Source organism: Actinoplanes sp. NPDC000266, assembly GCF_042899005.1.
Classification (GTDB): Bacteria; Actinomycetota; Actinomycetes; order Mycobacteriales; family Micromonosporaceae; genus Actinoplanes.
Map to the genome: position 1 here is coordinate 225382 of NZ_JBIAZI010000007.1, position 57407 is coordinate 282788.

The 57407-nt window shown below is 71.0% G+C and carries 50 protein-coding genes and 1 pseudogene (2 of these 51 only partly in view); 30 read left to right on the forward strand and 21 right to left on the reverse strand.

The annotated features are described in order from the left end of the window. Both ACFY36_RS28515 and ACFY36_RS28520 read right to left on the reverse strand, forming a co-directional pair. Positions 1 to 744: the 5' portion of a hypothetical protein gene (locus tag ACFY36_RS28515; protein ID WP_499748979.1), read on the reverse strand. Its footprint begins 300 nt before the window's first position; the window shows 744 of its 1044 coding nt (coding positions 1-744); the start codon lies at positions 742 to 744; the stop codon falls past the left edge of the window. Between the two features lie 65 nt (positions 745 to 809). Next, a complete protein-coding gene (locus ACFY36_RS28520) occupies positions 810 to 5351 on the reverse strand; it encodes an ATP-dependent helicase (protein ID WP_499748980.1) in 4542 nt (1513 codons plus the stop codon). A 100-nt stretch (positions 5352 to 5451) separates the two neighbouring features. On the opposite strand from ACFY36_RS28520, the gene ACFY36_RS28525 reads away from it, so the two are divergent. From ACFY36_RS28525 to ACFY36_RS28550, 6 genes are all read left to right on the forward strand, one after another. Beyond that, a complete protein-coding gene (locus ACFY36_RS28525; RefSeq protein WP_499748981.1) occupies positions 5452 to 6282 on the forward strand; it encodes a DUF4397 domain-containing protein in 831 nt (276 codons plus the stop codon). Positions 6283 to 7341: 1059 nt separating this feature from the next. Beyond that, the gene (locus ACFY36_RS28530) at positions 7342 to 7980 is read left to right on the forward strand and encodes a class F sortase (protein WP_499748982.1); all 639 of its coding nucleotides are present in this window, start codon (positions 7342 to 7344) and stop codon (positions 7978 to 7980) included. Between the two features lie 63 nt (positions 7981 to 8043). Beyond that, complete coding sequence (locus ACFY36_RS28535) at positions 8044 to 9729, forward strand: serine/threonine-protein kinase (protein WP_499748983.1); 1686 nt, start codon at positions 8044 to 8046, stop codon at positions 9727 to 9729. Between the two features lie 116 nt (positions 9730 to 9845). Next, positions 9846 to 11138: a hemolysin family protein gene (locus tag ACFY36_RS28540; protein ID WP_499748984.1), complete on the forward strand. Its 1293-nt coding sequence runs from the start codon at positions 9846 to 9848 to the stop codon at positions 11136 to 11138. Continuing rightward, the gene (locus ACFY36_RS28545) at positions 11135 to 12178 is read left to right on the forward strand and encodes a hemolysin family protein (RefSeq protein ID WP_499748985.1); all 1044 of its coding nucleotides are present in this window, start codon (positions 11135 to 11137) and stop codon (positions 12176 to 12178) included. The genes ACFY36_RS28540 and ACFY36_RS28545 overlap by 4 nt, the downstream gene beginning before the upstream one ends. Positions 12179 to 12236: 58 nt before the next feature. Then, positions 12237 to 13250, forward strand: coding sequence for a sporulation protein (locus tag ACFY36_RS28550; RefSeq protein WP_499748986.1), 1014 nt, complete (start codon positions 12237 to 12239; stop codon positions 13248 to 13250). A 35-nt stretch (positions 13251 to 13285) separates the two neighbouring features. Here ACFY36_RS28550 and leuE read toward each other — a convergent pair whose 3' ends face one another. Both leuE and ACFY36_RS28560 read right to left on the reverse strand, forming a co-directional pair. Continuing rightward, a complete protein-coding gene (gene leuE / locus ACFY36_RS28555) occupies positions 13286 to 13930 on the reverse strand; it encodes a leucine efflux protein LeuE (RefSeq protein ID WP_499749319.1) in 645 nt (214 codons plus the stop codon). Between the two features lies 1 nt (position 13931). After that, complete coding sequence (locus ACFY36_RS28560; RefSeq protein WP_499748987.1) at positions 13932 to 15170, reverse strand: bifunctional pyridoxamine 5'-phosphate oxidase family protein/GNAT family N-acetyltransferase; 1239 nt, start codon at positions 15168 to 15170, stop codon at positions 13932 to 13934. A 68-nt stretch (positions 15171 to 15238) separates the two neighbouring features. Here ACFY36_RS28560 and ACFY36_RS28565 point away from each other — a divergent pair, with 68 nt between their 5' ends. Continuing rightward, on the forward strand, positions 15239 to 16567 hold the full coding sequence (locus tag ACFY36_RS28565) for an aminotransferase class I/II-fold pyridoxal phosphate-dependent enzyme (RefSeq protein ID WP_499748988.1): 1329 nt from the start codon (positions 15239 to 15241) through the stop codon (positions 16565 to 16567). On the opposite strand, the gene ACFY36_RS28570 is transcribed toward ACFY36_RS28565, so the two are convergent. Both ACFY36_RS28570 and ACFY36_RS28575 read right to left on the reverse strand, forming a co-directional pair. Next, positions 16568 to 17347: an ABC transporter permease gene (locus tag ACFY36_RS28570; protein WP_499748989.1), complete on the reverse strand. Its 780-nt coding sequence runs from the start codon at positions 17345 to 17347 to the stop codon at positions 16568 to 16570. Continuing rightward, entirely contained in the window at positions 17344 to 18276 is a 933-nt protein-coding gene (locus ACFY36_RS28575; protein WP_499748990.1) for an ATP-binding cassette domain-containing protein, read from the reverse strand. Before ACFY36_RS28575 ends, ACFY36_RS28570 begins: the two co-directional genes overlap by 4 nt. 75 nt (positions 18277 to 18351) lie before the next feature. Here ACFY36_RS28575 and ACFY36_RS28580 point away from each other — a divergent pair, with 75 nt between their 5' ends. Further along, positions 18352 to 19098, forward strand: a complete 747-nt coding sequence (locus ACFY36_RS28580; protein WP_499748991.1) for a TetR/AcrR family transcriptional regulator — start codon at positions 18352 to 18354, stop codon at positions 19096 to 19098. Here ACFY36_RS28580 and ACFY36_RS28585 read toward each other — a convergent pair. After that, a complete protein-coding gene (locus ACFY36_RS28585) occupies positions 19095 to 19757 on the reverse strand; it encodes a UdgX family uracil-DNA binding protein (protein WP_499748992.1) in 663 nt (220 codons plus the stop codon). The genes ACFY36_RS28580 and ACFY36_RS28585 overlap by 4 nt on opposite strands. A 42-nt stretch (positions 19758 to 19799) precedes the next feature. Here ACFY36_RS28585 and ACFY36_RS28590 point away from each other — a divergent pair, with 42 nt between their 5' ends. The 7 genes and pseudogenes from ACFY36_RS28590 (at position 19800) to rny (ending at position 27814) form a co-directional block, all read left to right on the forward strand. After that, positions 19800 to 20000, forward strand: coding sequence for a DUF3046 domain-containing protein (locus ACFY36_RS28590; protein ID WP_498691624.1), 201 nt, complete (start codon positions 19800 to 19802; stop codon positions 19998 to 20000). 199 nt (positions 20001 to 20199) lie between these two features. After that, positions 20200 to 21246 (forward strand): recombinase RecA, encoded by a 1047-nt coding sequence (gene recA / locus ACFY36_RS28595; RefSeq protein WP_097318782.1) that lies wholly within the window; start codon positions 20200 to 20202, stop codon positions 21244 to 21246. A 694-nt stretch (positions 21247 to 21940) separates the two neighbouring features. After that, positions 21941 to 22468 (forward strand): annotated as a pseudogene (locus tag ACFY36_RS28600) (regulatory protein RecX); the annotation flags it as partial. 49 nt (positions 22469 to 22517) lie between these two features. Next, positions 22518 to 23138 (forward strand): CG0192-related protein, encoded by a 621-nt coding sequence (locus ACFY36_RS28605; RefSeq protein WP_499748993.1) that lies wholly within the window; start codon positions 22518 to 22520, stop codon positions 23136 to 23138. Positions 23139 to 23277: 139 nt separating this feature from the next. Continuing rightward, the gene (locus tag ACFY36_RS28610; RefSeq protein WP_499748994.1) at positions 23278 to 24273 is read left to right on the forward strand and encodes a hypothetical protein; all 996 of its coding nucleotides are present in this window, start codon (positions 23278 to 23280) and stop codon (positions 24271 to 24273) included. A gap of 615 nt (positions 24274 to 24888) precedes the next feature. Then, positions 24889 to 25755 carry a hypothetical protein gene (locus ACFY36_RS28615; protein ID WP_499748995.1) on the forward strand — a complete coding sequence of 289 codons (867 nt, stop codon included), beginning with the start codon at positions 24889 to 24891 and terminating at the stop codon, positions 25753 to 25755. Positions 25756 to 26098: 343 nt separating this feature from the next. Continuing rightward, positions 26099 to 27814 carry a ribonuclease Y gene (rny, locus tag ACFY36_RS28620; RefSeq protein WP_499749320.1) on the forward strand — a complete coding sequence of 572 codons (1716 nt, stop codon included), beginning with the start codon at positions 26099 to 26101 and terminating at the stop codon, positions 27812 to 27814. Here rny and ACFY36_RS28625 read toward each other — a convergent pair. From ACFY36_RS28625 to ACFY36_RS28645, 5 genes are all read right to left on the reverse strand, one after another. After that, the gene (locus tag ACFY36_RS28625) at positions 27788 to 28288 is read right to left on the reverse strand and encodes a DinB family protein (RefSeq protein ID WP_499748996.1); all 501 of its coding nucleotides are present in this window, start codon (positions 28286 to 28288) and stop codon (positions 27788 to 27790) included. The two genes, rny and ACFY36_RS28625, sit on opposite strands and share 27 nt — an antisense overlap. A 21-nt stretch (positions 28289 to 28309) precedes the next feature. Then, positions 28310 to 29200 carry an amino acid ABC transporter permease gene (locus ACFY36_RS28630; protein ID WP_499748997.1) on the reverse strand — a complete coding sequence of 297 codons (891 nt, stop codon included), beginning with the start codon at positions 29198 to 29200 and terminating at the stop codon, positions 28310 to 28312. Further along, a complete protein-coding gene (locus ACFY36_RS28635) occupies positions 29197 to 29871 on the reverse strand; it encodes an amino acid ABC transporter permease (RefSeq protein ID WP_499748998.1) in 675 nt (224 codons plus the stop codon). The genes ACFY36_RS28630 and ACFY36_RS28635 overlap by 4 nt, the downstream gene beginning before the upstream one ends. 64 nt (positions 29872 to 29935) lie before the next feature. Next, positions 29936 to 30796, reverse strand: a complete 861-nt coding sequence (locus ACFY36_RS28640; RefSeq protein WP_499748999.1) for a glutamate ABC transporter substrate-binding protein — start codon at positions 30794 to 30796, stop codon at positions 29936 to 29938. Positions 30797 to 30833: 37 nt separating this feature from the next. Next, on the reverse strand, positions 30834 to 31577 hold the full coding sequence (locus ACFY36_RS28645; RefSeq protein WP_360241692.1) for an amino acid ABC transporter ATP-binding protein: 744 nt from the start codon (positions 31575 to 31577) through the stop codon (positions 30834 to 30836). A gap of 141 nt (positions 31578 to 31718) precedes the next feature. Here ACFY36_RS28645 and ACFY36_RS28650 point away from each other — a divergent pair, with 141 nt between their 5' ends. Both ACFY36_RS28650 and miaB read left to right on the forward strand, forming a co-directional pair. Beyond that, positions 31719 to 32120, forward strand: coding sequence for a hypothetical protein (locus ACFY36_RS28650; protein ID WP_499749000.1), 402 nt, complete (start codon positions 31719 to 31721; stop codon positions 32118 to 32120). 21 nt (positions 32121 to 32141) lie between these two features. Next, the gene (miaB, locus tag ACFY36_RS28655; protein ID WP_499749001.1) at positions 32142 to 33629 is read left to right on the forward strand and encodes a tRNA (N6-isopentenyl adenosine(37)-C2)-methylthiotransferase MiaB; all 1488 of its coding nucleotides are present in this window, start codon (positions 32142 to 32144) and stop codon (positions 33627 to 33629) included. 46 nt (positions 33630 to 33675) lie between these two features. On the opposite strand, the gene ACFY36_RS28660 is transcribed toward miaB, so the two are convergent. After that, positions 33676 to 34884, reverse strand: a complete 1209-nt coding sequence (locus ACFY36_RS28660) for a DUF349 domain-containing protein (RefSeq protein WP_499749002.1) — start codon at positions 34882 to 34884, stop codon at positions 33676 to 33678. Positions 34885 to 35086: 202 nt separating this feature from the next. Between ACFY36_RS28660 and miaA the strand changes: the two genes are divergently transcribed. The 3 genes from miaA to ACFY36_RS28675 are packed head-to-tail and all read left to right on the forward strand — an operon-like array spanning position 35087 to position 37610. Continuing rightward, positions 35087 to 35974 (forward strand): tRNA (adenosine(37)-N6)-dimethylallyltransferase MiaA, encoded by an 888-nt coding sequence (gene miaA / locus ACFY36_RS28665; RefSeq protein WP_499749003.1) that lies wholly within the window; start codon positions 35087 to 35089, stop codon positions 35972 to 35974. An 8-nt stretch (positions 35975 to 35982) separates the two neighbouring features. Next, positions 35983 to 36831, forward strand: coding sequence for a diaminopimelate epimerase (gene dapF, locus ACFY36_RS28670; protein ID WP_499749004.1), 849 nt, complete (start codon positions 35983 to 35985; stop codon positions 36829 to 36831). Beyond that, the gene (locus ACFY36_RS28675; RefSeq protein ID WP_499749005.1) at positions 36828 to 37610 is read left to right on the forward strand and encodes a glycerophosphodiester phosphodiesterase; all 783 of its coding nucleotides are present in this window, start codon (positions 36828 to 36830) and stop codon (positions 37608 to 37610) included. Before dapF ends, ACFY36_RS28675 begins: the two co-directional genes overlap by 4 nt. 9 nt (positions 37611 to 37619) lie before the next feature. Here the strand turns inward: ACFY36_RS28675 and ACFY36_RS28680 are convergent, their stop codons facing one another. Beyond that, entirely contained in the window at positions 37620 to 38018 is a 399-nt protein-coding gene (locus tag ACFY36_RS28680; protein ID WP_499749006.1) for a mycothiol transferase, read from the reverse strand. Positions 38019 to 38063: 45 nt separating this feature from the next. Then, positions 38064 to 39521 (reverse strand): NAD-dependent malic enzyme, encoded by a 1458-nt coding sequence (locus tag ACFY36_RS28685; protein ID WP_499749007.1) that lies wholly within the window; start codon positions 39519 to 39521, stop codon positions 38064 to 38066. Positions 39522 to 39693: 172 nt separating this feature from the next. Between ACFY36_RS28685 and hflX the strand changes: the two genes are divergently transcribed. Then, positions 39694 to 41112 carry a GTPase HflX gene (gene hflX / locus ACFY36_RS28690; protein WP_499749008.1) on the forward strand — a complete coding sequence of 473 codons (1419 nt, stop codon included), beginning with the start codon at positions 39694 to 39696 and terminating at the stop codon, positions 41110 to 41112. A gap of 71 nt (positions 41113 to 41183) precedes the next feature. Then, entirely contained in the window at positions 41184 to 43232 is a 2049-nt protein-coding gene (locus ACFY36_RS28695; protein ID WP_499749009.1) for a hypothetical protein, read from the forward strand. Here the strand turns inward: ACFY36_RS28695 and lexA are convergent. After that, positions 43229 to 44023: a transcriptional repressor LexA gene (gene lexA / locus ACFY36_RS28700; RefSeq protein ID WP_499749010.1), complete on the reverse strand. Its 795-nt coding sequence runs from the start codon at positions 44021 to 44023 to the stop codon at positions 43229 to 43231. The genes ACFY36_RS28695 and lexA overlap by 4 nt on opposite strands. Positions 44024 to 44914: 891 nt before the next feature. On the opposite strand from lexA, the gene nrdR reads away from it, so the two are divergent. The 3 genes from nrdR (at position 44915) to ACFY36_RS28715 (ending at position 49200) form a co-directional block, all read left to right on the forward strand. Continuing rightward, positions 44915 to 45433 (forward strand): transcriptional regulator NrdR, encoded by a 519-nt coding sequence (gene nrdR, locus ACFY36_RS28705; RefSeq protein WP_097318595.1) that lies wholly within the window; start codon positions 44915 to 44917, stop codon positions 45431 to 45433. A 46-nt stretch (positions 45434 to 45479) separates the two neighbouring features. Next, positions 45480 to 48407: a vitamin B12-dependent ribonucleotide reductase gene (locus ACFY36_RS28710; RefSeq protein WP_499749011.1), complete on the forward strand. Its 2928-nt coding sequence runs from the start codon at positions 45480 to 45482 to the stop codon at positions 48405 to 48407. Between the two features lie 169 nt (positions 48408 to 48576). Then, positions 48577 to 49200, forward strand: a complete 624-nt coding sequence (locus ACFY36_RS28715; protein WP_499749012.1) for a hypothetical protein — start codon at positions 48577 to 48579, stop codon at positions 49198 to 49200. Positions 49201 to 49364: 164 nt separating this feature from the next. On the opposite strand, the gene ACFY36_RS28720 is transcribed toward ACFY36_RS28715, so the two are convergent. Then, positions 49365 to 49994 (reverse strand): hypothetical protein, encoded by a 630-nt coding sequence (locus ACFY36_RS28720; protein ID WP_499749013.1) that lies wholly within the window; start codon positions 49992 to 49994, stop codon positions 49365 to 49367. A gap of 63 nt (positions 49995 to 50057) precedes the next feature. Here ACFY36_RS28720 and ACFY36_RS28725 point away from each other — a divergent pair, with 63 nt between their 5' ends. Then, on the forward strand, positions 50058 to 51242 hold the full coding sequence (locus tag ACFY36_RS28725) for an MFS transporter (RefSeq protein ID WP_499749014.1): 1185 nt from the start codon (positions 50058 to 50060) through the stop codon (positions 51240 to 51242). Positions 51243 to 51249: 7 nt separating this feature from the next. On the opposite strand, the gene ACFY36_RS28730 is transcribed toward ACFY36_RS28725, so the two are convergent. Beyond that, positions 51250 to 52491 (reverse strand): sialidase family protein, encoded by a 1242-nt coding sequence (locus ACFY36_RS28730; RefSeq protein ID WP_499749015.1) that lies wholly within the window; start codon positions 52489 to 52491, stop codon positions 51250 to 51252. A 37-nt stretch (positions 52492 to 52528) separates the two neighbouring features. Here ACFY36_RS28730 and ACFY36_RS28735 point away from each other — a divergent pair, with 37 nt between their 5' ends. Continuing rightward, a complete protein-coding gene (locus ACFY36_RS28735; protein ID WP_499749016.1) occupies positions 52529 to 52675 on the forward strand; it encodes a hypothetical protein in 147 nt (48 codons plus the stop codon). Here the strand turns inward: ACFY36_RS28735 and ACFY36_RS28740 are convergent. Next, positions 52650 to 53549, reverse strand: coding sequence for an alpha/beta fold hydrolase (locus ACFY36_RS28740; protein ID WP_499749017.1), 900 nt, complete (start codon positions 53547 to 53549; stop codon positions 52650 to 52652). The two genes, ACFY36_RS28735 and ACFY36_RS28740, sit on opposite strands and share 26 nt — an antisense overlap. Then, the gene (locus ACFY36_RS28745; protein ID WP_499749018.1) at positions 53542 to 54012 is read right to left on the reverse strand and encodes a hypothetical protein; all 471 of its coding nucleotides are present in this window, start codon (positions 54010 to 54012) and stop codon (positions 53542 to 53544) included. The genes ACFY36_RS28740 and ACFY36_RS28745 overlap by 8 nt, the downstream gene beginning before the upstream one ends. Positions 54013 to 54142: 130 nt before the next feature. On the opposite strand from ACFY36_RS28745, the gene ACFY36_RS28750 reads away from it, so the two are divergent. Then, a complete protein-coding gene (locus ACFY36_RS28750) occupies positions 54143 to 54700 on the forward strand; it encodes a hypothetical protein (protein ID WP_499749019.1) in 558 nt (185 codons plus the stop codon). 1 nt (position 54701) lies between these two features. On the opposite strand, the gene ACFY36_RS28755 is transcribed toward ACFY36_RS28750, so the two are convergent. Next, on the reverse strand, positions 54702 to 55424 hold the full coding sequence (locus ACFY36_RS28755) for an iron-dependent transcriptional repressor DtxR (RefSeq protein ID WP_499749020.1): 723 nt from the start codon (positions 55422 to 55424) through the stop codon (positions 54702 to 54704). 218 nt (positions 55425 to 55642) lie between these two features. Here ACFY36_RS28755 and ACFY36_RS28760 point away from each other — a divergent pair, with 218 nt between their 5' ends. Both ACFY36_RS28760 and ACFY36_RS28765 read left to right on the forward strand, forming a co-directional pair. Continuing rightward, positions 55643 to 56827 carry an acetoin utilization protein AcuC gene (locus ACFY36_RS28760; protein WP_499749021.1) on the forward strand — a complete coding sequence of 395 codons (1185 nt, stop codon included), beginning with the start codon at positions 55643 to 55645 and terminating at the stop codon, positions 56825 to 56827. Between the two features lie 9 nt (positions 56828 to 56836). Next, positions 56837 to 57407 carry the beginning of a bifunctional acetate--CoA ligase family protein/GNAT family N-acetyltransferase gene (locus tag ACFY36_RS28765; protein WP_499749022.1) on the forward strand. The gene runs 1976 nt beyond the window's last position, so 571 of the gene's 2547 nt are visible here — the first part of the coding sequence; the start codon lies at positions 56837 to 56839; the stop codon falls past the right edge of the window.

Sequence of the window (57407 nt, forward strand, 5' to 3'; positions counted from 1 at the left end):
CAGCTTCTTGCCCGCCGGTGCGGTCCTCGGAATGGTGGCGGTGACGCGGGTGCCGGCCACCTCGCCGTAGCTCACGGTCGCCCGCCAGCCGAGGTAGCCGTTGACGGTCCACTCGTTCACGGTGTGCACGCCGACAGCGGTGATCGCACTGGCCGGCCCCGTGAACACGAAGGACGTCGCGCTGGACGGCTCGGACAGCTCACGCGGGTCGGTGAAGAGCTCGACCGGCACGAACAGCGGCGGGTTCACGGCCGGCACGTCGAGCGGGTCGCCCGGGGTGACGTCCGCCCGGGCCTGGCCCGGCGTCCAGTTGACCCTGATCGTGCCGTCGGCGAGCGGCTCCACGCTCGTGAGCACCGGCGCCGGCGGCATGTCGGTGTCGAAGACCGGCGACAGCCCGGGATCGCTGAGCGGACCGCTGGCCGGGCCGGTCACCGTCACGGCGATCCGCACGTCGCCGCCGGTGCCGGCGGCCACCGAGAACTTGTCCACTTCGATCCGGTTGGGCTGACCGGCCTCGGCGAACAGCGGGTAGTTCGCCGGTGATCCGTCAGCGTTCACCGTCTCGATCCGGTTGCGGACGTCACCCGTCTCGTCCCAGGTGATGACCACCTTTTCGTGGGTGGGCGAGGCCCACGCCACCGTCACGTTCGCCGGAGCGGGCTCCGCGAGCGCTGCTTGTGTCACTGGCGTGCCAGTGACCGGCGCGGTCAATGCCAGCGCCGCCATCAGGTTTCCTAACATGCCCATCGACGCTAACCGGCGGTCCCTGTTCGCGTTGTCCCACCTCGTAAAGCGCGCATACGAAGCTATCCGCGCAAACGCAACCCCCTGGGCGTGGCGCGGAAACCGGCGGCGGTCAATGCGTCCCGCAGCGGGGAGGAGTGCACCGACTCGCCGTCGGCCCGCTCCACTGACATCACGCCCAGGGCGCCCGAGCGCACCGAGGCGGCCAGCGACTGACCGGCCGCGACGAGCAGTTCGGGATCGTCCACGAACGACAGCAGGGTGCGGCCGCCGCGTTCGACATAGAGCACCAGTTCCCCGCCGACCAGCACGGCCAGGGCGCCCGCCTTGCGGCCGGGACGGTGGCCGGCCTTGGCCCCCGGCTCGCCGTCGCCGCTGTCGACCACGCGCTCGGGCCAGGGGAGGGCGGCGCCATAGGGGTTGGCAGGGTCGGTCGCGGCCAGCACCAGGGCGGCCGGGCCGGTGCGCTTGGCCAGCTCGGCCGGCTCGGCCAGGGCCCGCAGCCGGTCGACCGCGCCCGGCACGGCGAACTGGGCCGCGCCCAGACCCTCGACGAAATAGCCGCGGCGGGCCGCGCCGCGCTCCTCGAGGGCGCCCAGCACCGGGTAGACCGCGGCGAACCCGCCGGTCACGCCCTCGGCCATGACCGCTCCCCGGGTGACCACCCCGTGCCGCTCGAGCAGCAGGTCGGCCAGGGCGGCCGCGCGCCGGGTCGGGTCGAGGTCGCGGTCGGGCAGCCGGGACCAGCGGCCGGCCATGTTCGGCGGGCCGCCCCGCGCGGGCATCGACGGGCGGCCGGGCCGCCGGTAGCGCGTACGGGCCGGCGCCGCCTTGGCCTTGTGGGCGCCGCTGCCGCCGAGCAGCGCGCGCAACGGGGCGAGCGTGTCGTTGGTGAGCTGCCCGGCCCACACGAGATCCCAGACGGCTGAGGCCAGCGCCTGGTCGTCCGTGGACCGTACGCGGTCGGAAAGAGACCGGAAGAACAACGCCTGGCCGTCACCCAGCGCCTCCAGCACCTCCTGGTGCAGCGGAGTGAGCGCGAGCTCCTCGTCGGCCGGAGGCAGCAGGAGCGGGGCGCTGTCGGCGTAGACCAGCGAGACCCAGCCGTCGTGGCCGCCGATCGAGCCGGACCCGGCCCAGAGCACCTCGCCGCTCGCGCACAGCTCGTCGAGCTGCGGCGGGGCGTAGTCGGTGACCCGCGCCGGCAGGACCAGCCGCTCCCACGCCGAGGCCGGCACGGCGACACCCTGTAACTGCTCGATCGACGCGGCCAGCGCGTCGATGCCGCGGGCGTTGCCGCCGATCTGATGCCAGCGCGGCAGGAAGGCGGCCAGCACCCGGGGCGGCACCGGCTCGATCTCGCGGCGCAGCGCGGCCAGCGACCGCCGCCGCAGCATGCGCAGCACCTCGGCGTCGCACCACTCGGTGCCGGCGCCGCCGGGGGAGAACTCGCCCGAAGAGACCCGGCCGGTGGCGCTCAGCCTTTTCAGCGCCTGCTCGACCACGAAGACACCCAGCCCGAACCGGGCCGCGCACGTCGCCGCGGCGAACGGCCCGTGCGTGCGCGCGTACCGCGCGACCAGGTCGCCGAGCGGGTCGGCGACCGACGCCAGATAGGCCTCGGGCAGGCCGACGGGCAGCGCCACACCGAGCGCGTCGCGGTAGCGCCCGGCGTCGTCGATGCCGATCCAGCGCTCCTCGCCCGCGATCCGGACCCGGATCGCCCGGCGGGCCGACTCCAAAGTCGACAGCCAGGACTCCTCGACGCCACGCATGGCCAGCTCGGCCGGTGAGAGGTCGCCGAGCAGCCGGAGCAGCTCGGCCGCGTCCTCGGCGTCGCGCGGCTGCCGCTGGCTGGTCATCCACTGCAGCTGCGCCTCGGTCTCGCCGACCACCTCGGGATCGAGCAGCTCGCGCAGGTCGACCCGGCCGAGCAGTTCACCGAGCAGAGTCGAGTCGAGCGCGAGAGCGGCCGCCCGCCGCTCGGCCAGGGGCGCGTCACCCTCGTACAGGAAAGCGCCCACATATCCGAAGAGCAGCGACCGTGCGAAGGGCGAGGGCCGCGGAGTCTCGACCTCGACGAGCCGGACCTTGCGCCCGGCCACCTCGCGCATCAGGCCGACCAGGCCGGGCACGTCGAAGACGTCCTGAAGGCACTCGCGGGCGGCCTCGAGCGTCACCGGGAAGTCGGCGAACTCGCGGGCCACGTCGAGCAGCTGGGCCGAGCGCTGCCGCTGCTGCCACAAGGGCTGCCGGCGGCGCGGGTCGCGCCGGGGCAGCAGCAGCGACCGGGCCGCGCACTCACGGAAACGGGAGGCGAACAGCGCCGACGTGCCCACGGACTCCTCGACGAGCTGGGCGATCTCCTCGGGGTCGAACGCCACCAGATCGGCGCCGGGCGGCTCCTCGGCGGTGTCGGGCAGCCGCACCACGATGCCGTCGTCGGACGGCATGACGGCGCCGTCCACCCCGTACCGCTCACTCAGCCGCCGGGCGATGGCCAGCGCCCACGGGGCGTTGACCTTGGCGCCGAGCACACAGTGGACCGTCATCCGCCAGTCGCCGAGCTCGTCGCGGAAGCGCTCGACCACGACGGTGCGGTCGTCGGGCAGGTTCCGGGTGGCCTCCCGCTGCTCACGGAGGTAGGCCAGCAGGTTGTTGGCCGCCCACTCGTCGAGACCGGTCTCCCGCAGGGTGGCGGTCGCCTTGTCGTCGTCGGCCCGGGTCAGCGTGCGCAGCTGGGCCCCGATGGCCCGGCCCAGCTCGATCGGCCGGCCGGGCGAGTCGCCCTTCCAGAACGGCATCCGGGCCGGCGCGCCCGGCGCGGGGGAGACCAGCACCCGGTCGGGGGTGATGTCCTCGATACGCCACGAGGTGGAGCCGAGCAGGAAGACGTCGCCGACCCGCGACTCGTACACCATCTCCTCGTCGAGCTCGCCGACCCGCGAGGCCCGCTCGGAGCCGGCCAGGAAGACGCCGAACATGCCCCGGTCGGGAATGGTGCCGCCGCTGGTCACGGCGAGGCGCTGAGCGCCGGGACGGCCGGTCAGCTCGTCGGTGCCGCGGTCCCAGACCAGGCGCGGGCGCAGCTCGGCGAAGGCGGTCGACGGATAGCGCCCCGAGAGCATGTCGAGCACGGCGTGCAGAGCCGAGTCGGGCAGCTCGGCGAACGGCGCGGCCCGCCGGATCAGCGCCGCGAGGTCGTCGACCTGCCACGCGTCGAGCGCGACCATGGCGACGATCTGCTGGGCCAGCACGTCGAGCGGGTTGCGCGGGTAGCGCAGTTCCTCGATGGCGCCGGCGCTCATCCGGTCGGCCACGACCGCGCACGACACCAGGTCGCCCCGGTGCTTGGGGAACACGACGCCGCGCGAGACGGCGCCGACCTGGTGGCCGGCGCGGCCGATGCGCTGGAGGCCGGCGGCGACCGACGGCGGCGCCTCGATCTGCACGACCAGGTCGACCGCGCCCATGTCGATGCCGAGCTCGAGGCTGGACGTGGCGACCACGGCGGGCAGCACGCCCGATTTGAGGGCCTCCTCGATCTGCTTGCGTTCCTCGCGCGAGACGCTGCCGTGGTGGGCCCGGGCCACCACCGGCGGCGCACCGCCGGCCTGTCCGGCCTGGGCCATGACTTGCGCCGGCGGCTGTTTCGCCTCGACGAGCTCGACCCCGGCGCGCTCGGCGGCCAGCTCGTTGATGCGGGCGCAGAGCCGCTCGGCGCCCCGCCGCGAGTTGGTGAAGACGATCGTCGAGCGGTGGGCCTCGATGAGGTCGAGCACCCGCTCCTCGACGGCGGGCCAGATGGACGGCGTGTGGCGGCCGGCGCCGGGATCGTCGAGATCGGTGTCGGGCACCTCGTCGAGGCGCGTCATGTCCTCGACCGGCACCTCGACCGCGACCTCGATGGTCTTGGCGGCCGGCGGCTGGACGATCTCGACATCGTGCGCGCCACCCAGGAACCGGGCGGTCTCGTCGATCGGCCGCACCGTGGCCGACAGCCCGATACGCTGCGCCGGCCGCTCGAGCAGCCCGTCGAGCCGCTCGAGCGAGAGCGCCAGGTGAGCGCCGCGCTTGGTGGCGGCGACCGCGTGCACCTCGTCGATGATGACGGTCTCGACGCCGCGCAGCGAGTCGCGGGCGGCCGAGGTGAGCAGCAGGAACAGCGACTCGGGGGTGGTGATGAGAATGTCCGGGGGAGTCCGCTGGAACAGCCGGCGCTCGTCGGCCGGGGTGTCGCCCGTGCGCATGCCGACGGTGATGTCGGGCGGCGGCACGCCGAGCCGGCCCGAGGCCTGCCGGATGCCGGTCAGCGGGGCGCGCAGGTTGCGCTCGACGTCGACCGCGAGCGCCTTGAGCGGGCTCACGTAGAGAACCCGGCAGCGCCGCCGGGGATCCTCGGGCACCGGCTCGTGAGCCAGCCGGTCGAGCGACCAGAGGAAGGCGGCCAGCGTCTTGCCGGAACCGGTCGGCGCGACCACGAGGGCATTGCGGCCGGCGCCGACGGCCCGCCACGCGCCGGCCTGGGCGGAGGTGGGCGCGGCGAAAGCCGCCGTGAACCACTCGCGCGTGGCCGGCCCGAACTGCTCCAGGACTTTCTTCACGGGGTCCATGCTGCCTCGGGGGTACGACAAAAACGCGCCGGACGATGGCGTAGGTCACCGCCGGGGGATATATATGGACGCCAGTCGAAGAGGAGGCCCCGTGTCCCCACTCGCGCGCCTCGCCGCCGCGGCGGCCGTCCTGGCCACGACCGTGCTCGGCGCCACCCCCGCGATAGCCGCTCCCACCAGCGGTTATGTCCGCCTCGCCCACCTCTCGCCGGACACACCGGCGGTCGATGTCTACCTGAAATCGGAGTCCGGAGCGACCGCGCCGCAGACCTTCAGAGCGGTCGCGTACGGCGACATGTCGCAATATCTCCGTCTGCCCACCGGCACCTACCAGGTCGCGATGCGCAAGGCCGGCGCCCCCGCGACGGAAAACCCGGTGATCACCACCGAGGTCGGCGTCGAGACCGGAGGCGCCTACACGGTGGCCGGCGTGGGCCGGTTCGCCGACCTGGGCCTGCGCATCATCAAGGACGACCTCCAGCTCCCCGACGCCGGCAAGTCGAAGGTCCGCGTCATCCAGGCCTCGGTGAAGGCCCCGGTCCTGGACGTGGCGGGCAAGAACGGCACAAAGATCGCCGACGGCGTCGAGTTCGCCACCACAACGGCCTACAAAGAGGTGAAACCGGGCAGTTGGAGCGTACGGGTGGCCCCCACCGGCGGCGGGCGCACCAGCGTACTGCCGTGCACCCTCGGCGCGGGCAGCGTCTATTCACTGATAGTCCTGGACGACCAGAACGGCGGCCTGAAACCCCAGCTCCACGTCGACGCCGAACGTCAGGGCACGGTCCCGCTGGGCGGAGTGGCCACGGGCGAGGGCGGCACGGCTCCGAGATCCCCACTGCCGGGCGCTCTGCTGGCCGCCGGCTTCGCCGCCTTGGCCATCGGCACACTGACGGCCGTCCTCCGCCGCCGTCTTTCTTAGGTATACGAGGTGACGCCCGACCAACAACCCACAGGCTCACCAGCGACCACTCACCCCGCCGGCCCTCCGCCCGCAGGCAATTCGAGCTGGTCGATCGGCGATGTGCCCGCTTCGTCTGATTCGCCACCCGATCTGCCACAAGGCGCGGCCTATCGAGGCGCGGCAAAGGTCGGCAAACCGGAGGGCGTCCGCGCTTTCGCCACAGTGCCCGGCGCGCTCTCCGTGCCTCACCCCCGGCCTCCCGAGACGCCCGCCGCCTCCCAGCCGCCCGCGTCCGCTTCCCAGCCGCCCGCGCCCGCCGTCGCAGGGCCCGCGCCCGCCTCCCAGCCGCCCGCGCCCGCCGTCGCAGGGCCCGCGTCGGCCGTTGCCGCCGCGCCTGCCGTTGCCGGGCCCGCTTCGGCCCCTTCCGCCGCGCTTGCCGTCGCAGGGCCCGCGTCGGCCTTTGCCGCCGGGCATGCCGTTGCCCGGCCTGCCTCGGCCTTTGCCGCCGGGCATGCCGTTGCCCGGCCTGCCTCGGCCGCTTCCGCCGCTCCCGCCGTTGCGAAGCCGGGCGTGGCCCTTCCTCGGCAAATCTTCCCGAAGGGTGCCTCGGTGGACCCGCCGTCGACGTCGACCGAGCTGGCCCGCGCCCGAGCTCGGGCGGCGGCTGCGGCCGCTTCATCGGGCGGGGCAGTTCCGCTTGTCGCGGCGCCGCCATTGCGGGCGGCCATTCCAAAGGCGTCCACTCCGAGGCCGGCTACCCCGAGATCGGCTACTCCGGGGGCGTCCGCGCCAAAGGCAGCCGCGCCAAAGGCAGCCGCGCCGAAGGTGGCTGCTCCGAAGGTGGCTGCGCCGAAGGGGGCCGCTTCAAAGGGGGCCGCTCCAAGGGTGGACGATCTCGCTGGGCCCCTCACTGGCCCGGTCGGCGATGGTCGATGGGGGAGTGCGGCCGAAGAACCCGTCGGCGGCGGTCGGAGCGCGTCGAATGGATCGGTTCCCGGGGTTGCGGTTGGGCGCGCTGCTCGTCGCGTACTCAATAAGCCGAAAGCGCGACTCGCCCTCCCCGCGCTCGCCGCGACGGTGGCCGCGGTTCTCGCCGGCGGCGGATATCTCGCCCTCAGTGACCGGGCGCCGAAGGCAGACGACGGACTTTCGTCGGTGCTCGCCGATGTGCCCGGTTCCGCCGGATCGGCTGATCCCGCGAATTCCGAGGAGTCTCGTATTTCAGGAAGCGCGGGCCGGCCGCCGGGAGATCCGTTCGGCGCCACCACCACCTTGGCCGCCGGGCCACCCACCCGGCTGCGGGTTTCGGCCATCGGGGTCGACACGCCGCTCGAGACGCTGGGGCTCGGAGCGGACGGCGCCCTTCAACCGCCCGAGGCTTTCGGAAAAGCCGGGTGGTATGCGGACGGAACGGCCCCAGGGGACACCGGCCCCGCCGTCATCGCCGGGCATGTCGACTCGAAGGCCGGGCCGGCGATCTTCTACCGGCTGCGGGAGCTGAAGGCCGGGGACCGGATCGATGTCGTGCGCGGCGGCCGGATCGTACGGTTCACCGTCACCTCGTCGCGTTGGTACCCGAAGTCCGATTTTCCGACCGGTGAGGTGTACGGGCCGACGCCCGACCGGCAGCTCAGGCTGATCACGTGTGGTGGGGTCTTCGATCGATCGCTGCGGTCCTACCGCGACAACCTCGTGGTCTACGCGGTGGCCGGGTGATCGTGATTCCGCTGGTGGCGGGTGCCTGTCTATGGTGGAGATCGGTCGACGGCAGGGGGCACGATGGCGGTCGGACGCATGCTCGTCGCCGGTCGGTATCGCCTGGGCGAGCCGGTCGGCGCCGGTGGCATGGGTCGCGTCTGGCGTGCCCGCGACGAGATGCTCGACCGTGATGTCGCCGTCAAGGAGTTCGTGCCGCCCGAGTGGATGAGCGACGAGGAGCGGGTGCGGCTGCGTGACCGCACACTGCGTGAGGCGCGCAGCGCGGGCCGGCTCAACCATCCGCACGTGGTGCGGATCTACGACGTGGTGCACGCCGACGGCCTGCCGTGGATCGTCATGGAATATGTGCCGTCGCGGTCGCTCTACCAGGTCATTCAGGACGACGGCCCCTATTCGCCGGCCACCACCGCCCGCATCGGCCTGGCCGTTCTGGACGCGCTGACCGCCGCCCACCGGGCCGGGGTCCTGCACCGTGACGTCAAGCCCCACAACGTGCTCATCGGTCACGACGGTCGTGTCGTCTTGACCGATTTCGGTCTGGCTACCTTCATGGACGACGGGTCGGTGACCGGTCCCGGCCTGATAGTCGGCTCGCCGCAGTACGTGTCGCCGGAGCGTGCCCGGGACGGCACGTCGACGCCGGAGTCGGATCTGTGGTCGCTCGGCGCGACCCTCTACACGGCGGTCGAGGGCCGTTCGCCCTACGCCCGCGAGAACGCCATGGCCACCCTGATGGCCCTGGCCACCGAGGAGCCCGATCCGCCGGTCCGGGCCGGGATGCTCGGCCCGGTGCTGACCGGGCTGCTCCGGCACGAGCCCCGGGCGCGGCTGAGCGCCTCCGAGGTCGAGCGCCGGCTCCGGATGATCATCTCGGCGATGCCGAGCCCGGGCCAGGCCGGCGTGCCGTCGCCGCGCCGGGTCCGCGCGGTCGTCGGGTCCGATATCGATCAGATCATGGCGCCGGCTCGGGCGGCCGTCGCCGCGCTCCCGCCGCCGGCCGAACCGCTGATCGTCGCGCCGAAGCCGAAGGCCGACCCGCCGCGCTCCACCCTGATGGCGGCCGGGCTCGCGCTGGTCACCGTGCTCGGCATCGGCGGGATCATGGCCGGATATCTGGTGCAGCGGGACGAGGAGAAGGCCACCCCGATCCCGATTCCGGCATCCCCGTCCGCGTCGCCTTCGCCGTTGCGGACGGTGGCCTCGGGTTTTTCCCCGGCCACCTGTGACCTCCCCGCTCCGGCCGGCCTTCCGGTCACGCCGCAGCGGGCCGCCGCCCGGGGCGTCAAGGGCTGGTCCCTGCTGGGCGGATGGTCCTATTTCACGGACGGCTCCGGTTTTCACATGCCGGTCCCCGACGGCTGGACGTACCAGCGGATCGGCACCACCTTCTGCTTCCGTGACCCGGTCGGCACCCGCGTGATGGCCCTGTCGCTCAACCGCGATCCGGCCGGCGACCCGGTCAAGGCCTGCCGGGCCGAGGCCCAGCGCCTGGTCGGCTCGGGCGCGCTGCCCGGATATCAGCAGATCACCCTCGAGAAGAAGGAGTTGCTGAACAAGGCGGCCGACTGGGAGTACACGTACGTCGCCGGCGGTGGCCAGCGGCACGTGCGCACCCGCTGGCTGGCCACCGCCGGCAAGGCGTACGCGATCAGCTGGGCCACCCGCGAGTTCGACTGGACCGCCGATCTGCCCAAGGTCAACATGGTCCTGAGCACCTTCTACGCCGATCGACCGGCCGGGTCGTAGCTCACAGCGATCACACAGCGGAACTTGCTACCGTCTCTCTCCATGATCGGCAGTAGTCAGCCGGGCTCGGCCCGGCTCCCCGTCGACCGTCCGTTCGCGTACGGACCTCTTCGGCCGTGTTAATCCTTACCGGCCTTCTCCTGGTAATCGTGGTGACCGCCGTCACCGGCTATTTCGTCGCGCAGGAATTCGGCTATGTCGCCGCCGACCGCGGACGACTGCGCCACGACGCCGCGCAGGGCGATCAGGCCGCCGCCCGCGCGCTCAAGGTCACCGAACGTCTCTCCTTCGTGCTCTCCGGCGCCCAGCTGGGCATCACGGTCACCGCTCTGCTCGTCGGTTACGTCGCCGAGCCGTACCTCGGTGAAGGTCTGGCCGACCTGCTCGGCCTGGCCGGCGTGCCGACCGCCGTGAGCATGCCGCTCTCGGTGGCGTTCGCGCTGCTCATCGCGACCGTCGTGCAGATGGTGCTCGGCGAGCTCGCCCCCAAGAACCTGGCCATCGCCCGCGCCGAGGCGCTGGCGAAGGCGCTCAGCCGTTCGACGCTGATGTATCTGACCGTCTTCGGCCCGATCATCAAGCTGTTCGACAAGACCGCCGGGCGCCTGCTGCGCCGCATCGGCATCGAGCCGATCGAGGAGCTGCCCGAGGGCGCCACCTCCGAGGACCTCGAGCAGATCATCGCCGAGTCGCGGGCCAGCGGCGGCCTCGACGCCGAGATGTCCACGCTGCTCGACCGCGGTCTCGATTTCCGTGGCCGGACGGCGGCCGAGGCCATGGTGCCCCGCGTCGACGTGCACACCGTGGCCCAGACGGCCACCGCGGCCGACGTGGTGACGTTGCTGGACACCCACCGCTCGCGTTTCCCGGTGCGCGGCGCCGTCCTCGACGAGATCGTCGGCGTGGTCGGCATCGCCGACATCCTGGCCATTCCGCCCGCCGACCGAGGCCTGGTCGCCGTCTCCGAGGTGATGTCGGCGCCGATCCTGGTGCCGTCCTCGCTGCGGCTGCCGGCCGTGCTGGAGCGGCTGCGCTCGGCGCACCGCCAGCTCGCCTGCGTCGTCGACGAGTTCGGCGGCTTCGCCGGCATCATCACGCTCGAGGACATCGCCGAGGAGCTGGTCGGCCAGATCCGCGACGAGGACGACGAGGCCGAGCCCGAGCCGGTCCGCGAGGCCGACGGTTCCTGGCTGGTGCCGGCCCGCTGGCGGATCGACGAGATCACCGACGCGACCGGCGTCGACCTGCCCGCCGGCGACGACTACGAAACCGTGTCGGGCCTGGTCATGGCCAGGCTCGGGCGGGTGGTCCAGGCAGGCGACTCGGTCACCCTCGACGACGGACTGCTTTCCGTACGCGTCGTCAGCGTCGACCGCCACGTCCCGCAGACCGTACGGATCAGCCGATGAACGCGCTCTGGATCGTCCTGTTGCTGGCCGGCAACGCCTTCTTCGTGGCGGCCGAGTTCGCCCTGGTGGCGAGCAAACGTCACCGCCTCGAGCAGGCGGCCGCCGCGGGCAGCCGGGCCGCGCGCTCGGCGCTGGACGGCACCCGCGAGCTGTCGATGATGCTGGCCGGCGCCCAGCTCGGCATCACCCTGTGCTCGCTGGGCCTGGGCGCGCTGGCCGAGCCGGCCATCGAGCACCTGCTCGGCCCGGCCCTGCACTCGGTGGGCCTGCCCGAGGTGGCGAGCCACGTGATCGCGTTCCTGATCGCGCTGATCGTGGTGACCTTCCTGCACCTGGTCATCGGCGAGATGATGCCGAAGTCGTGGGCGATCACCGACCCGGAGCGGTCGGCCACCCTGCTGGCGCTGCCGTTCCGCGGCTTCGTCACGCTGGTGCGCCCGGCCCTGCGGGTGCTCAACGCCCTGGCCAACGCGGCGCTGAAGCCGTTCGGGGTGCATCCGCAGGATCAGCTGGCCCAGGCGCACGGCCCGGCCGAGATGCGCATCCTGCTCGACCGTTCCCGCGCCGAGGGCCTCATCGAGGAGGAGCAGAGCGAGCTGCTGACCAGCGTGCTCGGCCTCGGCTCGCTCAAGGTGCGCGAGGTCCTGCTGCCGACGTCGCGGCTGATCACGATCCCGGCCACGGCCGGCGCGGCCGAGATCGAGCTGGCCTCGCTGACCAGCGGCCGGTCGCGCATCGCGGTGACCGGCGACGACGGCGACGTGATCGGCGTGGTCCACGTCCGCGAGGCGGTCCGGGCCACGGCCGTGGGCCGCGAGGTGCTGGCCCGCGACCTGATGGAGCCGGCCTTCACGGTCGGCGCCGAGGTCAGCGTGGTCGAGGCGGTCGCGGCCCTGCGAGCGGGCCGGGCCCAGCTCGCGATCGTCACGTCGGCCTCGGAGCAGGTCGGCTTCGTGGCCCTGGAAGACCTGCTGGAGCAGGTGATCGGCCGCTTCGACGACGAGACGGACGTCCCCGTCACGGCGCCGGCGGCCACCTAGTCCCGCCACCCCTGTCTGTTGAGTTGACGCACCGCCTTGTTCGAGGAGGAATGATCCGGTGGTTTTCAAGAAGATGATGCGCGCCTTCGGCGTCGGCGGCCCGTCCGTCGACACCGTGCTGGCGAACCCGAACACCCGTCCCGGCCTGTCCCTGGACGGCCAGGTGAACATCACCGGCGGCGACCACGACGTCAGCATCGACGGCGTCGTGCTGGGCCTGGTCACCCGGGTCGAGTCGGAGCACGGTGACGGTTTCGTCGAGTTCCACCGCCTGCCGGTGGCCGGGGCCTTCCAGCTGCGCAAGGGCGAGAACCGGTCGCTGCCGTTCTCGTTCCCGGTGCCGTGGGAGACGCCGATCACCGACGTCTACGGCCAGCGCCTGCACGGCATGACGATGGGCCTGCGCACCGAGCTGGCGGTGGCCAAGGCGGTCGACAAGGGTGACCTGGACCAGGTGGCGGTGCACCCGCTGCCGGCGCAGGAGCGGATCCTGGACGCGTTCGCCCGGCTCGGTTTCCGCTTCAAGAGCGCGGACCTGGAGCACGGCGGCATCTACGGCGTACGCCAGACCCTGCCGTTCTACCAGGAGATCGAGTTCTACCCGCCGCCGCAGTACGCGGGCGGCATCAACGAGGTCGAGGTGACCTTCATCGCCGACCCACAGGGCGTCGAGGTGGTCCTCGAGTTCGACAAGCGCGGCGGCTTCCTGCAGCCCGGCCACGACGCGTACGGCCGCTTCCGCGTCTCGCACGCCGAGGCCGACACCACCGACTGGAACTCCGTCGTCGAGGGCTGGGTGAGCCAGGCCGCGGGCCGCTACCAGGGCCTGCGCAGCGCCGGCGGCTTCGGCGGCGGTTTTGGCGGCCACGGCGGCGGGTTCGGCGGCCACGGCGGCTACCCGGCGCACGGCGGCGGCCACGGCTACCACGGCCACACCCGCCGCCGCGGCGGCATGGGCATGGGCGGCGTCGCGGCCGGCGTGGCCGGCGGTGTCATCGGCGGCATGATCCTCGGCGAGGCCATGGACGACGCCTTCGGCGGCGACGACGAGGGCGACTCCGGCGAGGAGTGACAGTTGTGGGTCAGCGCCCGGTCCCCGGCCGGGCGCTACCCCACGCTGGCGGTGGCCAGCTTGATCCCGAAGCCGACGAACAGGGCCCCCACCCCGCCCGCGGCCCCGGCAGCCAGGCGGCGCCGGCGCTGGAACTGGCCGGCCAGGAACCGGCCGCCGAAGATCAGCGCCGTCAGGTAGAGCCCGCTGCACAGCTGCACCACCGCGCCCAGCACCAGGAACGGCAGCACCGGATGCGCGTATCCGGGCTCCACGAACTGGATGAAGAACGACACGAAGAACAGGATCGCCTTCGGGTTGAGCAGGCTGATCACGGCCGCCTGCCGGAACGGGTGACGGGCCTCCTCGATCGCCGAGGGCGCGGCCGGCGAGTTCTTCCCCCGCCACCGGCGGATGCCACCGCGGACGATGCCGATCCCCACCCAGAACAGATAGGCCGCTCCCGCGTATTTGATGACGGTGAACAGCGGCGGATAGGCCCGCAGCAGCGAGGCCGCCCCGGCGGCGGACAGCGTCATCAGGACCGCGTCGCCGAGGAACACCCCGGCCGCCGCCTGATATCCCGCGCGGACCCCGCGCCGCGCCGCGGTCGACAGCACGAAGATCGAGTTCGGCCCGGGCAGCAGGATGATCGCCACCGTGCCCACCACGTACGTCCAGAAATCGGTGACGCCGAGCATGTCAGGCCGCCGCCAGCCGGGCACGGAGCCGCTCCGACGCGGCCGGCCACTCGCCGGGGGTCATGCTGAACACCACGGTGTCGCGCCATGACCCGTCCGGCCGCTGCCGATGACGGCGCAGCGCCCCCTCGTGGACCGCGCCCAGCCGCGCGATCGCCTTCTGCGACCGCTCGTTGCGGTTGTCCGTGTACCAGAACACGCGCTCGGCGGCGAGCTTGTCGAAGGCGTGCTCGAGCAGCAGCAGCTTGGCCTCGGTGTTGACCCCCGTACGCCACCACGGCTTGCCGATGATCGTGTGCCCGATCGCCAGCGACCGCCGCGCCGGGTCGATGTCGTGGTAGCTGGTCATGCCGATCACCCGGCCGGTCGCCGGCTCGACCTGGGCCCAGCACACCTGGGAGCCGCTCCATCGATGGCGCTGGAGGACGGCGATGTAGCCGGTCATCTCCTCGACGGTCCGCGGCCGGCGCACCAGGAAGTGCTGCCACAGCTCGTCGTCGCCGAGCGCCTCGACCAGCCCCTCGGCGTGGGCCGGGGTCAGGGGTTCGAGCCGCACGTGCCGGCCCTCGAGCGGGACGGCGGAGGCCCACGGAAGCTCCGAACCGGGCAGGTAGGAGGGCAGGCCGGCGGTCACCCCGGTGTCGGTCTCGGCCGGGCCGAACTCGCGCCGGACCGGCACCACACCGGCCCAGTGCGGCAGCGGCAGGTCCTCCTCGGCGTCGTTCACCCCTCCGCCGCGGGCGCGGGCGGACACCTCCTGAAGCGGCAGCGCGAGCACGCCGGTCTGCGCCAGCTCCTGCCTGGTCGGCGGGCGGCTGTCGGCCGCGCGGCCGGCGCCCACCTTTTCGACCAGGGCAGTCATCGCGGCCAGCTTCTCGGCCGGGTCGGTGACCAGCCGGGCCGCGCCCATGGCGACCACGGAGCGGTAGTTGGCGCTGTGGTGGAACTGCGAACGGCCGTACACCAAGCCGTCGAGAAGCGTGACGCTCACGCAGACCTCCACATCGGAGCCCCGGGCCGACAGGCCGAAACGGCCGCCGGAGGAGCCGTGCAGATAAAGCGTCTCGCCGACGCGGACGTGCAGCGTGGGCAGCACCCGGGGTGAGCCGTCCACGACGAACGCGACGGAACAGTCGTACGCCTCGTCGAGAATGGCGTGGGCCAGAGCACGGTCGTAGTGGGTGCGCTCGCGATAGCGGGTGGCCGTCGTGCGGGCCGTCTGAGGATAGAGGTCGGACATCGAGGCCTCCTCGCTTGCGGATTCTTCTGTGCTTGCCAAACCTGCTGTGCTAGTACAAACTCTTTGCTGTGGCAGCACAGTATCAGGTAACCGGCGACAGCGCCGCCTCGATTTCCACCAGCATCGAGTCGGGCGTCCTGAAGGGCCACTACGCCTCGGGCGCCCCGCTCCCGCCCATCCGCGTGCTGGCCGACTTCCTGCAGGTCAGCCCGGCCACGGTCGCCAAGGCCTATCAGTCCCTGCGCCAGCGCGGGGTCGTCGAGGCCGACGGCCGGCGGGGCACGCGCGTGCGTTCCCGTCCCGCCGTGGCCGGCCCGCGCTCCGACCTGCGCCTCCCCCTCCCCGAGGGCGTGCGCGATCTCTCCTCCGGCGAGCCCGACCTGCGACTGCTGCCCCCGCTCGGCCCGGTGTTCCAGGACCAGCCACAGGGGTACGCCTCGGCGGCCGCCATGCCCGAGCTGATCGAGGCCGCCCGTCCGCGTCTGCTGGCCGACGGCCTCCCGGTCGACGACGCCCTCATCACCGTCACCTCGGGCACCCTCGACGCAATCGAGCGCCTGCTCACGGCCCGCCTGCGACCGGGCGACGCCGTGGCCGTCGAAGATCCCGGCTGGTCCAACCTGCTCGACCTGCTCGCCGCCATGGACCTGCGCCCGGTGCCGTTCACGCTCGACGAGGAGGGTCCGACGCCGTCCTCGGTCGCCGCGGCCATCCAGGACGGCGCCGAGGCCGCCGTCATCACCGTGCGGGCGCAGAACCCCACCGGCGCCGCCGTCAGCGCCACCCGGGCCGAGGAGCTGCGGCCCCTGTTCGCCGCTTATCCGGGATTCCTGCTCATCGAGGACGACCACGCCGCCGAGCTGGCCGAGGCGCCGCCGCACTGCGTCGGCCCGGTCACCGGCGCCTGGGCCGTCACCCGCTCGGCGTCCAAGCCGTTCGGCCCCGACCTGCGGATCAACGTGCTGGCCGGCGACGAGACGACCATCTCGCGGGTGATCGGCCGCATGCGCATCGGCTCGGGGTGGGTGTCGACCATCCTGCAGCGGACGCTTCTGCACCTGTGGCAGGACCCCGAGGTCACCGAGCTGGTGGCGCACGCCGCCGGCGCTTACGGCCGGCGGCGGCGCCTCCTGCGCGACGAGCTACGGTCCCGCGGCCTCGCGGCCGAGGGCGAGACCGGCATCAACGTCTGGGTCACGGTTCCCGACGAGACCCGCGCGGTCGGCCTGCTGCGGGACGCCGGATGGGCGGTGGCACCCGGCTCCCTGTTCCGCACCTCGACGCCGTACGGCATCCGCATCTCGATCGGCCCCCTCGACGAGGAGGAGATCCCCGCGGTGGCCGACGCCGTGGCCGCGGCCGTTCTCCCCTCCGGCCTCACCGCCCCGGCCCGATGATCAGGCCCGCAGGCGGCGGTACGCCCGCGCCGACAACGGCAGGAAGATCGCCGTGAGCAGCAGCGGCCAGGCCAGGGCCAGCCAGACCGCGCCGTCGGCCAGCGGGCCCGACGTGATCCCGGTCGGGTTGCCGAAAAGCTCCCGCGTCGCCGTGGCGGTCGCCGACAGCGGATTCCACGCGGCGATCGCGCCCAGCCAGCCCGGCATCGTCTCGGCCGACACGATCGCCGTCGAGAGGAAACCGATGGGCCAGACCAGCACCTGTACGGCCATGGTCGCCCCCTCGCCACGGAAGGAGAGGCCGACGAAGATGCCGATCCAGAGCATCGCGAAGCGCAGCCAGAGCAGTAGCAGCACGGCCAGGGCCACCGACGCCGGATCCGACGTGATCCGCCACCCGATCAGCAGACCGCCGAGGATCAGCACGAAAAGCTCGACCGCCGAGTTGGCCATGTCGGCCCCGACCCGGCCCAGCGCCACCGACGAGCTGCCGATCGGCATCGAGCGGAACCGGTCGGTGATGCCCTTGCGGGCGTCGTTGGCCATCGTGGTGGCCGTGCTCTCGACGCCGAACATCATGCTCAGCGCGAGCATGCCGGGCAGCAGGAAGGTGATGTAGTCGCCGCCGCCGGGCACGGTGATGGCCCCGCCGAACAGGAATCCGAAGACGAGCAGCAACATGATCGAGAAGAGCAGGCCGAAGATCGGCGTCCAGGGCTGGCGCGCCCAGTGGGCCAGCTCCCGGTGCGTCATGATCCATCCGGCGCGCAGTGTCGTCATCGGGAAACCCCCTCGGTCAGAGCCAGGAACGCCTCGTCCAGGGTCGGCCGTCGGAGCACCAGGTCCTCGGGGTCGATCCGCAGTTCGTCCAGGCCGCGGACGACGTCGGCGAGCGCGCCCAGGCCGATCTCGAAGGTGAGGCTGTGCGCTTCGTCGTCGATCACGGCGGGCGCGCCCACCGCCGCGGAGAGCCGCTCCGCGACGTCGCAGAGGGGCGTCCGCAGCGGCAGGGTGACGGTCACCCGGTCGCCGCCGACCTGGCGTTTCAGCTCGTCCGGCGTGCCCTCGGCGATCACCTTGCCGTGGTTCATCACGGAGATCCGGGCCGCGAGCTGATCCGCCTCGTCCAGATATTGCGTGGTCAGCAACACCGTGGTGCCGCGGGCGGCGATCTCCCGGACGCTCTCCCACACCTCGTTGCGGGCGCGGGGGTCGAGGCCGGTGGTCGGCTCGTCGAGGAAGAGCACCGCCGGCGTCATCACCAGCCCGGCCGCGATGTCGAGCCGGCGGCGCATGCCTCCGCTGTAGGTGGACACCGCCCGCTCGGCCGCGCCGGTCAGCCCGAAGGCGGTGAGCAGCTCCTCGGCCCGCCGCCGGGCGTCGTTCTTGGTGAGGCCGAAGAGCCGTCCGAACATCACCAGGTTCTGCCGGCCACCGAGGATCTCGTCGACCGCGGCGTGCTGGCCGATGAGGCCGATCCGGCGCCGGACCTGGGGCGCCTGGCGGCGTACATCGAAACCGGCGACCGTGGCCGTGCCCGAATCGACATCGATGAGGGTGGCCAGGGCCTTCACCGCCGTCGTCTTGCCGGCGCCGTTCGGTCCGAGAAGGCCGTGGATCACGCCCGAGGGCACGGCCAGGTCGAAACCGTCCAGTGCGCGCGTCTTGCCGTACGTCTTCCGTAGTCCGTCAGCCGTCAGCGAGTTCACGTCGCTCCTAACTCCGTATGCCTTACGGAAATTGATGCGCGGTACACCGTACACCCCACGGGGTAACCTCCGCACATGGAAAGTCAGAACGTCGACCGCACGCTCGGCCTGCTGTGGCGGCGCACCCTCGGCACGCCGCAGGGCTCACGCGGGCCGAAACAGCGGGTCAGCGTGGACGAGGTGGTGCGCGCGGCGATCGAGGTGGCCGACGAGGAGGGCCTGCCCGCGTTCTCGATGCGCAAGGTCGCCGACCGGCTAGGGCTCAAACTGATGTCGATCTACACGTACGTCCCGGGCCGCTCCGAGCTGATCGGCCTCATGGTCGACGAGGTCATGGGCGAGCAGGAACTGCCGCCGCACGAGGGTGACCTGCGGGAACGCCTCACCAGGGTGGCGCGGCAGATGTGGGACGAGTTCCACCGGCATCCGTGGCTGCTCCAGGTGGAGGAGAGCCGTCCGTGGATCGGCCCGAACGGCTCCGATCGCTGGGAGTGGCAGCTGGCCGCCATCGAGGGCGCCGGCTTCACCGATCTCGAGATGGATCAGGTGATCACGCTGCTGGGCGGCTTCACGGCGTCCGCGGCGCGAGCGTCGATCGCGGCCAGTCGCACGGCCGAGGAGTCCGGAATGTCAGACCTGGAGTGGTGGGAGATCAACGCGCCGATCCTCGAACGCGTCATGACGCCGGGCGCGTACCCGATCTCGGGTCGCGTCGGCACGGCCGCCGGCCAGGAGTACAACGCGGTCGGCGACCCGTCGCGGTCGTTCACCTTCGGGCTCGACCGCATCCTCGACGGACTCGAGGCCCTGCTGGACCGTTAGGCCAGGGCGCCGGCCGCGATCGTCAAATCATCGACCAGGGTTCGGTACGCCGTCTCGCGGTCGTCCGCGCGCAGAACGGCCGACGGGTGGAACGTCGCGAGCGCCTGGATCTCGGCCACCGGGAAGTCGCCGGGATGCTGGGCCGAGGCCGGCCACGGCATGAGCCGGCCGCGCTGCTGGGTGACCCGGAACGACGGGCCCAGCAGCGCCTTGCCCGCGGTGGCGCCGAGGATCACCACGAGCTCCGGCTCGAGCAGCGAGAACTCGGCCACCAGCCAGGGGCGGCAGGCGGTGATGTGCGCCGGGCCCGGGTTCTGGTGGATGCGCCGCTGGCCGCGCATCTCGAAGCGGAAGTGCTTCACCGCGTTGGTGATGTAGACGTCACCCGCGTCGAGGCCGGAGTCGTCGACCGCCTCGCGCAGCAGTCGCCCGGCCGGGCCCACGAAGGGCAGGCCCTTCTGGTCCTCGACGTCGCCGGGCTGCTCGCCGACCAGCACCACCCGGGCGTTCGGCGCGCCCCGCCCGAAGACGGTCTGCGTGGCGTCCGCGTGCAGCTCACAGCCCTGACAGCCGGCTGCGGCGGACTTGAGCTTGTCGATGCTCCATGGCTGGGGCGGCACCCACTCCTGCGCGCCGACCGGAGCTTCGGTCCTAGGCATGGAGACGTTTTTACCCCCCTCGACTCTGAGTACCCTCGTGGGGTGCGGTTGACGGATTTCTGGGAACGGCTCGGCGAGTCGTTCGGTGGCGCCTATGCGCGAAGCATCGCGGCAGATCACTCTTTTGCGTCATTGGGCGACCGAACCATCGATCGGGCGATAGCTGAGGGTGTCGACACGGCTACGATCTGGCGAGCAGTGGTGGCCGAGTACCCCGATCGGGTGCCCTCTCGCCTGCGATAACGACGTTTTCGTACACCCGTTCTGGCGTGTCACTCGATAGTCGTACACGTGTTCGGCTATTGTCCACAACGGCTTGGTTATCCACAGCCGGAGGCAGGGCAGCGGATTTTTGTCATACCCACCCCCTACCTTGGTGCGCGTGGTGAACAGAAGCTCATCGGCGAAGACGCCTGCGAAATCGAGTACAGGGGTGGCGGACATGGGGAACGGACCTGACCGGGACAAAGCGCTCGATCTGGCATTGGCACAGATTGACAAGCAGTTCGGCAAGGGCTCGGTGATGCGGCTCGGGGAGCGGCCGGTCGTGGAGACCGCCATCATCCCCACCGGCTCCATCGCCCTCGACGTGGCGCTCGGCGTCGGCGGTCTGCCGCGAGGCCGGGTCATCGAGGTGTACGGCCCGGAGTCCTCCGGTAAGACGACGGTCGCCCTGCACGCGGTGGCCAACGCGCAGCGCAACGGCGGCATCGCGGCGTTCATCGACGCCGAGCACGCCCTCGACCCGGAGTACGCGAAGGCGCTCGGCGTCGACACCGACGCCCTGCTCGTCTCCCAGCCCGACACGGGTGAGCAGGCGCTCGAGATCGCCGACATGCTGATCCGCTCCGGCGCGCTCGACATCATCGTCATCGACTCGGTGGCGGCCCTCGTGCCCCGCGCCGAGATCGAGGGCGAGATGGGCGACAGCCACGTCGGCCTCCAGGCCCGGCTCATGAGCCAGGCCCTCCGCAAGATCACCGGTATCCTCAACAACTCCGGCACGACCGCGATCTTCATCAACCAGCTCCGCGAGAAGATCGGCGTCATGTTCGGCTCGCCCGAGACCACGACCGGTGGCCGCGCGCTGAAGTTCTACGCCTCGGTCCGCCTCGACGTGCGCCGCATCGAGAGCCTGAAGGACGGCACCGACGTGGTGGGCAACCGGACCCGCGTCAAGGTCGTGAAGAACAAGGTCGCCGCGCCGTTCAAGCAGGCCGAGTTCGACATCATGTACGGCAAGGGCATCTCGCGGGAGGGCTCGCTGATCGACGTCGGCGTCGAGCAGAGCATCATCCGCAAGTCCGGAGCCTGGTACACGTACGATGGCGACCAGCTCGGCCAGGGCAAGGAGAAGGCGCGGGAGTTCCTCAAGGAAAACCCCGACGTCGCCGCCGAGATCGAGAAGAAGATCCTGGAGAAGCTCGGCGTGGGCCAGACCACCGGCGACGCCGCCGGCGGCCCGGAGCTGCCGCCGGTCGACTTCTGATCCCGATCCTCGGCCAAGGCGGGTCCACCACATGACCGGACGACGCGGCGCGCGAGCCGGGCGCGGATGGGATGCCATCCCACCCCGGCCGCCCCGCCCTTCCGATGAGCATCCGCCCGGCGATTCCCCCGGCGACGAAACGGAACGCGGCAACGTCCCGCCCCGTCACCGAGACGACTCGCCGGGCGGAATCTCCCGTCCCGCCCGCCAGGGCCTGCCGTGGTCCCACGCCGACCCGTTCGGCCTGGGCTTGACTTCTCCCGGCGCGTCTTCGGCCCGGGAAGAGTCCACCCTGGACGGCGCTCCCTGGCCCGGCGCTCCCGACCACGACGAGTTCGACCCAGCCGACGACGACAGGCCGGGCCCGTCCCGCTCAGGCCGCTCCGGCTCCCGCAGGTCTCGCTCCACCAGCCCCGATCCCGACGCCGCCGGCACCGGCGCTTCTGGCTTCGGCGCTTCCGGCGGCGGCTTCGGTAGCTCTGGCGGCGGATTCGGCGCGGGGTTCGGCAGTTCCGGAACCGGTGTCGGCGGTGGTGGTTCGCGGCGTGCTCGTTCGGGAAGGGGCGGCTCGGGGGAGGGCGGCTCGGGGCAGGCTCGCTCCGGCCGGGGCGGTCCCGGCTCCGGCTCCGGCTCCAGTTCCGGTTCCGGGGAGGGCGGCGCCGAGAAGGATCGCGCGGGCCGGCCGGCGCAGAGCGAGGGGGAGCGCGCCCGGGAGATCTGCCTGCGCCAGTTGGCGGTGCGTCCCCGTACGAGGGCCGAGCTCGCGAAGGTCCTGGCCCGCAAGGAGATCTCCGACGAGGTGATCGCCGAGGTCCTGGACCGCTACGACGAGGTCGGCATCATCGACGACGCCGCGTTCGCCCGAGCCTGGGTGTCGAGCCGCCACCAAGGCCGCGGCCTGGCCCGCAGAGCCCTGGCCAACGAACTACGCCAGCGCGGCGTGGACGCCGAAACCGCCAGCGAGGCCCTGGAAGCCGTGGACGACGAGGACGAGGCCACCACCGCCCGAGCCTTGGTCGACCGCAAGCTGCGCACCGCCACCGGTCCTCCCGACGCGGTCTTCCGCCGCTTGGTGGCCATGCTGGCCCGCAAGGGCTATCCCGCGGGCACAGCCTTCCGCGCCGTCAAGGAAGCCTTGGCCGCCCGAGACGCCGAGGCCGCCGAGTTCGCCGACGCCGTGGACGCCGACGCCCTGGCCGACGAAACAACCGACCTGTCCTGACGCCTTCCTGCCCCCTTCCTTCTGGGCGGATCGATCTACGATGCGGCCCATGGCGTTGATTCATCGGGCTCAGATCAGTCCCACCAAGCTCGAGCTGTTGGAAGGGTGGCTTCCCTCGCGGGAATGGGCCGGCGACATCGGTGGCTCGGGGCTCGAACGGGTCGCGGCCTATCGGTTCGACGATCCGGCGGGGGAGGTCGGGGTCGAGACCCTCCTGGTGCGGGCGGGAGACGGGCCGGTGCTTCAGGTGCCGCTCACCTATCGGGGTTCTCCTCTGGACGGTGGGGACTCCTGGCTGGTGGGAACCTGCGAGCATTCGGTGCTGGGGCGGCGCTGGGTGTACGACGCGGTCGGCGACCCGGTCTACGCGGCGGCGCTGGCGAAGGCGATCCTCGGTGGTGAGGGGCAGGCGCAGGAGTTCTTCGAGACTGACGGGCGGCTCGAACCGCGGCCGCTCAGCATGACCATCGTCGTCGGCGGGCCTGAAGGCGAACGGCCGGCCGAGCAAGTGGTGCCGGGTGATCCGGCGAGGGTTGTCGCCGAGGGGGCGGAGTTCGCTGTGGTTCGGCGGGTCGGTGGCGGCTGGGCGGGGGACGGTCTGCGATTGAGTGGCTCCTGGAGTGGGCAGCCCGCGCTTGTCCCGCTGGTGTTCGCCGAGAATGTGGAATAGATAACAATCGGTATTTCTCTGCCTCCATATAGTCGTGTGTGGATGGCGCCAGCGGGCTGACCTCGGTTAAGTTGCTTCCTCACATCGCGGGGGATCGCTGGAATGTGTGGTCTCTCCGCGTGCGACAACGGGGAGGAACATGCGGATCAATCAGCTTGCGCGACGCCGCGGAGTGCGCGCGGTCGCGCGGCTCGGCGTGCTGGTCGGCGCGGTCGGCGTCGCGGCGCTGACCGGCGCCCACGCGGCCGGCGCCGCGACCACGAACGCCGCCACCCGCGGCATCGTGATCGTCACCGAGGAGCCGGCGGCCGACACGACAACTGAGGAAACCGGCACCACACCCGCCAACGAGGCCGACCCGGCCCCCACCGCGGACGAGGACGAGCCGCCCGGCGACGGCGGCACCCCGCCCGGCGAAGGCGGTGGCGACACCCCGCCCGGTGGTGGCGGCGACACCCCGCCCGGTGGTGGCGGCGACACCCCGCCCGGTGGCGGCGGCGACACCCCGCCTGGTGATGGCGGCGGCGACACTCCGCCGGGCGACGGCGACGGCGACGGCGACGGCGGGGAAGGTGGTGAGAATCCGCCGGGTAACGGTGGTGAGAATCCGCCGGGTAACGGTGGTGAGAATCCGCCGGGCAACGGTGGTGAGAATCCGCCCGGCAACGGTGGTGAGAATCCGCCCGGTAACGGTGGTGAGAACCCGCCGGGCAACGGTGGTGAGAATCCGCCGGGCAACGGTGGTGAGAATCCGCCCGGCAACGGTGGTGAGAATCCGCCCGGTAACGGTGGTGAGAACCCGCCCGGTAACGGTGGTGAGAACCCGCCGGGCAACGGTGGCGAGAATCCGCCCGGCGGCGGAGGCGGCGAGACCCCGCCCGGTGACGACGGGCCGGATGACAACCCGCCCGCGGCCGATCCCGGCCAGGACGATGACCAGAACGGGGCCGATCAGAACGGTGGCATCACCCCTGACGACGCCGGCGGCGTCGGTGGCTCGGGTGACGGCAATCCGATCCTCGCCCTGACCGGCGCCAACTCGGCCGGCATGGCCGGCACCGGCGCGGCCGTCGTGGTCGGCGGCGTGGTTCTGCTGCTCGTCACCCGGCGGCGCCGGGCCGAGTCGCAGGCCTGACGGCGACATCCGGCCGTGGCCCCTGGTCACGGCCGGATGCGGTCGCCGCAGCGCCCCTGAATCGGATCTTGACGGGACATCGGCGCTGGCCACTGCCTGGTAATCTGCGACGTTGTGACCGATCAGAGCCGTATGCCGGGCTACGGTCCCTTCCAGGAAGGCACCGAGCCGACCGCGCCGATCACCCACATGGCCGCGGAGCCCCAGCCGGCCCCGAGCGGCCAGCCCTCCCGCGGCATCCCCGGTCAGCCCACAGCTTCCCCGAGTCCTCACTCGCCGAGTCCTCACTCGCCGAGCGGGACCGCCCCACCCTCGGCCGGCGGCCCGTGGACGGTCAGCGGCTCGCCTGGAACGGTCAGCGGGCCGCCGGGAACGGGCAGCGGCTCGCAAGGAACAGGCAGCCGGTCGGTAGGAACGGACAGCGGATCGCCAGGAACAGGCGGCGGATCGCCAGGCATGGGCAGCGGGTCGCCAGGAACAGGCGGCGGATCGCCAGGCATGGGCAGCCGGTCGCCAGGAACAGGCGGCGGATCGCCAGGCATGGGCAGCCGGTCGCCAGGAACGGGCGGCGGGCCGCCAGAAACAGGCAGCGGATCCCCAACTCCGAGCAGCGGAGTGCCCGATCCGACGAGCGGCACCCCCTACCCCGGCGTCCCGTCCGGTCCGCCCTATCCGGCAAATCCGTCAGGACCGCCATATCCTGCTAATCCCGCGAGTCCGGGCGGCGCTTCCTACGGCCCGTTCCACGGCGATCCGTACCAGGCCCCGGCCGAGAGCAACCCCTACGGCTTCTCCTCACCCCCGGGCCGCCGCATCGAGCCGACCCCGCCCCCCGATCGTGGCCGCTTTTTCCTCGGGCTTCTGGCCGGTCTCATCGCCGGCCTCCTCCTCTTCGGCGCCGGTGGCTTCTTCGCCGGCCGCGCCACCGCCCCGGAACAACCCCAGGCACAAGCTCCCCAGCCCGCGCCCACCGCCGGCCTCGGTGTCTTCGAGCAGAGTCAAGCCGCCCTCAACGCCCCCGATTTCGCCGGCACCGGTCTCGTCACCCTTTCCGAAGGGTGGCTTCCTTTCCTCTCCACCTGTGGCCGCAGCGGCACCCCGGGCGGCCCCAAGCTGAGCCCGGGCGAAAAGGTGCGCGTTCGCTGCACGCTCGACGGCATGAGCGCGATCTTCGTCGAGTACAACGACGTCGCCGAGCGGGACAAGGCTCGCGTCAAAGCCATGGGCCAGGCCGTCGACGCCCGGACGCTCACCCCGGGGGTGGGGCCGGCCACCGAAGGGCCTACCCCGAGCGGGCGAACCACCGGAAACTACGTGGAATACGCGTATCGTCTCACCGAAGGCGGAACCACCCGCACCGTGAGCGGCGTCTGGTGGGACGACGCCCGGGCGCCCGTCGCGGGTTTCCTGCTCGCCTACTGGAAGGAAGGCGTCGGTGAGAAGTGGGAGCCGATGCGCGATCTCTGGTCCAGGTACGCCTGAATTGCGGTGACCTGGGGGTAAGCGGTACTGAATCATGGATCCTTGACCGAAGTGGCACTCGCGACCTAGCCTCGCGTTACACAAGGTTTGTTCGACCATCGCATGCAACACGCACAACATAGATCGCATTACATTACGGCATCACTTGTCCAGTAAGATGCCGCCCGAAGCGCCGGACCGCGGAATCCGAGGCGCCCAGGGCTTGACATACAGCGGTCGGCCCCGGCGTACCCACGCCAGCGGAGGGGCCTGATCTCTCCTGCGCATCCGCGGCCTTGGTCGGGCATCCCACAGATGGCCCGCGCGCGTGTTCGTGCCGGGCGGCGAAGGGAGACGCGGCGTGCTGACCGCCCTGGACTGGGTGCTGGTGGTGGCGATCGTCGTCCTCGCCGCCTTCGTGGTGGCCGGCATGCTGCTCGGCGCCCGGGCGCTGCGTCACCTCAAGAAGACCGACGCCAAGGGTTCGGGTCAGGCCGTCGACGACGCGCTCGCCAAGGTCGACGACGCCAATGCCAAGGCCGCTTCCGTACGGGCCGAGGCCGCCGCCGCCAAAGCCGAGGCGAACGCCGCCCGGGCCGAGGCCCGCCGCGTTCTCGAAGACGCGCACAGCGAGGCCGACACCATCCTCGAGCGGGCCCACCGCCAGGCCGAGGCCGACGCCGAGCAGGTCCGTTCCGCCGCCCGCCGCTCCGGCGAGCGCGAGGTCGCGCTCCTCAACGCCACCGCCAAGGAGCAGGCGGCCGAGGTCGAGCGCCGCGCCGCCCGCATAGACGAGCGGGAGCGGCTGCACGCCGACGAGGTCGAGCGCCTGGTCGAGCGGGAGCGCCGCCTCGCGAGCATGGACACCGATCTCTCCTCGCGGGAGGCCGCCCTCTCCACCAAGGAGGCCGCGCTGGCCGGCGCCGAGGAGGAGAAGCGCCGCGAGCTGGAGCGGATCGCCGCCCTGACCGCCGAGGCGGCCCGGGCCGAGCTGGTCGAGAGCATCGAGGCGCAGGCCAAGCGCGAGGCCGCGATCATCGTCCGGGACATCGAGGCCGACGCCAAGAGCACGGCCGACACCCGGGCCCGGCACATCGTGGTCGACGCCATCCAGCGGATCGCCAGCGAGCAGACCTCGGAGAGCGTGGTCAGCGTCCTCCATCTGCCCAGCGACGAGATGAAGGGCCGGATCATCGGCCGCGAGGGCCGCAACATCCGGGCGTTCGAGTCGGTCACCGGCGTCAACCTGATCATCGACGACACCCCCGAGGCCGTTCTCCTGTCGTGCTTCGACCCCGTTCGGCGGGAGGTCGGCCGGCTGACCCTGGAGAAGCTGGTGCTGGACGGGCGCATCCACCCGCACCGCATCGAGGAGGTCTTCGAGAGCGCCAAGAACGAGGTCGACGTGCTCTGCGACCGGGCCGCCGAGGAGGCGCTGGTCGACGTCGGCATCACCGACCTGCATCCGGAGCTCAAGAAGCTGCTGGGCCGGCTGCGCTACCGCACCAGCTACGGCCAGAACGTGCTCAAGCACCTGGTGGAGACCGCTCACATCGCCGGCATCATGGCCGCCGAGCTGGGCCTGGACGTGCCGACCATGAAGCGGGCCGCGTTCCTGCACGACATCGGCAAGGCGCTCACCCACGAGGTCGAGGGCAGTCACGCGCTGATCGGCGCCGACCTGGCCCGCAAATACGGCGAGTCCGAGGACGTGGTGCACGCGATCGAGGCGCACCACAACGAGGTGCCGCCACAGACGATCGAGGCCGTGCTGACGCAGGCGGCCGACGCGTGCTCCGGTGGGCGTCCCGGCGCGCGGCGGGAGAGCCTGGAGGCGTACGTCAAGAGGCTGGAACGCATCGAGGAGATCGCCGCGAGCAAGGTCGGGGTGGAGAAGGTCTTCGCGATGCAGGCCGGCCGGGAGATCCGCGTGATGGTGCGGCCGGACGACGTCGACGACATCGGCGCCGCCGTCCTGGCCAGGGATGTTGCCAAGCAGATCGAGGAGGAGCTGACCTATCCGGGTCAGATCCGGGTCACCGTGGTGCGCGAATCACGCGTCACCGAGCTCGCTCGTTAGGCCGAGCTGCTCGCGGAGGATGTCCGCGTGCCCGCAGTGCTGGGCCAGCTCGCGCAGCAGGTGCATGTACGCCCAGCGCAGCGGGAGCGGCCCGCGCCGGTTGCCCGGCAGCAGGTCGTCGAGGCCGATCGGGGCCGCCGCCCGCCGCGAGTTCTCGATCGTCTCCCGGTACGCGTCCTGGATGCTCTCGATGGTGTCCTCGTCGTCGAGGAGGAACGACTCGTCGGCGGTGAGCGGGATGCCGAGCTCGGCCCGCGACTTGCCGGTCACCGCCTCGCCGAACCAGACGTTCTCCACCATCGTCACGTGCTTGACCAGGCCGAGCAGCGTCGTGCGGGACGGCACCAGGGAGGCGCGGGCCTGCTCCTCGGTGACCCCGTCGAGGCTGTCGAGGAGCGCCTTGCGGTGCTCGTCCAGAAATGCCTCGAACTGGACCTTTGCTGGCTGGTCGAGGGCTTCGTCGGCGGAAATCATGAGGTCAGCATCTCATTCAGGTCAGGCGACACCGCCGCCACCGCCCATCCCCGGATCGGTCGCCCCCATGATCACGCCGCGGCCGTTGGCGCGGGGCGCCTTGCCGCTGCGCCGGGTGCGACGGCTGAGCCAGCCGGCGAACGAGGTGAGCAGGGAGTTGACGGCGATGTAGATGATCGCGGCCACGATCGCGGCCTGGACCACGTTGCCGAAGTTGGCCGCCACGTTGTTGACGCCGAGCTGGAGCAACTCGTTGTACGAGATGATGTAGCCGAGCGCGGTGTCCTTGACCAGCACGACGAGCTGGCTGACGATCACCGGCAGCATCGCGCGGGCCGCCTGGGGGATGAGGATGTGCCCCATCACCTGGCCCTTGCGCATGCCGATCGCGTACGCCGCCTCGCTCTGCCCGGCCGGCACCGACTTCACGCCGGCGCGGAACGCCTCGGCCAGCACCGACCCGTTGTAGAGGGTCAGGCCGATGACCACCGCCCAGAAGATCGACATGGGCTGCTCGGTCAGGTAGGGCACGCCGAAGAAGATGAAGAACATCATCAACAGCAGGGGTACGGCCCGGAAGAACTCGACGACCGCACCGGCGGGCACCCGGACCCACCAGTGATCGGAGAGCCGCCCGACCGCGAAGACCACGCCGAAGACCAGCGAGAGCGCGGCCGCGACGACGGCCGCCTCGAGCGTGTGCAGCAGGCCCGGCAGGATGTAGTCGGTCCACGTGCTCGACTGGGTGAAGGGCTTCCACAGGGCGGCCGCCCACTGGCCCTTCTCGTCGAACTTCCGGTAGATCCAGTAGAGCAGCGCCAGCAGGAGGACGCCGAAGGCCACCGTCAGGATCCGGTTGCGCGCTTTGGCGCGGGGCCCCGGGTGGTCGTACAGAACAGCGTCGGTGCTCACCGCTTCACCGCCAGGCGGTTGGCCAGCCAGCCGAAGGCGTAGCCGGTGGGGATCAGGACGATCGCGAACGTGCCGGCGAAGACCAGGAAGATCGGGACGACCGCGTCGCCGTTCTCGTTGATCAGCTGCTTCATGGCGTTCGACGACTCCATGAGGCCGATCGTGCCGACGATCGTGGCGTTCTTGCAGAGCGCGATGATGATGCTGCCCAGCGGCGCGATCACGGCGCGGCCGGCCTGGGGCAGGATGATCATCGTCAGGGTCTGCCGGAACGTCATGCCGATGGCCCGGGCCGCCTCGGCCTGGCCCGCCGGCACCGTGTTGATGCCCGAGCGGATGGCCTCACAGACGAACGCCGCCGTGTACACCGCCAGGCCGGTCACACCGAGCCAGAAGTTGTTCAGGTCGATGTCGTCGGAGAACGCGACGCCGAGCGTCGAGAACAGGCCGAAGTAGCAGAAGAAGATGATCAGGGTGAGCGGCGTGTTGCGGAAGATGTTCACCCAGGCCGTGCCGAAGGCGCGCAGCACCGGGACCGGCGAGACCCGCATCGCGGCCAGCACGACGCCCAGCAGGAGCGCGCCGACGCCGCCGGCCAGGGTGAGCTTCAGGATCCAGAGGAACCCGGTGAGGTAGACCTCACGGTTGAGGGGATCGGAGAAGACGTCCATCGGCACCTTCGAGCGAAGAAAACCGCGAGGGCCGGATCACCGGCCCCCGCGGCACTGAAGAGGATCAGGAGCAGTTCGTCAGCTTGGTGGCGTCGAGCTCGGGCGCGGCCTTGCCGCTCTTGCCGAGGGTGTCGTCCCAGGCCTTCTTGTACGACCCGTCGGCGGCGGCCGCCTTCAGGATGTCGTTGATCTTGTTGCAGCCGGCGGTGTCGTCCTTCTTGAGGCCGATGCCGTACGGCTCCTCGCTGAACGGCTTGCCGACCACCTTGAACTTGCCCGCGTACTGCTCCTGCGCGGCGTAGCCGGCGAGGATGATGTCGTCGGTGGTGACCGCGTCGACCTGACCGCCGGCCAGCGCCGTCACGCACTTGGAGTACGAGTCGAACTGCTGGAGCTTGGCGTCCTTGTAGTCGGTCTGGATCCGCTTGGCCGGGGTCGAGCCGCTCACCGAGCAGACCTTCTTGCCGGCCAGCGACTCGGGGCCGGTGATGGTCGACGCGGTCGGCACGAGCAGGTCCTGACCGGCGACGAAGTAGGGCCCGCCGAAGTTGACGACCTTCTTGCGCTCGTCGTTGATCGTGTACGTCGCGACGACCAGGTCGACCTGACCCTGCTGGATGTAGGGCTCGCGGTTGGCGGAGACCGTGGTCTTCCACTCGATGCCGCTGTCGGCCAGGCCCAGGCCCTTCGCGATGATCTTGCCGATCTCGACGTCGAAGCCGGCGTAGGTGCTGCCGGTCTGCAGGCCGAGGCCGGGCTGGTCGGCCTTGACGCCGATGACCAGCTTGCCGCCCTCCGCCTTCTTGACGATGCCGGTGGCGCCGCTGCCGCTGCTGCCCGCGTCGTCGTCGCTGCCGCCACAGGCCGCAACGCCGAACGCCATCGTGAGCGCGCCGAGCGCTGCTGCCAATCGGGTGATGCGCATCATTGGGCTCCTCGATATTCCTAGTTGGACCAATAAGTCAGTGCGTGAGGATTTTGGAAAGGAAGTCCTTGGCGCGATCGCTTTTCGGATTGGCGAAGAACTCCGCCGGCGGCGCCGATTCGACCAGTTGGCCGTCGGCCATGAAAACGACGCGGTTGGCCGCGTGCCGCGCGAATCCCATCTCGTGCGTCACGACGACCATCGTCATTCCCTCACGGGCCAGCGACGTCATCACGTCGAGCACCTCGCCGACCATCTCGGGGTCGAGCGCGCTGGTCGGCTCGTCGAACAGCATCGCCTTGGGCTGCATGGCCAGGGCCCGCGCGATCGCCACGCGCTGCTGCTGGCCGCCGGAGAGCTGCGCCGGATATTTCTCGGCCTGGTTGCCGATGCCGACCCGGTCGAGCAGCGACATGGCCCGCTCGCGGACCTCGGCCGGCTTCTCCTTGCGCACCTTGACCGGCCCGAGCATGACGTTCTGCAGGATCGTCTTGTGGGCGAAGAGGTTGAAGGACTGGAAGACCATCCCGACCTCGCTGCGCAGCCGGGCCAGGGAACGGCCCTCGGCGGGCAGGGGACGGCCGTCGAAGGTGATGGTGCCGGAGTTGATCGGCTCGAGCCGGTTGATCGCGCGGCAGAGCGTGGACTTCCCGGAGCCCGACGGTCCGATCACGACGACGACCTCGCCCCGGGCCACCGAGAGATCCACGTCCTGGAGCACGTGGAGCGGCCCGAAGTACTTGTTCACCTTGTCGAGGACGATGAGAGCCTCGTCGGACACTGCTGGACCACCGTCCCGTCATTGGGGTTTCACCCGGATGGGCACACTCTATGTGGGCTCTTGTATCGGTTCACGCCGAGAATGGTCACGGACTGGTAACTCACCACTCGCAATGGGCCATCATTGTCCACCATGTTCGGTATGGCTGACACCGATCCGACAGGTGGCCTCTGGAACTGGGCGGTCGCCTGCCCCCTCGACCCGGATCGTGTGCGCGGTGCTCTGGCGGGCACGCTGGAACGTTCGGTGGTCGCCCTGGAAGCGGAGGGTGACGTTCTCTGCGACGTCTACGAGGTCGGTGGCGACTTCCCGACACTGGTCGACGTCTATCTCGCGCCGTCGCGCGTCGACGAGGCCACGGCCGCGAGCGCCGTCTCGGTCCGGCTGGGTGCCGCGGTCCTGCTTCCCGACGACTCCCTCGACCCTTCCCGGTACGTCCTGGCGACGCCGGACGGCAGCCTGACAGCCGTCCACGTCGACGAGGTCGAGACCGACGACGGCCCTGAGCGTCGCAACGTGCGCCCCGCCAACACAGCGAGGTAACGAGTACCCTGGCCAATTGCCATGACTACCGAATTGCAGGGCGCCTCGCGCACGTACGACGTGCGCACGTACGGCTGCCAGATGAACGTGCACGACAGCGAGCGCATCTCCGGGCTGATGGAGGACGCCGGCTACGTGCGCGCGGCCGATCCCGAGTCGGCCGACGTGGTGGTCTTCAACACCTGCGCGGTACGGGAGAACGCCGACAACCGCCTCTACGGCAACCTCGGCCACCTGCGCCCCACCAAGGTGAAGAACCCCGACATGCAGATCGCGGTCGGCGGCTGCCTGGCCCAGAAGGACCGCGGCGACATCGTCAAGAAGGCGCCCTGGGTCGACGTCGTCTTCGGCACCCACAACATCGGCTCGCTGCCGGCGCTGCTCGAGCGCGCCCGGCACAATCAGGAGGCCGAGGTCGAGATCCTCGAGTCGCTCGAGGTTTTCCCGTCGACGCTGCCCACCAAGCGCGAGTCGACGTACGCGGGCTGGGTGTCGATCTCGGTCGGCTGCAACAACACCTGCACGTTCTGCATCGTGCCCTCGCTGCGTGGCAAGGAGAAGGACCGCCGCCCGGGCGAGATCCTGGCCGAGGTCGAGGCTCTCACCAAAGAGGGCGTCCTCGAGGTCACGCTGCTGGGCCAGAACGTCAACTCGTACGGCGTGGAGTTCGGCGACCGGCTCGCCTTCGGCAAGCTGCTGCGCTCGGCCGGCGCCATCGAGGGCCTGGAGCGGGTCCGCTTCACCAGCCCGCACCCGAAAGACTTCACCGACGACGTGATCGCCGCGATGGCCGAGACGCCGAACGTCTGCCACTCGCTGCACATGCCTCTGCAGTCCGGCTCCGACCGGGTGCTCAAGGCCATGCGCCGCAGCTACCGCCAGGAGAAATACCTGGGCATCATCGACAAGGTCCGCGCCGCCATGCCGGACGCGGCGATCACCACCGACATCATCGTCGGTTTCCCGGGCGAGACCGAGGAGGACTTCGAGCAGACCCTCGAGGTCGTACGCCGGGCCAGGTTCTCGAGCGCCTTCACGTTCCAGTACTCCAAGCGTCCCGGCACCCCCGCCGCCGTGATGGAGGAGCAGCTGCCCAAGGCCGTGGTGCAGGAGCGCTACGAACGCCTGGTCGCGCTTCTGGAAGAGATCACCTGGGCCGAGAACAAGAAGCTGGTCGGCGAAAAGGTCGAGGTGCTGGTCGCGGTCGGCGAGGGCCGCAAGGACGAGCGTACGGGCCGTCTCAGCGGCCGGGCCCGCGACGGCCGCCTGGTCCACTTCGCCACCGGCGACCTGACCCCGCGCCCCGGCGACATCGTCGAGACCGTGGTCACCTACGCCGCCCCGCACCACCTGAACGCCGACGGCGCCCCGCTGTCGCACCGCCGCACCCGGGCGGGCGACGCTTTCGAGGCCGGCCGCACCCCCAAACTCAAGGGCGTCTCCCTCGGCCTCCCCACGATCGGCGTCCCGGCCCCGCTCCCCGCGGCCGCCGAGGGCTGCGCTCTGTAGAAACAGAAACGGCCCGGTCCAGAGGACCGGGCCGTGCCTGATCAGGTCAGTTGGCCTGCTCGGCCAGGGCCAGGAACTGCTTCTTGGAGTTGAGCGCTTGCTCGGCCTCCTTGATGCGGCGGTTGTCGCCGGCGGCCTGGGCCCGGGCCAGTTTCTCCTCCGCCTCGGCCACCTGCTCGCGCATCTGCTGGAGCAGCGGGTTGTCCTGCGGGGAGGTCTTGCGCCAGGCCGAGTCCATCGCCACGCGGATGCGCTCCTCGGCGGCCCGCCAGCGGCGGTCGAGGGAGGCCGAGGACTCGCGGGGGACGCGGCCGGCGTCGTGCCAGGCGGCCTGGGCGTCACGCAGCTTGTTCTGCGCGCCGCGCGGGTCGGCGTCGACGTCGAGCGCCTCCACCTCGGCCAGGATGGCCTGCTTGCGGTCGAGGTTGCCCTTGTATTCGGCGTCGCGGGCCGAGAAGACCTCGGAGCGGCGGGTGAAGAAGGCGTCCTGCGCGGCCCGGAAACGCTCCCAGAGGCGCTGCTCGGCCTCCTTGGCGGCGCGCGGCGCGGCCTTCCACTCGGCCATCAGGTCCTTGAGCCGGTTGGCCGTGGCCGACCACTCGGTCGACTCGGACAGGCTCTCGGCCTCCTTGACCAGCTCTTCCTTCGCCGTCTGGGCCTGCTTGCGCTGACCGTCGAGGGTGGCGAAGTGCGCGCCGCGGCGGCGGGTGAAGCCGTCCCGGGCGGTCGCGAAGCGCTTCCACAGCTCGCCGTCGGTCTTCTTGTCGACGCCGCGGATCGTCTTCCACTCGTCGAGGATCTCCTTGAGGCGGTCGCCGGCCGTCTTCCAGCCGGTGGCCTCGGCGGCGATCTTCTCCGCCTCCTCGACGAGGGCCGTCTTGCGGGCCAGGGCCTCGCCCCGGGCCACCTCGCGGGCCGCGCGGGCCTCGCCCGCCTTTTCCTCGGCGAGCGTGGCGAGCTTGTCGAGCCGGGCGTTGAGCCCGTCGATGTCACCGACCACGTGCGCCTCGGCGAGCTCCGTGCGCAGGCGCTTGACGCTGCTCAGCGAATGTGCCGCGTCGGCCGCTCCGGACTTCAGCCGCGCCTCGACGAGGTCGACCTCGGTCACCAGGTCGGCGAAGCGCCGGGCGAAGTGGGCCAGTCCCTCCTCCGGGGTGCCCGCCTGCCAGGAGCCGACCACCCGGTCGCCATCAGCGGTCTTCACGTACACGGTGCCGTCGGCATCCACGCGCCCGAAGGCCGTCCAGTCGTTCATGACCCATCCTCGTCTTCCCGGCGTCGCCGGCCTCGAAGAACCGGTGACCACCGCCACAGCGCAGTCGAACGCCAAGCTTCTCCATGGCATTCTTTCTCGCGCATTGTCACAGGTCCAACCGGGTTACGGGGAAGCGCCCGACGATGACCGTGGCCAAACAGTGTCCTACCGTGGCTTCGTGCCGTCGCCAGCCCCTTCACGCGTGATAACCGTCGTCGGGCCGACCGCGGCGGGCAAATCCGCCCTGAGTATCGCGCTAGCCCACGAACTGGACGGCGAGGTCGTCAACGCCGACTCGATGCAGCTCTACCGGGGGATGGACATCGGCACGGCGAAACTGACCGTCGCCGAGCGCGAGGGCGTGCCCCACCACCTGCTGGACATCTGGGACGTGACCGAGCCGGCCGCGGTCGCCGAATATCAGGCGCTGGCCCGGGCCGCGATCGACGACATCGCGGCCCGCGGCCGGGTTCCGATCCTGGTGGGCGGGTCGGGCCTCTATGTGCGGGCGGTGCTGGAGGAGTTCGCGTTCCCCGGCACGGACCCGGTCATCCGGACCCGCCTCGAGGAGGAGCTCGCCGCGGAAGGCGCCGCGCCCCTGTATGAGCGGCTGCGCACGCTCGACCCGGCGGCGGCCGTGGCCATCCTCCCGTCGAACGGGCGGCGGATCGTGCGGGCGCTGGAGGTCATCGAGCTGACCGGGCAGCCGTTCACGGCGTCGCTGCCCGACCCGACGCCGCACTATCCGTCGGTGCAGATCGGGGTGGACCGTTCCGTCGAGGCTCTCGACGAGCGGATCGCGCTCCGGGTGGACCTCATGTGGGAGGTGGGACTTCTGGACGAGGTCCGGCGTCTGCTCCCCCTCGGCCTGCGAGAGGGGCGTACCGCGTCGCGCGCGCTCGGCTACCAGCAGGCTATCGCCGAACTCGATGGCCTCATGTCGGATTTGTCGGCTAAGGAAGACACGGTCAGGGGCACCCGTCGATTCGTACGCCGGCAAAGATCCTGGTTCCGCCGTGACCCGGCGATCCACTGGCTCGACGGCGGGTCGGGCACGCTCGTGGCCGACGCGCTGGCGCTTGCGCGATGATGGACGGCGTGTTGTTCACCAAGGGCCACGGCGCCGGCAACGACTTCGTCATCGTCCCCGACCCCGACGGCGCGCTCGACCTGACGCCGTCGCAGGTCGCCGCCCTCTGCGACCGCCGCTTCGGCATCGGCGCCGACGGTGTCCTGCGTGTCGTCCGCAGCGCGAAGGACTCCGCCGGCGAGGGCTACGCGGCCGAGGCCGAGTGGTTCATGGACTACCGCAACGCCGACGGCTCGATCGCCGAGATGTGCGGCAACGGCACCAGGGTCTTCGCGCGCTATCTGGTCACGCACGGGCTCGCCACCCCCGGCCCCGCCGGGCTTCCGATCGCGACGCGAGCGGGCGTCGTGGTCGCGGTCTTCGTGGGCGACGAGGTGCGGGTGCGCATGGCAACCCCTCGGGTGTACGCCGCCAGCACCGCGACCACCGGACCGCTGACGTTCCCGGGCGTGGCCGTCGACTGCGGCAACCCCCATCTGGTCTGCGCCCTGCACGACGGCCTGAAGCTGCCGTCGCTCGACCTGTCGGTCTCGCCCGGCTTCGACCCGGCCCTCTTCCCGGCCGGGGTGAATGTCGAGTTCGTGACACCGGCGTCCCCGATCGAGGACGCCGACCTGCACGTGGACATGCGCGTCTACGAGCGTGGCTCCGGCGAGACCCTGGCCTGCGGCTCCGGCGCCCTGGCGGTCGGCGCGGTGGCCCTGCGGGACGCCGGCCTGTCCGAGGGCGTCGTCGCGGTCGACCTCCCCGGCGGCCGCCTGACCGTCACCCACGACGAGAACGGCGCCTGGTGGCTGGCCGGCCCGGCCGTCCTGGTCGCGACCGGCGAGGCCGACCTGGAGACCCTCACCCGATGACGGCGCCCGGTGGCGCCACCGCCGCCGCACCCGTCGCTGGTCCCGTCGCCGGTCGCGGCCTGCACCGGGTCGCGCATCGTGGCTATTCGGCGGTCGCGCCGGAGAACACGCTGCCCGCCTTCGAGGCGGCCGTGCGCGGCGGCGCGACCTTCGTCGAGTTCGACGTGCGCACCACGGCCGACGACGTCCCCGTGGTCATCCACGACCGCACGCTGGACCGCACCACGACCGGCGCCGGCCACGTCTGGGACCTAGACCGGGCGTCGCTGGCCCGGCTCGACGCCGGTTCGTGGTTCTCCCCGGCCTACGCGGGCGTGCGCGTGCCCACCCTGGCCGAGACGCTCGACCTGCTGGCCCCGCCGGGCCCGCAACTCCTCCTGGAGATCAAACCCCCGGCCACCCTCTCCGAGGTCAAAACGATCATGGAGATGGTGACCGCCGCCGGCCTGGCCGACCGCACGATCGTGCAGAGCTTCGACCCCGAGGTGATCCGCCTGGTCCGCGAGGCCGCCCCGTCCGTCCGCCGGGGCCTGCTCCGCCTGCGCTTCGAGGCCGACACCGTCTCCTTGGCCGAGGACCTCGGCGTCGTCTGCTGCAACCCGTCGACGGCCGACGTCCTGGGCGCTCCCCACACCGTCACCGAACTGGCCACGCGGGGAATCGAAGTCATGCCCTGGACCGCCAACGACATGACGGAGTGGCCCACCCTGCGCGCCACCGGCGTGACCGGCCTGATCACCGACCACGTCGCCGAACTGACCGGCTGGTCCGCCCGCTGACCCGTCCGGCTACTCGCCGGTGGTGCCGTCGATGCGCTCGCGGAGGAAGTCGGCGTGGCCGTTGTGGCGGGCGTACTCCTCGATCATGTGCAGGTAGATCCAGCGCAGCGTGTGGGGCTCGCCGGGGTTGCGGTCGTCGAGACCGCGCCCGGCCACGGCCGCGCGTGAGCGGGCCACACTGGCCAGATAGGCGTCCAGGTCGTCGTCAGCCCGGGCGACGGTGACGTCAGCGCTGTTCCGCGCGCCCGGCACGTAGTCCCAGAAGTAGTGGTGGTCGGGCCGGCCGTCGTAGGCGTGGAACCAGGCCTCGACCGCCGACAGGTGCCGCACGAGGCCGAGCAGCGACAGCGCCTTGTCTCTGACCTCTCGTTGCAGGACAACCCGGAAGGTCGCGACGGCCCGGACCACCCGCCCAGCTGTCCGCTGCGGCGGGTGGTGTCGGACGATTCGTACCTAAAAGGTTTCTTCTGGCGCTTTTTCCAGCTCCACCTCGGGAAGCGCCGCCGCGTTGTGCTGCTGCGGGCCCCGGACGGCGGCTCGGATGGCAGCCGCGACCGCCGGGGTGACGCGGGGGTCGAAGACGCTGGGGATGATCACCGTGGGGTTCAGCTTGTCCTCGCCGACGACGTCCGCGATGGCGTTCGCGGCGGCCAGGGCCATCTCCTCGGTGAACTCCTCGGCGCTGACGTCGAGCATGCCCCGGAAGACGCCGGGGAAGGCCAGCACGTTGTTGATCTGGTTGGGCTGGTCGGAACGGCCGGTCGCGACGACGGCGGCGTGCCGGCGGGCGGCCCGGGGGTCGACCTCGGGGTCGGGGTTGGCCAGCGCGAAGACGATCGACTTGTCGGCCATCCGGGCGATGTCGTCGCCGGTGAGCAGGTTCGGGGCGCTGACGCCGATGAAGACGTCGGCGCCGGCGATCGCGCCCGGCAGGTCACCCTCGTAGTTGCTCTTGTTGGTGTGCTCGGCCAGCCACTGCCACGTTTCCGACATGTCGGCCATGCCGCGGTGAAGGGCGCCTTTCCGGTCGTACGCGATGATGTCGCCCACGCCCTGGCGGAGCAGCAGCTTCATGATGGCCGTGCCGGCCGCGCCCGCTCCCGAGACGACCACGCGGACGTCCTCGAGGCGCTTGCCGACGACGCGCAGGGCGTTCGTCAGCGCCGCGAGCACGCAGATGGCCGTGCCGTGCTGGTCGTCGTGGAAGACCGGGATGTCGAGCTGCTCGCGCAGGCGGGCCTCGATCTCGAAGCAGCGCGGCGCCGCGATGTCCTCGAGGTTGATGCCGCCGTAGGCCGGCGCGATGGCCTTGACGATCTTCACGATCTCGTCGGTGTCCTGCGTGTCGAGGACCACCGGCCACGCGTCCACGCCGCCGAAGCGCTTGAACAGGGCGGCCTTGCCCTCCATGACCGGCATGGCGGCGGCCGGCCCGATGTTGCCCAGGCCGAGCACGGCCGAGCCGTCGCTGACCACGGCGACCGTGTTGCGCTTGATCGTGAGCCGGCGCGCGTCGGCCGGATTTTCCGCGATCGCCATGCAGACCCGGGCCACACCCGGGGTGTACGCCCGGGAGAGCTCATCGCGGTTGCGGAGCGCGACCTTGGAGCTCACCTCGATCTTGCCGCCGAGGTGCAGCAGGAAGGTGCGGTCGGACACCTTGCGGACGTCGACGCCGTCCTGCTCCTCGAGCGTCTTGACCACCTGGTCGGCGTGGCTCGAGTCGGCGGTGTCGCAGGTGAGGTCGACCAGGACGCGGCTGGGGTCGGAGTCGACCACGTCGAGAGCGGTCACGATCGCGCCGGCCTCGCCGACACAGGTGGTGAGCCGGCCGATGGACGAGGCGTCCGCGGTCACGGCTATCCGGATCGTGATCGAGAATCCTGCGCTGGGCAGGCGGGTCGTCACCACGGTGTTCCCTCCGACGTTGGCGGGTGCTTCACCGTAATCTTGCTCCCCCGGAATACGGGATTCCCACCGGGGCGTTGTGCCTTGTCCTGTCACTGAACGAAAACGCCCGGCACCTTTATGTGGATGCGCTCCTACCCTGGACGTGCCACGATCGGTGCCGAGGAGGTCACTTTTGCGAAACTCTTACCAGGCACCCGTACTCGAACTGGACGAGCCGGATCCCACGACCGGTGAACTCGAGCTCGAGGAGCGGCATTCGCTTCGGCGGGTCGCCGGCCTTTCCACCGAGCTCACCGACATCACCGAGGTCGAGTACCGTCAGCTGAGGCTCGAGCGGGTCGTCCTGGTCGGCGTCTGGACCGAGGGCTCCGTCGAGGACGCGGAAAACTCGCTCACCGAGTTGGCCGCGCTCGCCGAGACCGCCGGCTCCCAGGTGCTCGAGGGTCTGATCCAGCGGCGTTCCCGCCCCGACACGGCCACCTTCATCGGCCGCGGAAAGGTCGAGGAGCTGCGGGACGCGGTCATCGCGACCGGGGCCGACACCGTCATCTGCGACGGCGAGCTGTCACCGTCCCAGCTTCGTAATCTCGAGCAGCAGACCAAGGTCAAGGTCGTCGACCGCACGGCGCTGATCCTCGACATCTTCGCCCAGCACGCGAAGAGCAAAGAGGGCAAGGCGCAGGTCGAGCTGGCCCAGCTCCAATACTTCCTGCCGCGTCTGCGCGGCTGGGGTGAGTCGCTGTCCCGGCAGGGCGGTGGCGCCGGTGGCGGTTCCGGTGGTGGCGGCGTCGGCACCCGTGGTCCGGGTGAGACCAAGCTCGAAACCGACCGTCGCCGCATCAACCAGCGCATCGCCAAGCTGCGCCGGGAGATCAAGGCCATGCGGACCGTACGCCAGACCAAGCGCTCCCGCCGCCAGAGCAGCGGAGTGCCGTCGGTGGCGATCGCGGGATATACCAACGCGGGCAAGTCCAGCATCCTCAACCGGCTGACCCAGGCCGGTGTGCTGGTGGAGAACGCGTTGTTCGCCACCCTCGACCCGACCACCCGGCGCACGGCGGCCGAGGACGGCCGTGTCTACACGCTGTCCGACACCGTCGGCTTCGTCCGGCACCTGCCGCACCAGATCGTGGAGGCGTTCCGCTCCACGCTCGAGGAGGTGTCGTACTCCGACCTGGTCGTGCACGTCGTCGACGGCTCCCACCCCGACCCCGAGGGCCAGGTGAGCGCGGTCCGCGAGGTGCTGGCCGACGTCGACGCCGACAAGCTGCCCGAGCTTCTGGTCATCAACAAGATGGACGCCGCGGACGAGGAGACGATTCTGCGGCTGAAGCGGACGTGGCCGGACGCGGTCTTCGTGTCGGCCCGCTCCGGGCAGGGCATCGCGGAGCTGCACGCGGCCATCGCGGAGCGGCTGCCGAAGCCGGCGGTCGAGTTGCGTGTTCTGCTGCCCTATGACCGGGGCGATCTGGTCGCCCGAATTCATCGATCCGGTCAGGTGTTGCAAACCCGCCATTTGGACGAGGGCACCGAGCTCCGCATCCGCGTCGATGAGCGGCTTGCTGGCGAACTGGAGTCGTTCCGGCACTGAGCGTGCGGCGTCACCGATGAGGTGATCCACGCGTAACACCGGCACGGGACGCCGCATGCGACACTGATCGGATGCGGCGTCTCGTCTTTCCGGTCATCGTGGCCTCCGGGCTCGTGATGGCCGGTCCGTCCAGTGCGTTTGCCGACGATCCGGCACCGGTTGTCAGCGCCCCCTCGGTCGCGGGCAAGAAGATGTGCAAGATCGCGGACAAGCGCCTCGACGAGGTCTCCGGGCTCGTCGCCACCAAGACCGGCTACATCGTCATCAACGACGGCACGCTCGACGAGGACAAGAAGAAGATCTTCTTCCTCAACACGAAGTGCGCGGTCGTCAAAGAGGTCGACTACAGCGGCAAGGGCCCGCTCGACACCGAGGACATGATCCTCTCGGCCGACGGCCGCACGCTGTGGATCGCCGACATCGGCGACAACGACTTCGACAACGACAAGAGCCGCGACACCATCGGCCTCTGGAAGATGCCGGTCACCGGCGCGTCGGAGCCGGTGCTCTACCGCCTCACCTTCCCCGACGCTCACCACGACGCCGAGGCGCTGCTCCTCAACGGCAACGGCACCCCGTTGATCGTCACCAAAGAGATCCAGAAGGCGGACGCTTCGGCGTACGTCTACGAGCCCACCGCCGCGCTCAAGACCGGCAAGACCGGCGTGCCGATGAAACTTGTCGCCAAGCTCACGGTCTCGGGCACGCAGACGGCCGGCAACCCGTACGCCCGCATCGGCAACAAGGTGATCACCGGCGGCGCGATCGCCCCCGGCGGCGGCAAGATCGCCCTGCGGACGTACACGGACGCCCTGGAATGGGACGTCAAGAACGGCGACGTGCTGGCCGCGCTCAAGGAGAAGCCGCGCACGACCGGCCTGCCGAACGAGACGCTCGGCGAGGCGATCACGTACAGCCCCGACGGCAAGTTCTTCTACACGACGTCGGACATGAGCGGCGAGACCGAGGCGGCCAACTACATCCTGCGCTACACGCCCGCGACCACGGTGGCCAAGGCGGCCGCCGGCGGCGAGGCGGGCGACGAGAAGAAGTGGTACGCCGATCTCGAGCTGAGCGACATCACGTACGCGGTGGCCGGTGTCGGCGTGCTCGGCCTGATCCTGGTCGGTGTCGGCGTGTTCGGCATCGTCCGCTTCCGTAAGCGGGTGGCCGAGGAGCCCGACGAGCCGGTCGACGGCTTCGACAACCCGCTGGACGGTGAGCCCGAGACCGAGCTGATCGGCGTCGGCGGCGCCCCGCAGCGTGGCGTCTACGGCGGCAAGGGCGGCGCCACCAGGCCGCCTTCGACGGACGGCGCGGCCTCCGGCGCGGTCTACGGCGGCACCAAGACTCCCGCCGGAGCGGTGCCCGCGGGGGCCGGTGCCGGGGTTTATGGAGGGGCCAAGGGCGCGCGCGGTCCGCAGGGTCAGCCGCCGCGGGGTCCGCAGGGCCAGCCCGCTCGTGGTCCGCAGGGCCAGCCCGCTCGTGGTCCGCAGGGTCAGCCGGCACGTGGTCCGCAGGGTCAGCCCGCCGGCGGCCCGCAGGGTCAGCCCGCGCGGGGTCCCCAGGGTCAGCCGGCACGTGGTCCGCAGGGCCAGCCCGCTCGTGGTCCGCAGGGTCAGCCGGCACGGGGCCCGCAGGGTCAGCCCGCCGGCGGCCCTCAAGGTCAGCCCACGCGTGGTCCCCAGGGTCAGCCCGCGCGCGGTCCGCAGGGTCAGCCTCCGCGCGGACCGCAGGGTCAACCCGGGCGTAATCCGCAGGGTCAGCCGGCGCGTGGCGGGCAGCAGCCTCCGCGCAACCCGCAGGGTCAGCCGGCGCGCGGCGGGCAGCAGCCTCCTCGTGGTCCCCAGGGCCAGCCCGCGCGCGGTCCCCAGGGGCAGCCCGCGCGTAATCCGCAGGGCCAGCCACCGCGCGGCGGGCAGCAGCCCTCGCGCAACCCGCAGGGCCAGCCGCCCCGCGGCGGGCAGCAGCCCCCGCGTGGTCCCCAGGGCCAGCCTCCTCGCGGCGGCGGCGCCCAGGGCGGTGGCGGCGTGTACGGCGGCCAGCAGCAGGGCCGCAACGACTACGCCGACTACCACCGCCGCCCCGAGGGTTACGGGCCCGGTTACGGCCCCCGCTAGACCCGGCGCAGGACGGCCACGACGCGGCCCATGATGGTCGCGTCGTCGCCGGGGATCGGGTCGAAGGCCGGGTTGGCCGGCATCAGCCAGACGTGGCCGTCGCGCTGGCGGTAGCTCTTCACCGTGGCCTCGCCGTCGATCATCGCGGCCACGATGTCGCCCGCGTCGGCCGTGGGCTGCTGGCGGACCACCACCCAGTCGCCGTTGCAGATGGCGGCGTCGATCATCGAGTCGCCCTTGACCTCGAGCATGAAGACGTCGCCCTCGCCGACCAGCTCGCGCGGCAGCGGGAAGAACTCCTCCACCGCCTGCTCGGCCAGGATCGGCCCGCCGGCCGCGATGCGGCCCACCAGCGGCACGTAGGCCGGCTGGGGCCGCGCCGAGCGCAGCGCCTCGTCGTCGACCAGCTCGTTGGGGGAGCGCACGTCGACCGCGCGCGGCCGGTTGGGGTCGCGGCGCAGGAAGCCCTTGGTCTCGAGCGCCTTCAGCTGATAGGCCACACTGGACGGCGACACCAGGCCGACCGCCTCGCCGATCTCGCGGACGCTGGGCGGATATCCGTAACGCTCGACCCAGCCCCGGATGAACTCGAGGATCTTGCGCTGGCGCGCGGTCAGCTCGGCGGTGACGGGGTCGGGGAACTGGCTGACCACCGGGGTGACGGAGCGCAGTTGCGGTGCGTCGGCGGCGCGTCCGCGGCTCGGCGAGCGACGTCGCGGGGCGGCCGTGGTGATCGCTCCGTTGTCAGGCTTGCTCTCATGTTGCCGGCTCGTCCGGTCGTCGGTCGACACGTCCGCCCTCCCTGTCGGCCAGTGCCTCGTCGGCACGTGGTGCTTTCGCGGAGCCGGAACGGAACGCCGTGGGGATGGCGCCTGCCCGGCTGACCCCTCTTGAGGGAGAACCGTAATGGCGCGGTACGACATATTCAAACATCTGTACGACATTCTTCCGGCGTGTCGCCCGGAAGTGCTCGACTTCCGTACGCCTGTTCTGATAGACCGTCGTACGGGCGTTCGATCGAACGCCCGTACGATGATCACATTTCCCGTGATCATTTTCCGAGGTCGAGCGGGGTGGCGAGACTGATGGTGACCAACGGTGTACGGCACGCTGAACCGCCCCTGCGGCTCACCCGGCGCGGTCGCGCGGTGGTCCTTGGTCTTCTGGTCGTTCTGGCGTCATTGGCCAGTGCCGTGTTGTTCACCACGGCTTCGCGGGCTGACGAGCCGCCCGCGGGCCCGCCGCCTACGATCGTCGTCCGGCCGGGTGACACGCTCTGGGATGTGGCGGCACGCGAGATGCCTGGTCGGCATGGTCAAGCGGGGGTCGACGAGCTGCGCCGGCTGAACGGTCTGAGTAGTTACGGCGTACACGCGGGCGATGTTTTGATCTTGCCCTACGACTCTTGATCGACTCGAACCGTAACGAAAGATCAACCGCTCGTGTTGAGCCGGAAAATACGGCGCGTCGGCACGCCGCTGAACTTGCGCCCGCGTCCGCATCGGCATAGCGTCTACCCCAACATCTAGTAGTTACAAGGGTGTAAGTCATCCACAGGTTGGGGTTACCTCCCACCGGTTATCCACAGGCCGTCCACAGCGGCGAGCTGGTGTCCACCAGCTTGACGCTGCGTTTTGTCGTGTCCGGATTCTGGTCGGGAAGGTCACTGGAGGGGGTTCACGGTGCGCTGCCCGTACTGTCGTCACGCCGACTCGCGCGTCGTCGACTCACGTGAGGCCGACGACGGTCAGCTGATCCGTCGCCGCCGCTCGTGCCCCGAGTGCGGCAAGCGGTTCACCACGGTCGAGGAAGCGGTTCTCGCCGTCGTGAAGCGCAGTGGGGTCACCGAGCCCTTCAGCCGTACGAAGATCATGAGCGGCGTTCGCAAGGCCTGTCAGGGCCGGCCCGTCGACGAGGACTCGATCGCGCTGCTCGCGCAGAAGGTCGAGGAGACCGTCCGGGCCAAGGGCGCGGCCGAGATCCCCAGCCACGAGGTGGGCCTGGCGATCCTCGCCCCGTTGCGCGACCTCGACCAGGTGGCCTACCTCCGGTTCGCCAGTGTGTACAAGTCCTTCGACTCGCTCGACGAGTTCGAGAAGGAGATCACCGCTCTCCGCGAGGCGGCGATCGCCCGGGAGGCCGCGGTGCGGCACGCCGTGGCGCCGCGATCCGGCGGTCGCGCACCCAAGATCAACAGCTAGAACAGACTTTCGAGTGGCAGACGTAGTAGTTACGAGGGGGAGCAGTATGGCCGGGGACGGCGTAACAGCAGGCAGGCAGCGCAGCCGGGCGAACGGCAACGGCGCGCCGGCCGGCAGCGGGGGGCTGCGGGTCGAGCGGGTCTGGACGACCGAGGGTGTCCACCCGTACGACGAGGTCGAGTGGGAGCGCCGCGACGTCGTCATGACGAACTGGCGGGACGGCTCGATCAACTTCGAGCAGCGCGGCGTCGAGTTCCCGAAGGACTGGAGCGTCAACGCGGCGAACATCGTCACCACCAAGTACTTCCGGGGCGCGGTCGGCACCGCGCAGCGCGAGCAGTCGCTCCGCCAGCTCATCGACCGGGTCGTGCAGACGTACCGCAAGGCCGGCGAGGACTTCGGCTACTTCGCCACCAAGACCGACGCCGAGGTCTTCGACCACGAGCTGACCTGGATGCTGCTGCACCAGGTGTTCAGCTTCAACTCGCCGGTCTGGTTCAACGTCGGCACGTCGTCGCCGCAGCAGGTCAGCGCCTGCTTCATCCTCTCGGTCGACGACTCGATGGACTCGATCCTCGACTGGTACAAGGAGGAGGGGCTGATCTTCAAGGGCGGCTCCGGCTCCGGCGTCAACCTCTCGCGCATCCGCTCGTCCAAGGAGCTCCTCTCCTCCGGCGGCACGGCCAGCGGCCCGGTCAGCTTCATGCGCGGCGCCGACGCCAGCGCGGGCACCATCAAGTCCGGTGGCGCCACCCGCCGCGCGGCCAAGATGGTCATCCTCGACGTCGACCACCCCGACATCGAGGAGTTCGTGCAGACCAAGGCGCGCGAGGAAGACAAGATCCGCGCCCTGCGCGACGCCGGCTTCGACATGGACCTCGGCGGCGCCGACATCGTCTCGGTGCAGTACCAGAACGCCAACAACTCGGTCCGCGTCTCCGACGAGTTCATGCGCGCCTACGAGGAGGGCGGCGACTTCGCCCTGCGCGGCCGCATGCACGGCGAGGAGATCGAGCGGGTCGACGCCAAGAAGCTGTTCCGCGACATCGCCAAGGCCGCGTGGGAGTGCGCCGACCCTGGCCTGCAGTACGACGACACGATCAACGACTGGCACACCAACCCCGAGACCGGCCGCATCACCGCGTCCAACCCCTGCTCGGAATACATGTCGCTGGACGACTCGTCCTGCAACCTGGCCTCGCTCAACCTGATGAAGTTCCTGACCCCCGAGGGCGGCTTCGAGGTCGAGAAGTTCGTCAAGAGCGTCGAGTTCATCATCACCGCGATGGACATCTCGATCTGCTTCGCCGACTTCCCGACCGAGCGGATCGGCGTCACCACGCGCGCCTACCGCCAGCTCGGCATCGGCTACGCCAACATCGGCGCCCTGCTGATGGCGTCGGGCCTGCCGTACGACTCGGAGGCCGGCCGCAGCGTCGCCGGCGCCATCACCTCGCTCATGACGGGCACGGCCTACCGCCGCTCGGCCGAGCTGGCCGGTGTCGTCGGCGCGTACGACGGCTACGCCCGCAACGCCGAGGCCCACAAGCGCGTCATGCGCAAGCACGCCGCCGCGAACGACGCGATCCGCCCGGCCAACGCCGTCGCGACCGCGATCGTCAAGGAGGCCACCAAGCAGTGGCAGGCCGGCAACAAGATCGGTGAGAAGAACGGCTGGCGCAACGCCCAGGCGTCCGTGCTCGCCCCCACCGGCACCATCGGCCTGATGATGGACTGCGACACCACCGGCATCGAGCCCGACCTGGCCCTGGTCAAGTTCAAGAAGCTCGTCGGCGGCGGCTCGATGCAGATCGTCAACCAGACGGTGCCGCGCGCCCTGCGCAGCCTCGGCTACCCCGAGGAGCAGGTCGAGGCGATCGTCGAGCACATCTCCGACCACGGCAACGTCGTCGACGCCCCCGGCCTCAAGCCGGAGCACTACGCGGTCTTCGACTGCGCCATGGGCGAGCGCGCGATCGCCCCGATGGGCCACGTGCGCATGATGGCCGCGGTCCAGCCGTTCATCTCGGGCGCCATCTCCAAGACGGTGAACATGCCGGAGACGGCGACCGTCGAGGAGATCGAGAACATCCACTACCAGGGCTGGAAGCTCGGCCTGAAGGCGCTCGCGATCTACCGCGACAACTGCAAGGTCGGCCAGCCGCTCTCCGCCGCGGGCAAGAAGAAGGACACCGCCACGACGGAGACCGCCCCCTCGACCGAGGTCGAGAAGGTCGTCGAGAAGGTCATCGAGTACCGCCCGGTCCGCAAGCGCCTCCCGAAGAAGCGCCCGTCGGAGACGGTGTCGTTCTCGGTCGGCGGCGCCGAGGGCTACCTCACCGCGTCGTCCTACCCCGACGACGGCCTCGGCGAGGTCTTCCTCAAGATGTCGAAGCAGGGCTCCACCCTGGCCGGCGTCATGGACGCCTTCTCGGTGGCGATCTCGATAGGGCTGCAGTACGGCGTCCCGCTCGAGACGTACGTCAGCAAGTTCACGAACATGCGCTTCGAGCCCGCCGGCATGACCGACGACCCCGACGTGCGCATGGCCAGCTCGGTGATGGACTACATCTTCCGCCGCCTGGCCCTGGACTTCCTGCCGTACGACACCCGGGCCGACCTGGGCATCTTCACGGCCAAGGAGCGCGCCGCCCAGGTGCAGGCCGAGGCCGCGGCCGAGGCCGCAGCGGCCCCGGTCGACCTGGCCGGCATGGCCGCCTCGGCCCCGGTGGCCCCCGCCGCCGAGGTTGTCGCCGCTGAGGTGGTGGCCGAGCCCAAGCTGGTCGTCACCGAGCCCACGACCGACCCCGAGAAGGCGGCCCCCGCCTCCGTAGGCTCTTCCACCGAGCTGCTCGAGATCGTCATGGGCCAGTCCGCCGACGCCCCGCTGTGCTTCACCTGCGGCACAAAGATGCGCCGAGCCGGCAGCTGCTACGTCTGCGAGGGCTGCGGCTCCACGTCCGGCTGCAGCTGAGTGTGACCATTCTCAGCGTGTCCCCTCCAGGGGCACCTTGAGATCCAAGAGTCATCGGCGAGTCTGACCAAAGGGATGTCCCCCGGACGCCACCGTCCGGGGGACTTTTCCGTTGTGCGGGCCGTGGACACGATCTGGGAGCCTTCGCGACGGCATTACCGTGAGACCCGTGTACGACCCTCACGACGAGCCCGATCTCCTGGAGCCCGCCCGGCTGTTCGACGCCTTGCAGAACGGCGCTCCGGATCTCTCGCCCGCGTTGTCGCCGCACGACGTGGTCGTCGCGGCGGCCGGCACGTGGGGCCGGTACGGCTCGGTGGTCGTCCTCCGGCGTGACTGGGAGGAGGACAACGCGCTGCTCGACGATGTCTACCTACTGGAACGTTTGCCGGACGGCCAGTGGTCGGCTCCGGACAGTTCCTCGGGCTCTGGCATGCCGGAGTGGGTGCTCGATCGTCCCGACGGGCCGCTGCCGGACACGCGCGAAAGCCACCTCGTGAACCTGGGTGCTCAGATGGCGAAGGTCGGCGGGTGCTGGCTGGCAGAACTGACCGTCATGGCAAGCCGAGCCGTCACCAACGTCGAAGTGCGTTACGGCGGCGACGAGATCGCCGTCTCCGTTCCACGCAGCGGCCTGGTGACCCTTCCCGGGGTAGTGCGCTCGCCCGATGATATCGCCGAGTTCCGGGCATTCGACGACGCCGGAAGGCTGCGAGCCGTTGAGCGCTACCTGCCCCTGGGCGAGTCTGACCGCCGCATGGGCTGGCCCGACGAGTCATTATGGGCGTCGTAGTGATGGAAGGCGCCTCCGCCATCGAGGGCAGCGAATGCCGGATCGACCACGAAAGGCAGGGCGCCGGCGATCAGCGTGCCGATGCCGATGGCCGTCCATCTCGTGGCCGAGGGGAACAGCGACATCGCCGGGCTCGGCCAGGTGTGGGGTGGCCCTCCGCCGATTCAGGTCGAGCCGAGGCTGATGCCGGACACGGGCAGTTTTCGCGGAAGGCGCATCGTCAGATAGACGGCCACAGCCAGGGCCAGCTCACCCAGGTTGGCGAGCCACGGCAGGCCGATCGCGGCGGCGGCGAACATGGTCGCGGCGCCGGCCAGCAACCACGGGGAGCGGTGGCGGCGCAGCAGCAGGACGCCGAAGGCGATCAGGATCAGGATGACGGCGATCGCCGCGATCGGTGGGCCGTTCGACGCGGCGTTCGTGTAGCGGACCGTGCCCGCGTAATGAGTGGGCTCCAAGGCGAGCGTGACGATGTCGCCGTAGACGCCTATGCCGATCAGCAGCGCGGTCGTCAGGATGAACGGGCGAAGGTCGGCCACGCCGGCCAGGCCCGCCGCGATCAGGACCAGCAGCGGCACCAGCAAGGCGTGTGTCACGAAACGGGGGACCGACAACGCCTGCAAGACGGCGCCCGGGCCGATCGTGGAGCCGAGGGCGATCACCGCGTTGTCCCAGATCAGGGCGGCCACGACCAGCGCGAGCAGGGTGCGCGCCCATCCTGAGGGAAGGCGGAGGACCAGGATGAGCAACGCCGTCTCGGCCACGGCGATCAGCCCGAACACCGCACTCGTCATAAGGGAAACTCCGTTCCATCAGAGGAAACGAGCCTAGGTACCTTTAACGTGTAAGTTCAAGACGTGACCGCTACCGACCTCGATCGTCAGCGCCTCGACCGAGCGAAGTTCGCGGTCGGCTTCACGTTCGCCACCAACGGGCTCGCCTACGCCGGATGGCTGGCCCGGGCGCCCGCCGTGCGCGATGGGCTCGACCTCTCGCCGGCCGGGTTCGGGCTGCTCCTGCTCTGTCTCTCCGCGGCCGCCATCTCGGCCATTCCGCTGGCCGGGCCGCTCGTGCAGCGGGCCGGGCCGGCCCGGGCCATCCTCATCGGCAGCACGTCGATGGTCCTCGGGCTGACCGGGCTCGCCACCGGCACCCTGCTCGGCTCGGTGCCGCTGGCCGGCTTCGGGCTGGTGCTGGCCGGCCTGGGCAACAGCACGTGGGACGTCGCCATGAACGTGGAAGCGGCCGATGTCGAGCGGCGCGTCGGGCGCACCCTCATGCCGCGCTTCCACGCCGGCTTCAGCCTCGGCACTGTGCTCGGCGCCGGCTTCAGCGCCGTCGCGGCGGCCTCCGGCCTGCCGATCTGGGTGCAGCTCTATCTCACCGCGGCCCTCACGCTTGCGGTGACGACCCCGGTGGTACGCCGGTTCCTGCCCCACCAGCCGTTGCCTCCGGGCCAGAAACCCGCGACGAGCGTGCGCCAGGCCTGGCGTGAACCCCGTACCGTGCTGATCGGTCTCATCATGCTCGGCTTCGGCTTCACCGAGGGCACCGCCAACGACTGGCTCGCGATCGGCCTGGTCGACGGCTATCAGGCCAGTGAGACCGTCGGCGCCGTCGCGTTCGGCGGCTTCGTCACCGCGATGACCCTCGGCCGGCTCTTCGGCGGCTACGCCATCGAACGCTGGGGCCGCGTCCTCACCCTGCGGATCACCGCCGCCTCGGCCGCCCTGGGCCTGCTGCTGGTCGTCACCCAGGTGTCGGTGCCGCTGGCCATGGCCGGCGCCCTGCTGTGGGGCGCCGGCGCCTCACTGGGCTTCCCGATCGGCATGAGCTCGGCCGCCGACGACCCGGCCCGCGCCGCCATCCGCGTCTCGGTCGCCGGCTCCATCGGCTACGGGGCCTTCCTCGCCGGCCCGCCCCTCATCGGCCTCCTGGCCGACCATGCCGGCGTGCTGCGGGCCATCCTCTGCGTCTTCGTCGCCCTCGCCATCGGCCTGTTCGCGTCATCCGCCGCCCGCCCACTCCGGGTGGGGGAGTGACCGGGCCTCAAACGCCGGGCGTACGCAGCCACAGGTCGCGGTTGCCCGCGATGAGGACACGGCCGTCGTGCAAGGTGGTCACGGCCTGGGGTGGGGCGTCGCCGCAACCCAGCTCGCCGCGCTGCCACGGATGGGTGCCGTCGCCCAGCCAGACGACGCCGCAGTAGTCGGGACGTCCCCCGATGGTGGGGAGCGAGTCGTCGATCGCCCCGGTCACCACCATCGTGCCGGTGGCGTCGACCGTGACGTCCGTGATCCGGCCGGCGCCCAGGCCCGCGGTCGGCCCGGGTTTCCAGTGCAGCCCGTCGACGCTGGTCAGCACGTACGTCACGTCCTGCTCGCCGGCCTCCGTCCGGTCCACGCCGCCGAACGCCGTCCAGCGGCCCCCGCTGTGGACGATCCGGGTCAGCATCAGGTGCTGGGGCAGGCCGTCGATCGTCGACGCCGACCAGGTGCGGCCGCCGTCGGTGGAGCGCCAGGCGCCGGGCTGCTGCCAGCCGTATCCGATCGCCACGACCGTGTCGCCGGCGGCGCCGAGGACGGCCAGGAGCTGCCGGTCCGCCGGGCGTGGGCCGGCGGGTGCGGGCAGGTCCACGCGGCGCACCGACCGGCCGTCGTCGTCCGACACCAGCACCGCCGGTGGCGGCCCGGCCGTGTCGACCAGGTCGGCGTTGATGATGATCCGCCCGCTGCCCGTCCGCACCATGCCGGCGACCCGGCTGCGGGTGCCCTGTCCTTCGAAGCCGGCCTTGGACAGGTCGGCGCGAGCCAGTTCCTCCCGCTTGCCGTCGCGGTAGCGGGCCAGTCCGCGGCTGGAGGCGGCGAGAATCGTGCCGCCGGGCTCGACGAGCGCCGCGTCCGCGCTCACTCCGCCGCCCGGCCACCCGTCGGGAAGGTCGCCGCTGCCCCGTGCGGTGGTGGGCGCCGGGTCCAGCCGCAGCCGGTCACACGCGGGCTCGCCCGTCCAGTTCGCGGTCACCGCTCGGTAGCCGTTCTGATAGTCGCCGAGGGCCAGCGCGCACGACGACAGCGGCAGCAGCGCGCGCAGGCCGCTGCCCGGCGGCACCCAGTCGGAGCTCGCCGGCCAGTCCACCGCGCCGGCGTGCCGCTCGAAGCCCAGGTCGGAGGCGGCCACGGTGCCCAGGCCCGTGCGGTCCGGGGTCCCGCCCGGCGCCGGCCGGGACCGGGCACATGAGACTGTCGCCAGCACGAGGGCGGCCACGGTCAGAGCGCGAACAGCACGAACCATGGCCTCGATCATGCCCGGGCCGTTCTAGGGCCGGTAAATGACCTTCGACAAGCAGGCCGTCATCACGTCCCATGTGGACGCGCCGCCCGAGCGGGTCTGGACCGCGCTGACCGACGCCGGCGAGGACCGCGACGGCTGGGCCGGCTGCCTCGCGAGGCTCACGCCGTACGCAGGAAGTCGGTGATCAGGCCGGCCAGCACGGCCGGCTGTTCCATCACCATGGCGTGCGAGGTGTCGTCGAGCGAGATGTACTGCGGGTGCCGGGCCGCCTGCGCCTGCTCCACCACGAAGCGCCGGTGGGCCGCGTAGAGCTCGGCGAACGGCTCCTGCTCGGGCAGGTTGCGGGTCGGCAGCACCAGCAGCTCAGGGCAGGTCGTGCCGGCGTACACCGGTCCCAGGTCCAGCTCGTTCATCAGCGCGCGCATCTGTGAGGTGGCGGCCGCGGACGGGCGGGTCGAGGTCTCGCCGTTCTCGTGGACCAGGTTGCGCCGGAAGCCCTCGATCCACACCTTCTCGTTCGCGCCCATGTCGCGGGCGGCCATGCGCTGCGACTCGACGATGTCGGGCAGCTGGTCGGCCTCGATCACCTGGCCGGCCTGGGCCTCCAACTGGTCGAAGATCGCGTGCAGGCGCTTGAGCTCGGCCGCGGCCTTCGGCGGCTCCATGCCGGGCAGATGCTCGACACGGGTGGGCGGCGGGTTGCCGTCGAGGCTGACCACTCCCGGCGCCTCCGGGTGGCGCTGGCCCCACAGCGCCGCCAGCATGCCGCCGAGCGAGTGGCCGACGACGGCCGGCCGGTCGAGCTCCATCTGGACGCAGACCGCGGCCAGGTCGCCGAGGGCCGCGTCCCAGGTCCACGTGCCCTCGCCGGAGCGGCCGTGCCCGCGCAGGTCGACGCTGATCACCCGGTGGCTCTGGCGCAGCGCGCGGGCCAGGGTGGTCATCTGGGCCAGGTTGCCGCCGGCGCCGTGCAGCAGGAGCAGCGGCGGCTGGTCGCCGCCGAAGTCACGGACCGCGAGCGGCAGGTCGCCGGCGTCGATCAGGCGGTCGTTAATCATGGTGTCCTCCTCGCGGCGCGACGCCGCGTAGCCGGTCTCGAATGGCCGCCGACGGCACGCCGCCGTTCGGATGGCGGGGGAGCCGTCCCCGTTTGACCAGGTCGTGCACCCCCTGCCGGGTGATGCCGAGCATGGCGCCGGCGGTGGCGTACGACACCGACTCGGCCCCTGGATGTCCCGCCTGCCGAGCCACGGCCCGGCCCAGCGGCGTCGCCCACCACTCGGCCGGCGGGTCGAACGGCCGGTCGGCCGGGTGGAGCGTCGCGATCAGGCGGGCCGCCGTCATCAGCGCCGCCGTCTCGTCGTCCCCGGTGAGCGTGCCGGCCCAGCGACGGGCCCGCTGCCGGACGAGCGAGCGCAGCGCGTCGACGGCGTCGTCGCCCTCGAGCAGCACCTCGAGCGGGTCGAGCAGGCGGACGTCGAGCAACCGCACGATCTGCCCGGCCAGCTCGTCATCGCCCATGTCGCCATCCTCCCGATGCTTGACGCCGAGTGTCAAGTTACCCTGCGTACATTAAGGGTGTCTTTGGTGGCCTTTCGCTGGGCCGGGCGGACCAGTACGGTGTGCCCGGATCAGACCGGAAGGATCGCCCGTGCGCTCGCGTCTCGTCGTGCTCGGCGCTGTCACGCTGCTCGCGCTCGCGGCCTGCGACGACAAGGCCGTTGACCAGCCCGTGGCGCCGCCCCCGGTGGAAGAGGCCGAGCAGTTGCCGGCGGCCGCGGCCGGCGGGGCCTGCGCCCTGTGGGATTACGCCTCCATCGAAGAGGCGATCGGCGTCCAGTTCACTGTGGCCGCTTCCAACAAGGTCGAGTCCACCTCGACATGCGTGGTGCAGACCGTGGACGCCGCCTATCCGGACCTGACGCTCTCGGTCGTCCAGAGCACCGCGGCCACCGCCGATCAGTTCCTCGACGACCTGATGCCGGCCAAGGGCATCAAGCTCAAGGGCCTGGGCAAGGCCGCCTATCTGCTCAAGACGCCGGCGGGTGGTGGCCATGGGCCGGCCACCGAGATCGGCTGGCTCAGCGCCGCGAAACAGCTGCGGACGCTCCGCTTCACCTTCCCCGCAAACGCCGAGTCCACCGCCGTGACGGCGATGACCAGAGATCTGTTCACCTACGCCAAGACGATGGACACGGCCAAGGGCTAGCTCAGTGCGCCGCGACGAACACGCGCGACGCCACCTCCCGCGGCAGCCGGATCTTGTCGCCGGACCGGTCGATGGTCACCCCGTCGCGTTCCTGGGCGACGGTCACCGTCGTGCCGGGGTCGATGCCGGCCGCGTGCAGCTGGCGCAGCACGTCGGAGTTCGTCTGCACGCTCTCGCAGATGCGCTGCACCACGACGCTGCCGGTCAGGCCCGGGAACGCCAGGTTGCGCTCGCCGGCGCTGACCTGAGCCGCGCTGTCCAGCACGTCCTCGTCCTCCTCGTCCGGGACGCCGAGCGCCTCGAGGCCGGGGATCGGGTTGCCGTACGGCGAACGGGTCGGCTTGTTGAGCAGCTCGTAGACCTTCTTCTCCACCGAGTCGCTCATCACGTGCTCCCAGCGGCAGGCCTCCTCGTGCGCCTCCTCGTAGGGCATGCCGATGACGTTGACCAGCAGAAGCTCGGCCAGGCGGTGCTTGCGCATGACCGAGACGGCCGTGGCCCGGCCCTCGTCGGTCAGTACGAGATGGCGGTCGTTCTCGACGGTCAGCAGTCCGTCGCGCTCCATGCGCGCGACCGTCTGGCTCACCGTCGGACCGCTCTGGTGCAACCGCTCGGCGATCCGCGCCCGCAGCGGGGGCACACCTTCCTCCTCGAGCTCGAGGATGGTGCGCAAATACATCTCGGTTGTGTCGACGAGGTCGTGTTTGTGTAGTGACGTCTTCATGCTTCGACCTCCCAGTGCTCACGGCCAACAGCCGGCCTGCCCCGGGTGTCGACGAGATAATTCACGGTGTGGCCCTCCCAGCAGCGATATTACCTCGTTACATGGGGTTGACAGCGGCCCCGAGCTGGTGGGCATAGACCCTACCCGACCGGGACAGTTCGCCGCGGGACGCCGCCGCGGGCCGGAAGTTGCCGGTGGTGCGTGGCAGCATGACGGTCATGGTGGACCGGACGACCGCGGTGGTGTGGGACCGAGCTCTCCTCGACTACGACATGGGTGACCATCCGCTCAACCCCGTGCGCGTCGAGCTGACCATGGCGCTCGCCCGTGAGCTGGGTGTTCTCGACCGGCCGGGCGTGCGGATGATCACACCGGTCCCGGCCACCGAGGCCGAGCTCACCCGCGTGCACCGAGCCGACTATCTCGACGCGGTCCGCGCCGCCCCGAGCGACCCGTTCTTCTCCGGCTGGGGCCTCAACACCCCCGACAACCCGGTCTTCGACGGGATGCACGAGGCATCGGCGCGCATCTGTGGCGCCTCCATCGCCGCCGCCCAGGCCGTCTGGCACGGCGAGGCGACCCGGGCCGTGAACGTGTCCGGTGGCCTCCATCACGCGCTGGCCGCCCGCGCGTCCGGCTTCTGCGTCTACAACGATCCGGCCGTCGCCATCGCGAAACTGCTCGACCTCGGCGCCCAGCGAGTGGCCTACGTGGACGTCGACGTCCATCACGGCGACGGGGTGCAGGCCGCGTTCTACAACGACCCCAGGGTCCTCACGATCAGCCTGCACGAGACCCCGCTGACCCTCTTCCCGGGCACGGGCTTCGCCGACGAGACGGGCGGGCCCGGCGCCGAGGGCACGGCGGTGAACATCCCGCTGCCGCCGGGCACGGGAGACGGCGGCTGGTTGCGGGCCTTCCACGCGATCGTCCCGTCGATCCTGCGGGCGTGGTCCCCCGAGATCATCTTCAGCCAGTGCGGCGCCGACGCCCACCGGCTCGACCCCCTGGCCGACCTGCGGCTCTCGGTCGACGGCCAGCGCGCGGCCTACGTGGCGATGCGCGAGCTGGCCGACGAACTGTGCGACGGCCGCTGGGTGGCCACCGGCGGTGGCGGATACGCGCTGGTCGAGGTCGTGCCCCGCGCGTGGTCCCATCTGCTCGCGGTCGCGACCGGTGAGCCGCTCGACCCGTACACCCGGACCCCCGCACCCTGGCGCAAGCTGGCCGCCGAGCGCTGCCCCCGCTCCGAGGTCCCCGAGTCGATGACCGACGGCACGGAGCCGCCGGTCGAGCGCTGGCAGCCCGGCACCACGCCCGACGCCGTCGACCGGGCCATCCTGGCCAGCCGCACCGAGGTCTTCCCGCTGCACGGCCTCGACCCCCACGACCCCCGGGACTGAGGGGCCATCGTGGACAAGAGCGCCGACGTCCTGCTCTCCGACGGCACGGCCGTCCATCTCCGGCAGATCCAGCCGGGCGACGCGCCGGCCATCGTGGAGTTCCACTCCCGGATGAGCGACCGGACCCGTTACCTGCGCTACTTCTCGCCGTACCCGCGGATTCCCGAGCGCGACCTCGAGCGCTTCGTCAACGTCGACCATCGCGACCGCGAGGCGTTCGTCATCGTCACCGGCCCGCGCATCATGGCGGTCGGCCGCTACGAGCGGCTCGGGCCCGGCTCGCCCGACGCCGAGGTCGCGTTCGTGGTCGAGGACGCCCATCAGGGCCGCGGCATCGGCTCCGTCCTTCTCGAATATCTGGCCGAGGCGGCGCGGGCCCACGGCATCACCCGCTTCGTGGCCGAGGTCCTGCCGGAAAACTCGGGCATGCTGCGGGTCTTCAGCGACTTCGGCTACCAGGTGCAGCGCAAATACGCCGACGGCGTGGTCCACCTCAGCTTCCCGATCGCGCCCACCGAGAAATCGCGGGAGGTCCAGGAGTCCCGCGAGAAACTCACCGAGGCCCGCTCGATCGCCCGGC

Excerpts from the sequence above, each read along its gene's own strand:
- ACFY36_RS28580 (WP_499748991.1), top strand. The coding sequence starts at position 18,352 with ATGGAAAGTCAGAACGTCGACCGCACGCTCGGCCTGCTGTGGCGGCGC.
- ACFY36_RS28605 (WP_499748993.1), top strand. The coding sequence starts at position 22,518 with ATGGCGTTGATTCATCGGGCTCAGATCAGTCCCACCAAGCTCGAGCTG.
- ACFY36_RS28735 (WP_499749016.1), top strand. The coding sequence starts at position 52,529 with ATGACCTTCGACAAGCAGGCCGTCATCACGTCCCATGTGGACGCGCCG.
- ACFY36_RS28640 (WP_499748999.1), bottom strand. The coding sequence starts at position 30,796 with ATGCGCATCACCCGATTGGCAGCAGCGCTCGGCGCGCTCACGATGGCG.
- ACFY36_RS28760 (WP_499749021.1), top strand. The coding sequence starts at position 55,643 with ATGGTGGACCGGACGACCGCGGTGGTGTGGGACCGAGCTCTCCTCGAC.
- leuE (WP_499749319.1), bottom strand. The coding sequence starts at position 13,930 with ATGCTCGGCGTCACCGATTTCTGGACGTACGTGGTGGGCACGGTGGCG.
- ACFY36_RS28745 (WP_499749018.1), bottom strand. The coding sequence starts at position 54,012 with ATGGGCGATGACGAGCTGGCCGGGCAGATCGTGCGGTTGCTCGACGTC.
- ACFY36_RS28560 (WP_499748987.1), bottom strand. The coding sequence starts at position 15,170 with ATGTCCGACCTCTATCCTCAGACGGCCCGCACGACGGCCACCCGCTAT.
- recA (WP_097318782.1), top strand. The coding sequence starts at position 20,200 with ATGGGGAACGGACCTGACCGGGACAAAGCGCTCGATCTGGCATTGGCA.
- ACFY36_RS28675 (WP_499749005.1), top strand. The coding sequence starts at position 36,828 with ATGACGGCGCCCGGTGGCGCCACCGCCGCCGCACCCGTCGCTGGTCCC.
- ACFY36_RS28570 (WP_499748989.1), bottom strand. The coding sequence starts at position 17,347 with ATGACGACACTGCGCGCCGGATGGATCATGACGCACCGGGAGCTGGCC.
- ACFY36_RS28660 (WP_499749002.1), bottom strand. The coding sequence starts at position 34,884 with ATGAACGACTGGACGGCCTTCGGGCGCGTGGATGCCGACGGCACCGTG.
- ACFY36_RS28610 (WP_499748994.1), top strand. The coding sequence starts at position 23,278 with ATGCGGATCAATCAGCTTGCGCGACGCCGCGGAGTGCGCGCGGTCGCG.
- ACFY36_RS28755 (WP_499749020.1), bottom strand. The coding sequence starts at position 55,424 with ATGAAGACGTCACTACACAAACACGACCTCGTCGACACAACCGAGATG.
- ACFY36_RS28625 (WP_499748996.1), bottom strand. The coding sequence starts at position 28,288 with ATGATTTCCGCCGACGAAGCCCTCGACCAGCCAGCAAAGGTCCAGTTC.
- ACFY36_RS28740 (WP_499749017.1), bottom strand. The coding sequence starts at position 53,549 with ATGATTAACGACCGCCTGATCGACGCCGGCGACCTGCCGCTCGCGGTC.
- ACFY36_RS28720 (WP_499749013.1), bottom strand. The coding sequence starts at position 49,994 with ATGACGAGTGCGGTGTTCGGGCTGATCGCCGTGGCCGAGACGGCGTTG.
- ACFY36_RS28710 (WP_499749011.1), top strand. The coding sequence starts at position 45,480 with ATGGCCGGGGACGGCGTAACAGCAGGCAGGCAGCGCAGCCGGGCGAAC.
- ACFY36_RS28730 (WP_499749015.1), bottom strand. The coding sequence starts at position 52,491 with ATGGTTCGTGCTGTTCGCGCTCTGACCGTGGCCGCCCTCGTGCTGGCG.
- ACFY36_RS28650 (WP_499749000.1), top strand. The coding sequence starts at position 31,719 with ATGGCTGACACCGATCCGACAGGTGGCCTCTGGAACTGGGCGGTCGCC.
- ACFY36_RS28635 (WP_499748998.1), bottom strand. The coding sequence starts at position 29,871 with ATGGACGTCTTCTCCGATCCCCTCAACCGTGAGGTCTACCTCACCGGG.
- ACFY36_RS28585 (WP_499748992.1), bottom strand. The coding sequence starts at position 19,757 with ATGCCTAGGACCGAAGCTCCGGTCGGCGCGCAGGAGTGGGTGCCGCCC.
- ACFY36_RS28535 (WP_499748983.1), top strand. The coding sequence starts at position 8,044 with ATGGCGGTCGGACGCATGCTCGTCGCCGGTCGGTATCGCCTGGGCGAG.
- ACFY36_RS28545 (WP_499748985.1), top strand. The coding sequence starts at position 11,135 with ATGAACGCGCTCTGGATCGTCCTGTTGCTGGCCGGCAACGCCTTCTTC.
- miaB (WP_499749001.1), top strand. The coding sequence starts at position 32,142 with ATGACTACCGAATTGCAGGGCGCCTCGCGCACGTACGACGTGCGCACG.
- ACFY36_RS28695 (WP_499749009.1), top strand. The coding sequence starts at position 41,184 with ATGCGGCGTCTCGTCTTTCCGGTCATCGTGGCCTCCGGGCTCGTGATG.